The sequence below is a fragment of the Streptomyces albicerus genome (genome assembly GCF_008905045.1).
GTDB classification, from domain to species: Bacteria; Actinomycetota; Actinomycetes; order Streptomycetales; family Streptomycetaceae; genus Streptomyces; species Streptomyces albicerus.
Genome location: NZ_VWMY01000068.1, coordinates 1 through 52,754 on the forward strand (window position 1 = coordinate 1; position 52,754 = coordinate 52,754).

Sequence of the window (52,754 nt, forward strand, 5' to 3'; positions counted from 1 at the left end):
GTGCCATGACGCCCCTGGCGTCCGCCACGAAGAGCGTCCGCAGGCTCTCGTGCCGCGCGACCACGTCCCGCATCGCCAACGCCAGTGCATCTGCGTCGAGTTCACCGCTCAGGTGCAGCGTGTAGGACAAGTTGTACGTTGCCGAAGGCCCCTCGTAGCGGTCCAGGAACCACAGCCGGCTCTGCGCGTACGACAGCGGCACCCGCTCCGGCCGCACCCGGGCCCGCCGCAGCACCGGACGCGACGACCGCTCCCCCGCACCCAGATGCTCCGCGAGCAACGCCACGGTCGCCGACTCGAACACCACCCGAAGCGGCAGCTCCACCCCGAAGGCCGAGCGCATCCGGTTCGCCAGCTGTGTGGCAAGGAGTGAATGCCCGCCCAGGTCGAAGAAGTTGTCGTCGATCCCGACCTGCTCGACCCCGAGGAGGTCCTCGAACAGCTCGCACAGTGCCTCCTCCTGGGGCGTGCGAGGTGCGCGCCCGGTCGCCCCGCCCGCGTAGTCGGGCGCGGGCAGTGCTCGCCGGTCCAGCTTCCCGTTCGGGTTCAGCGGCACCTCGGCGAGGGCCACCACGGTCGACGGCACCATGTATGCGGGCAGCCGCTCGGCCACGTAGGCGCGCAGCTCGGCGGAGGCCGGCAAGGTGGTGCCCTCGGAGGGCACCGCATACCCCACCAGGCGCCGGTCGCCGCCCTGCTCATGACAGACGACCACAGCCTGTTCCACGCTCGGGTGCGCGCCCAACGCGGCCTGGACTTCGCCGAGTTCGATACGGAATCCGCGGATCTTGACCTGGTCGTCCGTGCGCCCGTGGAAGACCAATTGGCCGTCGGGGGCCCAGGTGACGACGTCGCCGGTGCGGTACATCCGGCGGCCGGGTGCGCCGAACGGGCAGGCCACGAAGCGTCCGGCCGTCAGGCCCGGCCGGCCGAGGTAGCCGCGTGCGAGCGCCTCGCCCGCCACGTACATCTCGCCTGCCACACCGGCCGGCACCGGGCGCAGCGCGTCATCGAGGACGTACATCCGGGTGTTGGCGATCGGCCGGCCGATGGGCGGAGTGCGGCCGTCGGCGATCAGGGGATCACTGAAGGTCACGATCGCCGTGGTCTCGGTCGGCCCGTAGGCGTTGACCATGTCCCGGCCCTCTGACCAGCCGGTCACCAGCTCGGGCGTGGCTGCGTCGCCGCCCACGGCGAGGGAGGCCACGCCCGGCAGTGTGCCGGGCGGCAGCGCCCCGAGGACGGCCGGCGGCAGGAAGACATGGGTCACCCGCTGCGCGGCGATCGTGTCGATCAGCGGGCTGCCCGGGGCGAGGTGCTCCTGGGGGGCGAGCACCAGGGTGGCCTCCGTGAAGAGAGCCATGCACACCTCGTAGACCGAGACGTCGAAGCTCGGCGAGGCGAACTGCAGCACGCGGCTCGCGGCCGTCAGGCCGAGCCGCGTCCGCTGCGTCGCGATCAGACTGGCCACCCCGACGTGAGTGACGGCCACACCTTTCGGCCGCCCGGTCGAACCCGACGTATAGATCACATACGCGGCGTTGGCGACGGACAGCGAACCGCCGGGCCGCTCCTCGTCAGTCACCGGAGTGCCGTCGTGCCGCGCCACCGCTGCGGCAGTCTCGGGGGCGTCCATCCGCAGGACGGGCACGGCGAGTTCGGGCAGCGCGTCCGCCGTGACGGTGTCCGCCAGGATCAGCAGGGTGCGGGAGTCCTCCAGCAGGTAGGCGATCCGGTCCGCAGGGTACGCGGAGTCCACCGGCAGATAGGTGCCGCCGGCCTTCATCACAGCGAGGAGCGCCACCACCAGGTCGGGCGAGCGCGGCAGCGATACCGCCACCACGGTCTCCGCCTCTACGCCGCGCCGGATCAGTTCGCGGGCGAGCCGGTTCGCCCGCGCGTCCAGTTCCCGGTACGTCAGCAACTTGTCGCCGCACTCGACCGTCACCGCGTCGGGTGTCGCGGCGGCCCGCTGCTCGAAGAGGCCGGGCACGGTGGCGGCCTCGACGGGCACGGCGGTGCCGTTGTGCCCGTGCAGCAGCAGGTCCCGCTCGACGGGTCCGAGCAGATCGAGGCGGGCGACGGGCAGGTCGGGGTCGGCAGCGATCTGCTGGAGGACGCGGGCCAGCCGCTCGGCGACGGTCTCGGCGCCGGCGCGGTCGAAGAGGTGACGCTGGTACTGCACGGCCACCTGGAGGTGGGGCTCGGTGTTGACGGTGACCGTCAGCGGGTAGTGGGTGCCGGCGGACGAACGGACACCGGTGATCTCGATGCCTGCGTCGGCACCACCTTGGTGGTCCACGCCCTGGTTGCCCACCGTGTACGACTCGGACGTCACCAGGGTGTCGAACAGGACGCTCGTGCCGGTGGCCCGGTGGATGTCGGCGAGGCCGCAGTGGTCGCTGGAGAGCGCCTCCTGCCGCTCCCGCATCCCGCGCAGCAGATCGGCCACGGTGTCCGTGGGCGCGAGCCGTACCCGCACCGGGAGCGTGTTGACGAACAGCCCGGCCATCGAGGCCACGCCGGGCACCGCCTCCGGGCGTCCTGGCACGGTCGCCCCGAACACCACATCCTGCTGCCCGGTCAGCCCGGCGAGCAGCAGCGCCCAGGCGCCCTGCACCACGGTGTCCAGGGGAACGTCCAACTCGGCGGCCCGCCTGGACAGTTCACGCACCCCGCCTGCGGGCAGGGCCACCTCGACTTCGCCGACCCCTGCGGACTCAGGCCCGCCCACCCCGGATCCGGATCCGACCACGGGGGCCAGCAGTGTCGGGTCCTCCACCCCCGCCAGCTCCTCGGCCCACCCGCGGGCCGCCGCCTCCCGGTCCTGCCCGGACAACCACACCAGGAAGTCCCGGTACTCAGCCACGCGCGGCAGCACGGAAGCGTCCCCACCGGCCGCATACAGGTGCAGCAGATCCTGCATCAGCACGGGCAACGACCAGCCGTCGAACAGCAGATGATGAGCCGTCAGCACCAGCTCGAACCGCTCGGTGCCCACCTTCGCCAGCGCCATCCGCAGCAACGGCGGCACCGTCACATCGAAGTGGCTCCTCAAGTCCTGCGCGAGGAAGGCTTCGAACGCCGCACCCGGCTCGCGCTCCGTCCGCATCTCCTGGGCCAGGTCCACTTCACGCCAGGGCAGCTCCACCCCGTCGACGACCACCTGCACCGATGTGCCGTCGGCGCCCGGCACGAAGGCCGTCCGCAGATTGGCGTACCGGTCGAGCAGCACCTGACCTGCCGCCCGCATCCGCTCCCCCGCCACCGGCCCGCGCAACTGGATGACGAACTGCATCTGGTAGGCCCCCCGCGACGCATCGTCGAGGAGCGTGTGGAAGAGCAGCCCCGACTGCAGCGAGGTCAGCGGCCACACCTCCGCCAGCCCCGGATACCGTCGCTCCCACGTTTCGATCTCGCGCCAGCTCACCGGCGCCAGCGACACCCCGACCGCCCCGATCCGCCGGCCGGGCTCGGCCATCACCTGGCGTACGACCTGCACGAACCGCTCCGCGAGCGACTCTGCGGCTGCCCGGCCGTACACGTCAGCGTCGTACCGGAGCGTGCCGACCAACCCGCCCCCGGAGGGGTCAGGGAGAGGACTGAGCAGTCCGGACGGGACGTCCTCGGGGGCCATCGCGCTCCCGACCCGATCCCGTACACGCGTCACCAGCGCGGCGAACGACGACTCGTCATCAGTTGGATCCACCCGCAGTACCGATGCGTCGGCGCCGAGCCACACCAGCCCCGCGGCACCCTCGTCGGGCCCGCCGGCCACGGGCAGTCCCACCGCGAGGCCGGCACCCCCACCGAGCCGGTGCAGCAGCACCGCGAGCGCCGCCTGCAGCACCATGGGCACCGTGGCGTCGCACTCACCGGCCAACTCCTCGACTGCGCACAGGAGTTCGCGGTCAAGTTCGAACTCCACCGAGTCACCGGCGCACTGGGGATCTCCCGGCTCACCCATGCCGTACCAGTGCGGCGAGGCAAAGCGGCCGAGTTCGTACGGAGAGGTAGCCACGGGGAACCGCACTCCCATCTAGTGGGGCAGAAGCAGTACGCCCCTGCGCGGCAATGCAGCCGGGACAGGGGCGGGGCACCAACCGACCATGACAAACGGCGCACCTTATGGCCCGGTTTCTCCAGCGGCTCGGTAGCCCACCTCAAGCTGGGGTCAAGTTCCGGCGGATCACCGGGCGGCTGTGCGTCGATGGCGTTCCCGTCCAGCACGGGCAGCCCGGCCCGGTGGACCCTCGACACGAGAAGTGCCAGGCCAGCATGATGAGCCGCACGCCCTTCGCGATCTTGCCCGCCATTGGCCGTCAGCACCCTCGGCGCGGGCCGCCATTGCCTCCACCACTCGCCGGCCCCCTGTTTGTGCCGCATGCGGGGACGCTGGCCCGCCTGGTGCAACGGGGCGCGCACCTCGCCCTTCGCGGCGCACGTCCGGGTGGAGGCCGAGGAGGCTTGTGAGCGAGCCGGACGACACCGCCAGCTACCAGGTGATCACGGTACTGGGGCAGCGGTGAACCTGACGCCAGGTCTCGGCGAGTGGAGTGCCTCCGCTCTCCGAGATCGACAAATGGGGTGCGTCGTGCGGAGGTCGAGGGTGCCGTGCCGCGGTGGCCGGTTCGGTTGTCGCGGTGGGCTCCAGCAGGTCAGTGAACCGGAGGCCGGTGGTAAGCCACGGCCCTCCGGACGAATCTTGAGTCGTTTCTCAGGCGAGCCCGGCGGCCGATGCATCGGTCGGATGCCGGGTCGGCCGTCGGGCGTCCCAGGGTCGACACGCTCTGCGTGCTGCTCGAATGCACCGGCGAAGAACGCTTCGAACCCTGCGCAAAGCTCCGCCAGTTGGTCGTCGACGGAAAACGTCGGGCGCGAGGAGCGGCCGGGGTTTCCACACGTGTCCGACGTCGGCGCAGGGCGCGTATCGGCGCAGGTGACGTGCGACGGCTGGCCGGAACTGATCCGTCTGCTCGACGTCCGCTCGAGGGACAGTCCAGGCCCTCCGGAGAAGGTGGCTCTTCGACCGCGCACTGGGTCAGCGTGTGGGCATGTCAAAGTCCACCACCCGGTCCTCCCCCCGGGTGGTCGGCCGCATGCGTCCCCCTGCCCCCCACTCAATGGGAGTGCGGTTTCCCGTGGCTACCTTCCTGTACAAACTCGGCCGCTTCGCCTTCAGGCGACGCGGCCTTGTCACCCTGCTGTGGGTGCTGATCGTCTGCGGCGTCGGTGCCGCGGCCTCGTCTGCTCCCACACCGCCGACCGAACAGTTCTCGATGCCGGGCACCGAGTCGCAGAAGGCGTTCGACCTGCTCGAGGAGAAGTTCCCGGACGCCGGCGCCGACGGTGCCACCGCCCGTGTGGTGATCCGCGCGCCCGAGGGCAAACCGATCGCCGACGAGAAGGCGGCGATCGGCGAGCTCGTCGGCGAGCTCGGCAAGGCGCCCCAAGTGGCCGCCGTCGCCGACCCGTTCAAGGCCGACTCGATCAGCGAGGACGGCCGCACCGCCTATGCCGTGGTGACCTACAAGGTCGCCGCACCCGACCTCACCGACGAGGCGCACGACGCGCTCACCGAGGCCACCGACCGGGCCCGCGACGGCGGCCTGACCGTCGAGGCGGGCGGTGACGCGGTCGCGATCGAGCAGACCATGTCCGGCACCGGTGAGCAGATCGGTGTGCTGATCTCGGCCATCGTCCTGCTGGTCACCTTCGGCTCGTTCATCGCCGCCGGTATGCCACTGCTCACCGCCCTGATCGGGGTGGGCGTCGGCGTCTCCGCCATCACCGCGCTCGGCTCCACCCTCGGGCTGTCCGCCACGACATCGACCCTGGCGATGATGATCGGCCTGGCGGTCGGCATCGACTACGCCCTGTTCGTCGTCTCCCGCTACCGCGCCGAGATCGCCGAGGGCCGCACCCCCGAGGAGGCCGCGGGCCGCGCGACCGGCACCGCCGGTTCGGCCGTCGTCTTCGCCGGACTCACCGTTATCATCGCGCTGGCCGGCCTCGCGGTCGTCAACATCCCGATCCTCACCAAGATGGCCCTCGCCGCGGCCGGTACGGTCGCCGTCGCCGTGCTGATCGCGGTCACCTTCGTGCCCGCCCTGCTCGGCTTCGCACCGCGCCGGGTGCTGCGGGTCGCCGACCGCCGCCTCGTCCAGGCCAAGAAGCCGCTGTCGGCGCGCAAGCTGCGCAAGTCCGAGAAGAAGGCCGCGAAGCTGGCCGCGCGGACCAAGCCGAACCTGTCCACCCGCTGGGCCTCCTTCGTGGTGCGCCACCCGCTCGGGGTGCTCTTCCTCGCGGTGGTCGGCCTCGGCGCGGTCGCCCTGCCCGCCACCAAGCTGGAGCTCGGCCTGCCCGGCGAGGGCACGATGGCGACCGACACCACCCAGCGCAAGGCGTACGACCTGCTGTCCGACTCCTTCGGGCCCGGCTTCAACGGCCCGCTGACGGTGACCGTCGAGGGCAAGGACGCGGCCGCCGCCGGCGACAAGGTCGGCGAGACCCTCAAGAAGACCGCGGGCGTCGACTCGGTCTCCAAGGCCACCGCCAACAAGGCGGGCGACACCGCCCTCTTCAGCATCGTCCCGAAGACCGGCCCGACCGACGCCAAGACCGAACAGCTGGTCAAGGACATCCGCGCGAAGGCCACCACGCTCGCGGCGTCCGCGGGCGCCACCGAGATCCTGGTGACCGGCCAGAGCGCGCTGTTCATCGACTTCTCGCAGACCCTGTCCGACGCGCTGCTGCCCTACCTGGGCCTGGTGGTCGGCCTGGCCTTCCTGCTGCTGCTGTTGGTGTTCCGCTCGATCCTGGTCCCGCTGAAGGCGGCGCTCGGCTTCCTGCTCTCGGTGAGCGCGGCACTCGGCGCGTTGGTCGCGGTGTTCCAGTTGGGCTGGGCCGCCGACTTCTTCGGCATCGAGCAGACCGGCCCGATCATGACGACGCTGCCGATCTTCATGATCGGTGTGGTCTTCGGTCTCGCCATGGACTACGAGGTCTTCCTGGTCACGCGGATGCGTGAGGCGTACGTCCACGGCGCTCCGGCGAAGGAGGCCATCGTCACCGGCTTCCATCACAGCGGCCGGGTGGTCGTGGCCGCCGCGATCATCATGATCAGCGTCTTCTCGGGCTTCATCGTGGAAGACGAGGACCTGGTCGCGATGATGGGCTTCGGCCTTGCCTCAGCCGTCCTGTTCGACGCCTTCGTGGTCCGGATGGCGATCGTGCCCGCCGTGCACTCGCTGCTCGGCGACGCCGCCTGGTGGCTGCCGAAGTGGCTCGGCCGGCTGCTGCCGAACGTGGACGTCGAGGGCGAGAAGCTGCAGCAGCGGCTGCAGTCCGGCCCGCCACACATCCCGCAGAACAGGCCGGAACACGAGCGCAACCTCGTGCACTGAAGCGATACACGGATGAACAACCACGGCCCGGCGCGACCTGCTTTGGTCGCGCCGGGCTGTTCGTTGTGTACGGGCCCCAGGAGCTGCTGGTGCTCACCACCGATGCCGACGGCGGTCGCCCGCCGAGAGTGGTGCTCGCCGGAACCTGCGCGGACGAGCGGGAGCGGGTCCGCGGCCTCACCCGATCTCAAGGACGTCTGATCGCCGCAGCACCGGTCAACTGCCGGAGGGCCCAGTCCGTTCATCTTCCGTCGTTCTTCGAGTGTTTCTCGTTCGAGGTCGTCCAGCGTGGCTGTCACACGTGTGACTTCATGCCCTGAGCTGCAACCATCTGGAGAGCCATGTCCCGTCGTCTGTTCACCTCGGAGTCCGTCACCGAGGGGCCACCCCGACAAAATCGCCGATTGGATCAGTGACACCATCCTCGACGCGCTGCCGGTTCCTCTCTGCGGTCCCACCACGACAGTGACCTTGTCCACCGAGCCCCGGGGGCGTCTTCCATGACCAACCACAGCCTCGCGAGGCCGCAGAGCGGCCGCAACGTCCCCGACCCCCACCTCGGCCGGTACGCCGTGCGCACCGCGGGCATGACGGCCTCGGAGATCCGGGCGTTGTTCGCGGTCGCCAGCAGGCCGGAGGTGGTCTCGCTGGCCGGCGGCATGCCGAACCTGGCCGCGCTGCCGCTGCAAACGCTCTCGGCGCAGGTCGCGCAGATCATCGCGGAGGACGGCCTGACGGCGCTGCAGTACGCGTCGGCGCACGGCCTGCCGCTGCTGCGGGACCAGATCTGCGACGTGATGGCGCTGGAGGGCATCAACGCGCACCCGGACGACGTCGTGGTGACGGTCGGCTCGCAGATGGGCCTCGACCTGGTGACCCGGCTGTTCTGCGACCCGGGTGACGTGGTGGTGGCCGAGGGCCCCTCGTACGTCGGCGCGCTGGGCTCGTTCGCCGCGTACCAGGCGCAGGTCGTGCATGTGGCGATGGACGAGCACGGCCTGGTGCCGGAGGGGCTGCGGGCGGCGCTGCGGCGGGCCGGGGACGCCGGGCAGCGTGTGAAGCTGCTGTACACGATCCCGAACTTCCACAACCCGGCCGGCGTGACGCTGGCGGTCGAGCGGCGGGAGGAGATTCTGGAGATCTGCCGCACGTTCGACGTGCTGGTGGTCGAGGACAACCCGTACGGCCTGCTCGGCTTCGACGGCCAGACCTACCCGGCACTGCGCTCGCTGGACCCGGACAACGTGGTGTACCTGGGCTCGTTCTCGAAGACGTTCGCCTCCGGCCTGCGGGTCGGCTGGGTGCTGGCGCCGCACGCGGTGCGGGAGAAGCTGGTGTGGGCCATGGAGTCGGCGACGCTGTGCCCGCCCACGCTGAACCAGATGATCGTGTCGCGCTACCTAGCCACGCAGGACTGGAAGGGCCAGATCAAGGCGTTCCAGGAGAACTACCGCGAGCGCCGTGACGCGATGCTGTCCGCACTGGAGCAGTATCTGCCGCCGGGCTGCACGTGGACGAAGCCGGACGGCGGGTTCTACGTGTGGGTGACGGTGCCGGAGGGCGTGGACACGAAGGCGATGCTGCCGCGCGCGGTGACCGCCCGGGTGGCGTACGCGTCGGGCACCGGGTTCTCCACGGACGGGTTCGGCAGCCGCCAGATGCGGTTGTCCTACTGCTACCCGCCGCCGGAGCGGATCCGCGAGGGCGTGCGCCGGCTGGCCGCGGTGCTGGAGTCCGAAATGGACCTCGCGCGCACCTTCGGCAGCGTGGGTTCCCACCGGATACCGGGGCCGCAGACGCCCTGGCCGGATGCGGTCCGATGACAGCAGCCGGGGCTCCGACGGCCTCGGCTCCCCGGTGTTTCTCGAACCAGGCTCAGAGTCCCGGCACGACGAGGAAGGCGTCCCCGCCTTGTGGCGAGGGCCTGTGCCAGCCGGCGACGGTCCAGGTGTCGCCCCCGTCCGGCAGCGCGGACTCGCTTGTGCGGTCGCCCGGCGTGGGCTTGAGCGCCGGCTCTCCACCGCCCTGCGAGCACCCGTCGAGGGCGGGGCGGGATTCTCGGATCGTGAGCTCCGATACGGACGGGCGCGAGCCCTCGCGGGGCACGAACCGCCCGCCGGCGCCCCACATCCCCCGAGGGCACCGGCGGGCCGTTTCTCTGCCCGCGGTCGGTTCGGTCGGTGTGACCGGCAGCGGCAGGTCCGGCCTGCAGGGCCCTCGAGCTCGACGCCGATGCGGAGTGCCCGCCCCCCAAGTGGCGTGCGTCGGACGGCAGTCGGGGTGTGTTCAAGTGTCCGGCGCGGGGTGCGGGGCGGGTCTGGCTGCGCGGCGGCGAGCAGTTCGACGCGCTCGATCTGCCGACTGAATCAAACAGTTGACCGGTAGGTCGGCGCAGACGAAGGGATATACCGTGAACAGCACATGGTTCCGGCGCTTCACCACCGCGGGCAATGGGCCGCGGCTCGTGTGCTTCCCCCATGCGGGGGGCTCCGCGACGGCGTACAGGCCCCTGGCGCGTGCGCTGCCTGCGGACTTCGACGTGTTGTCCGTGCAGTACCCAGGGCGCCAGGACCGGTATTGCGAGGCACCGTTCACGGCTCTGGCCCCGCTCGTCGAGGCAGTGGCCGAGGAGCTGACCCACGTACTGGCCGAGGACTCCGGGCGGCCGTACGCCCTGTTCGGCCACAGCATGGGCGCGCTCGTCGCGTTCGAGACGGCCCGGCTGCTCGCCCGGGGCAAACTGCCCGGTCCCCAGCGGCTGTTCCTCTCCGGCCGGAGCGCGCCGGACGTCCGGATCAGCGCCCGCTACGACCTCTACGACGACGCCGACGTGCTGGCCGAGGTGCGCAGGCTGGGCGGCACCGATCAGACCATGCTCGACAACCCTGACGTCATGGAGATGGTGCTGCCGGCGCTGCGAGCCGACTACCGGGCCATCGGCACGTACAGCTGGCGCGGGGGAGAACCGCTCGCCGCTCCGATGACCGTCCTCGTCGGGAACCGCGACCCGATGGTGACGGTTCAGCAGGCTCAGGCATGGCGGGAGCACACCAGCGGCGACGTCGCTCTGAAGGTCTTCCCCGGCGACCACTTCTACCTCTTCGACCACCTCGGCCAGGTCGCCGCGGCCGTCACCGAAGGGCTGCTCACCGCAGCCTCCGCTTCCTGACCGGCCGCCAGCCGGTTGCGCGGACATGCCGAAGAGAGTCGAGGAGACTGGCACTGCTTGTTCCTGGCCCTCGCCGCACCCAGGTGTATCGCTCACGGGCGTTGTTGTTCACAGTGCCGGGTCTCGAGCATGGCGAAGACCTCCGGTCTGGTGGAGGTGTCGAGTCTTCACCGCCCGGAGGTCTTCGTGTCCCACCGCAATGTCCGGCTGCCCGTTCACGGCAGGGCGGACACCGGGTTCGCCGATGGCGAGGACACGACCTGCTCCAGGCCCTGCACGTGAATCGCAGGTCCCTCGGGACGGACTGCCGGGTCGTCGGCGACGACCGACGGATCTCGATCGCGGTGAACCCGGCCGGACAGCCCCGGCCCTCCATCCCATCAAACGGCGCCGAGAGGTCGGTGATCTTGCAGGCCATCACAGCCAGGGCAGGGCTGGGGCTCGCCCGTGTGGGCCCGGGCGGCTGCTTCGATGGCGACGCTGACGGTGCCGCGGAAGCTGTCGGCCTCGGCCGGATCCTGCTTCTTGGGCAGACTCATCGCTGCCGTCAGGGCCGGCAGCACCTGGTCGGCGCAGCTTCCCGCCCTCCGGCTTCTCCGCGAGCACGTGCCCGACAAGGCCGGCCGCTGCGAGCCGGCGCCGTATACAGCGGCCAGCAGGGTGAGCTTGTCCCGACCGATCAGGGAAACGGACATGGTTGGGGGCTGCCTTACGTCGTACGCCGTACCCGGCGTCGCTCCGTTTTCCATGGCTCCGCTATGGCGCACACCTGGCACCACATCGAACCAAATGCGCACATGTGGGCCACAATGGAGCCACTGCTCCAGCGCAGCCCACAAGACGCAGACCAAATCCCAGGCCGAGCATGAGCATGATGAGCGTTCCCACTGAGTCGCCGACCTGCACATTTGTCGCCCCGCTTCCCGCCATGGCGTCACCGATGACACGAGTGGCATCACATGCAGCTTCATTTGGCGCCATTAATGTGCCATGATGACGTCATCGGTAGCGCATCCCTCGGCTTCGCAGGCCGAGGGTGCGTGTTTCGCAAAGTGGGCGATCAAAGGAGCGGACCATGGGGGCAACGCAGAGCCGGCAGCAGGCGGCACCCGGTGCCTTCGCTGCCTTCGCCCGCTTCGTGTGCTGCGGCGGCGGGGTGGGGCTCGCCTCCAGCTTCGCCGTGACGGGCCTCGCCTCCTGGATCCCCTGGGTCCTGGCCAACGCCGTGATCACCGTGGTCTCCACACTGCTGGCCACCGAGCTGCACGCCCGCTTCACCTTCGGCGCGGGCGGGCGCGCGACCTGGCGCCAGCATGCGCAGTCCGGCGGGTCCGCGGCGGCCGCGTACGCGGTGACCTGCGTGGCGATGCTCGTTCTGCAACAGCTGGCGGCATCACCCGGTGCGGTGCTCGAGCAGGTCGTCTACCTGTCCGCCTCCGCACTCGCCGGTGTCGCACGGTTCGCGGTGCTGCGCCTCGTCGTCTTCGCACGCAACCGCCCACAGACCGCGGCCACCGCCCCCACCCCTCCCGTACACGCCCTCCTGACCCGCACCGCGGCACCGGCCGACCCAGCGGCGCTCTGCCACGCCGCCTGACCGTTCCGCAGCCGCGGCCCTGCCAGCACCACTTTCACCCACACCACGTCCCACCAGCGGGGACGACCCAACGACTCATGAGGACGGGACAGCCATGCCTTCTTTCGACACCCCCGAACCGATCTCGGCCACCGCGCACGTGGAGGCCGGTACCATCCAGTTCACCGCGGGCGACCGTCTCGACACCGTCATCGAGGTGCGGCCCCGCGACCCGAAAAAGGACCAGGACCTGCGGGCGGCCAAGCAGACCGAGGTCACCTACGCGAGCGGTGTACTGACCGTCAGGACACCCAAGGCCAATCTGCTCGGCCGCACCGGCACCGTCGACGTGACGGTCGAACTGCCCACGGGCTCACGGATCGACATGACCGGTGGCTGGGCCCAGGTGCTCGGCGAGGGCCGGCTCGGCCAGGTCCGCGTGAAGACCTCATCGGGTGAGGTCCGCCTCGGCACCACCGGGCCGCTCCAGGCAACCGCGCCGAACGGTTCGATCAGTGTGGACCGCGTCGAGGGCATGGCCGAGATCACCACCAGCTCCGGCAGCCTGCGCGTCGGCCTCGTCGACGGCCCCGCCGTCCTGAAGAACTCGCACGGCACCACGACCGTCGGTGCCGCGACCGGCGAGCTGCGGGTGAGCGGCGCCAACGGCGACATCGACATCGCGCGCGCCGAGGGCTCGGTCGCCGCCACCACTACCAACGGCACCCTGCGCGTGGGTGAAGTGGCCCGCGGCACCGTTCAGCTGGAGACCTCCTACGGCGCCATCGAGGTCGGCATCCGCGAGGGCACGGCCGCCTGGCTCGACGTCAGCTCGGGCTTCGGCCAGGTGCGCAACACGCTCTCCACGTCCGAGACCCCGGAGAAGACCGAGGACACCGTCGAGGTCCGCGCCCGCACCCAGCACGGCAACATCAACATCCGCCGCGCCACGGCCTGAGCACCAATCCCCAACCGGCCCCGTCTCCCTCACCCCCTTCAGCCTTCGAACGGAGGACACCATGCCCTCTTCTGTCAGGCCCGCGTCCAGGCGGACCGGCGGTGGTGCCTGGGCCTGACCGCGCTCGGCTGCTTCTGGTCCAAGTCCGTGTTCAACCGCGACCCGAAGTAGCCGGGACGACCGCGCCGACTGCCTCCCGCAGCTCGTCCCGCCGCAGGGCGGCGTACTCCGACACCGGCGTCGGAGTACGCCGCCCCATCCGCGATCCCGGCCGCCCACCAGAAGGGGCGAACGCCGCCGCTGCGAAGGGGGCGAGCGCGCATCGTCGCTCCAGTCCTCGTCACGAGTCGCTTTGGTCGCCGGCAGGCCGCGACGTCACCCGGAGACAGCTGAACGCCCAGGACGGCTTCGGCCGTCACACGAAGGCCCCCTCACGAACGAGGGGGCCTTCGTCGTTCCAGAGTGCCGGTCGCGGGCGCAGCTCAGCGTGGAGCTGAGCGTCGTCTGCTGCCATACGCCGAATTCGTGCCGGCTGGGATCACCGGTGCGACCGACGATCTGACCGTCATGGTTGATGCCCCGGGCATCCGCGATCCGCGCCACAACGCGTGGCTGGCCGTCGCGATCCCACAGCACGCTTCGAGCATTCCTCACGGCCACGTCATATCGCAGGAAGCAAAGCCCGGTTCGCCATGAATGCTCTACACCAAGCTACTTGAGGCCCTCAAACACAGAGAAGATATTTCGCTCCCGGAAGGCCCCACGTCTGGGCAGGATTGCATTTCCATCGGGCGCGCGGCCAACGTGGACCGGCACAATGAACCATTAAGTACGCCCCCTTGGCCGACGCGCACCGATGTAGCAACACATCCGTGTGGCTGGGCATGCGTGTCCCGTCGGCGGGACACGCATGGAAGCCCCGCCGAATGCGTATGCCGTTGTTTCGCTCCCTGCCTGCGCAGGTCCCGCCGCGTGAGGGCACCCCGAACTCGCAGAGAAACGGAGAGGCATCATGTCGGTCGGTGTGAATGTCGTGGCTGTCGCCGGGCAGCCGCAGCTGCTGAGTTATGACGGAGTGCACGACGCCCGGCGGCGTATCGCCGGCCGTGTGGTGCATACGCCCGTCGTGCGCAGCGAGGAACTGGAGCGGGTGGCCGGCGCCCGGCTGTGGCTGAAGGCGGAGAACCTCCAGCGGGGCGGCTCCTTCAAAATGCGCGGCGCGCTGCTTGCCGTGGAGCAGCTGATGGGGGCCGGCAGCCGGGGGGTGGTCGCGCAGTCCACCGGCAACCACGGCATAGCCGTGGCCCTGGCCGCCGCCCAGTACCGGCTTCCGGCCGTGCTGGTGCTGCCCACCGACGCCGCTGTGACCAAGGTGCGGCGCATCCGTGAAACCGGCGCCGAGGTGCTCCAGGCGGGCACCACACTGGCCGAGCGGATCGCGGTGGTCGACAAGCTCAAGACCACCCGCGGCCTGGACGAGATCGACCCCTACCAGAACCCCGGCGTGGTGGCCGGCCAGGGAACCGCCACCGCGGACCTGCTGGACCAGGTGAACGCGGCCGGCGGCCGCCTGGACGCGGTGGTGCTGCCCGTCGGGGGCGGCAGCGCGGTGGCCGGCGCCTGCCTGGCCACCGCGGGGCAGGGCATCGACGTCTACGGCGCCGAGCCCAGCGCCGTCCCGGCCCTGACCGCGGCGCTGCGCGCCGGGGGGCCCGTCACCGTGGACGCCCACCCCACCATCGCCGACGGACTGCGCCCCGACCGCATCGGCCAACTCCCCTACGCCCTGGCCCACGACACCGTCACCGGGGTCTACACGATCGAGGAGAGCGCCATCGCCGAAGCACTGCGCCTGGTCCTCGTCCACGCCCGCCTGCTCATCGAGCCCGCCGCCGCCACCGCCGTGGCCGGCGCCCTGCGCCTGGCCGCCGAGGGCCACGCCCAGGACATCGGAGTTTTGGTCTCGGGCGGCAACATCGACACCAGCCTCGTCGCCTCCCTCCTGAACCACCAACCCACCTGAACACGCCAAGGTCCGCCGGACTTCGATGCTGTCATCGAGTTCCGCCCCGGATAACCCGGTGTACCACCCGCGCCGGGCCGAGTGACACACCGTGCGCGAATATGGATCGCCCTCAGAAAGGAGGGGCTGTTCGGGTTATCGGCTCCTTCCCCTCCAGCTCCACTACGCTCGGACCGCTCCCGCATCGCGGGCTGAAATCGGTAAACTTATAGAAGGGTTGGGTATGACAGGGTCGACGAAATTCGACGGGGAGTGGATACACCGCTTCCACCCCACCGACGACAGTGAATTCCGAATCGTCTGCTTCCCGCACGCCGGGGGCTCGGCGAGCTACTTCTACGGCCTGTCGGAAGCTCTCTCACCGGAACTGGACGTGCTCGCCGTCCAGTACCCGGGACGGCAGGACCGGCGTGCCGAGGGCTGCGTCGAGAACTTCGCCGAACTCGCCAACCTCACCTACGCGGCACTGCGTCGCTCCGAGGACGGCCGGCCCACCGTCTTCTTCGGCCACAGCATGGGCTCCATCCTCGCCTTCGAGGTGGCCCGCCGCTACCAGGACGACGCCGGCACCCCGCCCGCCTGGCTGCTCGCCTCCGGCTACCCCCCGCCCTCCCTGCTGCGCGGCGGAACGGTTCACCGCCGCGACGACGACGGCATCATCGACGAACTGCGCTCCGTCGGCGGCACCGACCCCGCCTACCTGGAGAACAAGCATCTGAGGGCCTCCATCCTCTACGCCGTCCGTGGCGACTACACGGCCATCGAGACCCACCCCCGCATCACCGGTGTCCGGCTCGGCTGCCCCGTCACCATGCTGGTCGGCACCGACGACCCGCACACCACGACCGCCGAGGCCGAAGCCTGGCAGGAGCACACCACCGGCGAGTTCTCCCTTCACGTCTTCCAGGGCGGCCACTTCTACCTCGACCAGCACAGCCAGGAGATCACCGACATCATCTCCGGCACCGTCCAAGACCTCACCGCAGCCCGGAAAGCAGTCCGCTAGGTTCTGTCGTTTCGGTACGGATCCCGCGCCGTCGCAGGTGGTCGCGGACGGCGCGGGAGGAGCGGGCGCGACCGCCCGACAGTAATGGGGCCGGCACGTTGCCGCCCGGATGGGGGTCGTGGCCCTGGTACTGCCCCCGAGCCGCGCGAACGTCGCGGCCGGCCGTTCGACCAGCCCGGCCACGGTGTCACGGTCGAATCAGATGGCGCTGGCACGCCAGGGTCCCGCTCAGCTGCGGATCGGCCTCACGCCGGCGGCCGACGGGTAGCGGGCCGTTGACCATGCTGACCCCGGTGATCGCGATCTCACTGGTGTCAAAGACACGCCGGCCGGGCTCGGCCACGACCTGGCGTACGACGCGTACCAACCGCTCCGCGAGCCACTCCGCCGTCTGTCGGTCGCACCCGGCGTCGGCGTATTGAAGGACACCGGTCGTCCCGCCGCCGGAGTGCCGCCAAGGGGGCGGTACAGGGTGAACGCAAGCCCCTGAGCGCCCTGCGCATCCGCATTCTGTTCCGCATCCGCCGGATCAACTCGGCGAACGGCGTGTCCTGCCACAGATCCGCCGGTACCGCCGAGGCATCGGTGAAGGTCTTTCAGCCGCCCGTCAAACCGTCGACCCCGCCTTCTGCTCTTCTTGCCGTCGTTCCCCCTGCGGTTGACAAGGGCCGTCCAGCGGGCGTGAAAAATTGAGACCTGCGGCACCATGGATTGTCCCGTCACCGGGAAGGATTCCGCTCAGCGCCACCCGTACAGGCAGACTCGATGCATCTTTCGAGCAACTCACCGCTCTTCGACACGACAGCGCCCGACACGCCCGTCTCCGGCAGTTCCGCCTCGACGCGGCCTGGCCCTGGGCCACCGCGTCCACCCTCGCCTACAGAACTTCGCCTTCCTTCGTCCTCCTGCGCAGAGCCGGCCTGCTGGACTCGGCGAGGTCCTTCCACGTGTCGGTCAGGCCGGCGATGGTGCGCACGGCGAACAACGTGCGGATGGGCACCTCTTGGTTCAGCTCCGCCCGGATCAGGCTGGTCAGCCTGATCGCCCGCAGAGAGTTGCCACCGTGGTCGAAGAAGTCGTCGTCGATGCCCACTCGGTCCAGCTCGAGCACGTCGGCGAACGCCTCGGCCAGCACCCGCTCGGTGTGGTTGCGCGGGGCCCGGTACTTTTCGTCATCGAATGTGGGCGCCGGCAGCGACGCCCGGTCCACCCTTCCACCGGCGGTCAGCGGCAGGCGTTCCAGGACCACGAACACCGACGGGACCATGAACTCCGGCAGCCGCCCCGCGGCGAACCGGCGCAGCTCGTCACCCGCAACGGCCTGGCCGCCCACCGGAACCACATAGGCCACAAGGCGTTGCTGCCCGGAGGTGTCCTTGCTGACGACCACCACCGACTGCGCAAGGCCGGTGTGCTCGCACAGCGCTTCCTCGACCTCGGCCAGTTCGACCCGGGTACCACGTACGTCTGCCTGGGCGTCGGCCCGGCCCACGTACTCAAGGAGGCCGTCGGTACTCCACCGCACGCGGTCTCCGGTCCGGTACATGAGCCCGCCGGCCGGACCGAACGGACAGGGCACGAACCGCTCCGCGGTCTGCCCGGGGCGCCCGGGACAGCCACGCGCCACGCCGGGCCCGGCCACGTACAGCTCTCCGGCCACGCCCACGGGGACCGGCGCCAACCCCGGCCCCAGCACGTAGAGGGCCGTGTTGTCCGTCGGGCGGCCGACCGCGCCCGTGTGGTGCGCCTGTTCGCCCGCCGCCAGGCGGTGGGATGCGGCGAACACGGTCGTTTCCGTCGGACCGTGACCGCTCACGATGGTCAGCTCGGGGCAGGTCTCCCGCACCCGCCGCACCGCGGCCGCGGACACGCGGTCACCGCCGGTCCACACCTCGCGCAACCCGGCGAGGCTCTCGGGGCGTTCTGCCGCGATCTCCGAGAACAGGCCCGCGGGCAGCCACACCGCGGAGATCTCGTGCGCCGCTCGCACCTCGGTCAGCGCGTCGATGTCCAGCTCCCCCGGAGGAGCCGCGACCACCCGGCCGCCGTTCAGCAAGGGCACCCACACTTCGAGGGGAAGCGCGTCGGAGGTGTGCGGCGCATGCCACAGCACGGTGCTGTCGCCGGCATCCTGCCAGCGGCGGTCCAGGACGAACCGCTCCATGTTCCGGTGCGTCACGGCGACTCCTGTGGCCGCGCCGGTCGGTCCGGAGCCGTACATCACGGCCAGCAGGCCGTCTCGACGCGACGGGACCGGAGCCTCCGTCGCACGGTTGCTGTCGTCGGCGGTGTCCGACCGGATGTCGTCGAACAGGATCGCCGGCACATCCAGCTCGCCGGAGAGCGCTTCGGCTGTCGCCGTATCGGTGAGCAGTGCGCGCACCGAGGCGTCGCCGGCCACCGACGTGATCCGCTCCGCCGGGAACGCCGGGTCGACCGGCAGGTAGGCTCCGCCCGCCTTCACCACTGCCAGCAGGGCAACGACCAGGTCGACCGATCGGGGCAGCGCCACCGCCACGACCGTCTCGGGTCCGACCTGCCGTCGTCGCAGCGCCTGGGCCAGGCGGCTGGAGCGCTCGTCCAGCTCCCGGTACGAGACCGCCGAGTCGCCGGACACCACCGCGACGGCGTCGGGAGTCCGCTCCGCCTGGCGGGCGAACAGCTCCGGAACCGTCAGCCCCGGCACCGGCACATCCGTGTCGTTCGGCGCCGTCAGCACCCGGTCCCGCTCGACACCGCTCACCACGTCCAGCGCGCCGACCGGCTGTTCGCCCGCGGCCACGACGGCGCGGATGTGCGCGATCAGGTCCTCACCGATGAAGCGCAGCTCCGCGCGGGAGTACAGGCTCGCAGGGGCGTCGAGCCGGATGAACAGGTCGCTGTCTGCGGTCCCGTCGGTGTAGACGCCGATCGCCAGTTCTTCGAAGGTCCCGGTCGTCCCGCCGAGGAAGTGCGCCGGGCTGTCGGCGAAGTGGAGCTGTTCCGGCAGCTCGACGATGTTCATGACGGCACCGAAACTGCCGCGATCGTTCAGGACGGTTCCGCTCGCGCGCTGAATCTCCGAGTAGTGGCAGGCGGCGTGATCGAAGATCTCATACGTCTCGTCGCCGATCGCGTCGGCGATCTCGGTGAAGGTCGCACCGAGCGGAACCTTCACCCGTACCGGCACCACGTTCACCGCCAGGCCGGGCGTCCGGCTCGCCACCCCGACCCGATTGGCCACGGCCAGCGAGAGGAGGAACTCGGGACGATCGCAGCGGTGCCGCAGGTACACCGCCGCGGCCGCGGTCAGCATCGACGACATCCACACACCCATGGACTTCGCGGTCTCGGTCCACGCGTCCGCATCGGCGCGCGGCACGGTCAGCGTTCGGCTCACCATGCCGATGGGTGCGGTCAGCTCCCCCCAGCGGTCGGCGCTGCCCATCGGTTCGCAGAGCGCGGACCGCATCGCGTCGGACAGGGCGACGCGCGGAATCTGCGCGGGGGCGGGCGCATCCGCCAGGTAGCCGCGCCAGAACGCCGTGTCCTCGGCGAACTGCTCGGAGGTGCTGTACTCCGCTGCCTCGGTCGCGAACGACTCGGCATCCCACGGGTGCGGCAACTCCGGTACGTCCGACCCCTGCGACAGCGCCGTGTACGCCTCGGCGAGGCGCCGCGACAGCAGGCCGGCCGCGCCGTACCCGTCCGATATGAGGTGGTGGTAGATGATCACCAGCACGGAGCGGGCTGCCGCGAGTTTGACCACACCCAGCCGGAACAGCAGATCCCGCTCCAGGTCGAACGGCTGTCGCACCATGTCGGCCAGCGCTTCGCGCGCCGCCCGCTCCGGATCGTCCTCGGCGCTGACGTCCAGGAAGAACGGCCGCCAGTCCCCCAGTTCCCTGGGCACGAGGCGCAGCCCGCTGCCGTCGTCGACGAAGTTGACGCGCAGCACTTCCGCCTCGTCCATCACGTGCAGGAACGCGGATTCCATGACGGCCGCGTCCAGCTCACCGTCCACATTCCACAGGGTCAGCGCATGGTTCAGTGTGTCGGGAAACATTTCCTGCGCCCGCCACAACCCTTTATGCGCAGACGACGCACCGAACGAACGCACAGAGATCATCCTCTCAGCAAAGCGGCCGGGAACCGGAGGAATTCGGAGAAGGCCTCCACCTTCACGGAAGCGGATCGGCTGTTCAAGGCACCTGGGTACCGGAACGGGCCTGGTCACCGGCGGACTTGCGTCCCGCCGGCGGGACGGTGTGCGGGGCACAGGTGGCCCGTACACCGTGGGTTCACTGCCGGTCGCGACCGGCCATCGAGGTCATGAGGTGCCCGGCGATCCGCCTCGGTGTCGGGTGCCGCAGCACCAGGTTCGGCTTCAGCCTGAGTCCGGTCGTCGTGGCCAGGCCCTTGCTCAGCTGCGCCGAGAGCAGCGAGTCGAATCCGAGGTCCTTGAATTCCTGGTCGGGGTCGATGGTCTCGCTGGAGGGGTGTCCGAGCACGACGGCGACCTTCGTGAGGACGTGGTCCAGGACGAGTGCCGTCGCCTCGTCGTCGGGCAGGGTGGCGAGCAGGTCCGGCAGGGCGATGGGCTCGTCGTCACCCTCGGGCGGCTCCGGCGCGGGCACCTCCGCGGTCACCCCCGCGTGCGACGAGTTCAGCCAGTAGCGCTGCCGCTGGAAGGCGTACGTCGGCAGGTCCACCCGCCGGCGGGTCCCGAACAGGGCGTCCCAGTCCACGGACCCGCCCTGGACGTGGAGCCCGGCCAGCGAGCCGAGCACGGCCTCCACCTCGTCCCGCCCCCGCCGCGTCGACGACAGGACCAACGCGCTGTCCACGTCCTCGACCATCTCCTGCACCGGGATCGTCAGAACGGGGTGCGGGCTCATCTCGATGAACACCCGGAAACCGTCCTCGGCCAGCCGCTGGACGGACGTTTCGAAGAGGACCCTTTCGCGCAGGTTGTTGTACCAGTAGTCGCCGTTGAGCTGTGCGGTATCGATGACTTCGCCGTGCAGGGTCGAGTAGAAGGGCAGCGTCGACGTCTTCGGGCTCACGTCGGACAGCGAGGCGATCACCTGGTCGCGGACCTGGGTCACCTGGTGGGAATGGGAGGCGTAATCAACGTCTATTCGCCGGGCCTGAGCGCCTTCGGCCTTCATCTTCTCGACGAACTCGTCGAGTGCGTCGGGTTCCCCGGACACCACCACGGAGCGGGGGCCGTTGACGACGGCGATGCTCACCCGGTCCTTCCATGGAGCAAGACGTGCCTCCACGAGATCCGCGGACTCCGTGACCGACGCCATCCCGCCGTGACCCTTCAGATCCACCAGGGCCTTGCTGCGGAGCGCCACGACCTTGGTGGCGTCGCGCAACGACAGCGCGCCGCAGACGTAGGCGGCGGCTATCTCGCCCTGGCTGTGTCCCACCACCGCGGCCGGCTCCACACCCCACGACCGCCACAGGGCAGCCAGGGACACCATCACGGAGAACAGCGCCGGCTGAACCACGTCCACTCGGTCGAAAGTTGGCGCCCCCTCCTCGCCGCGCACCACGTCGAGCAGCGACCAGTCGACCCACTCGGCCAGCGCGGCCGCGCACGCGTCGAGGCTCTGCGCGAAGACGGGGAAGGTGTCGTACAGCTGACGGCCCATGCCGACCCACTGCGACCCCTGGCCGGGAAACATGAAGACCGTCCCACCGAGCTCACCGGCCGCGCCACGCACCACTGCGGCTGACTCCGCGCCGTCGCTCAACGACGCCAGGCCGCTCAGCAAGTCGTCCTGACCGCGGCCCAGAACCACCGCACGGTGTCCAAAGGCCGACCGGCTCGTCACCAACGACCAACCGACATCAGCGATGTCGACACCCGGATTGGCGGCGGCGAAATCGCGCAGCTTGCACGCCTGCTTCTCCAAGGCCCCCGCGCTCTTGGCCGACAGCACCCACGGCACGAGGCCGCCGGCAACAGCCGAGAGCGCGTCAGGCTCCTCCGCCTGCTCCAGCGGCGGTCCCTCTTCCAGGATGACGTGCGCGTTGGTGCCGCTGACCCCGAACGACGACACGGCGGCCCGCCGCGGACCGTCCACCCGGGTCCACTCACGCCCCTCCACCAGCAGTTCAACCGCGCCGGAGGACCAGTCCACGTGGTGTGAGGGCGTATCCACGTGCAGGGTCTTCGGCAGATGCCGGTGACGCATGGCCATCACGGCCTTGATGATCCCGCCGACCCCGGCGGCAGCCATGGAGTGCCCGATGTTCGACTTCAGGGACCCCAACCAGAGCGGCCTGCCCTCGGCCCGGCCCTGTCCGTAGGTCGCCAGCAGAGCGCCTGCCTCGATGGGATCCCCCAGCGTGGTTCCGGTGCCGTGGGCTTCGACCAGGTCCACCTCGGAGGCCGAGACCCCCGCGTTCGCCAGCGCCTTGCGGATCACCTTCTCCTGGGCGCGGCCGTTGGGGGCGGTCAGCCCGTTGCTGGCCCCGTCCTGGTTCACCGCGGAACCGCGCAGGACGGCCAGCACCGGGTGGCCGTTGCGGCGGGCGTCGGACAGCCGCTCGAGGAGCAGCACCCCCACCCCCTCGGCCCAGCCGGTTCCGTCGGCTGCGTCCGCGAAGGACTTGCACCGTCCGTCGGCCGACAGACCGCGCTGCCGGGAGAACTCCACGAAGAGCGCGGGCGTCGACATCAGCGCCGCCCCGCCTGCCAGCGCGAGCGAGCACTCTCCCGAGCGCAGTGACTGCGTCGCCATGTGCACGGCCACCAGTGACGACGAGCACGCCGTGTCCACGGTCACCGCCGGTCCGGTCAGACCGAGTTCGTAGGCCACTCGGCCGGAGGCGACGCTCAGCGCGCTGCCTTGCAGCAGATAGCCCTCCAGTTCGTTCCCGCTCGCCTCCAGGAAACGCATCCCGTACTCGGGGGAGCTCACTCCGGAGAAGACACCGACGTCGGCGCCGCGCACATCGGCGGCAACGATGCCCGCCCGCTCGAAGACCTCCCACGACGTCTCCAGCAGCAAGCGCTGCTGCGGATCGACCGCCAGCGCCTCACGCGGGCTGATGCCGAAGAACCCCGCGTCGAAAGAGGCCGCGTCGGTCAGGAACCCTCCGTGCCGCGTGTACGAGCTGCCGGCCGTGTCGGGATCCGGGTCGTATATGTCCCGCCACCCGCGGTCCTGCGGGAACTCGTCCACCACGTCCAGGCCGCCGCGGATCACATCCCACAACTCCTCGGGCGATGACACGCCTCCCGGGTAGCGGCACGCCATGGCCACCACGGCGATCGGCTCGCCGCGGCCGGCTTTCAGGGCGTCGTTCTCCTGCCGGAGGCGGTCGCGCTCCTCCAGCAGTGTGCGGAGCGCCCGTTGGACCCGGTCCGCACCGTCGGCTGTGCGATCCGCGGAGTTGTTCATGTCACTTACCCTTCTCATCCAGAACAAGGTCGACGAGTGCGTCCAGATCCAAGTCCGCCAGCTCGTCGCCGCCGGTGTCCGCGTCGGCGTTCGCCTGAGACGGGTCGGCGCACGCCAGAACCAGCTCCAGGACGCCCGCGCTCCGCAGGCTGTCGATCGAGACGGTCCGCAGCACTTCCCGGATCTCCGCCTCCTCGTCCGGGCTCGCGTCCGGCGCCGGACCCATCAACTCGAATATGTGCCAGCCCAGTTCGCGTGGGGTCGGGTAGCTGAAGACGAGGGTGGGCGCCAGCCGCAGTCCGGTCGCGGACGCCAGACGGTTGCGTAGCTCGACCGCGGTCAGCGAGTCGAAACCGAGGTCCTTGAACGCCTTGTCGAGGTTGATGGTGTCGGGCGTGGTGTGGCCCAGGACGAGCGCGACGTTGGTGCGGACGAGGTTGGCGAGGGTGTCCTCGGCCTCCTCGGGGGACAGGCGGGCCAGGCGATCGCGGAGGGTGGCGGCGCCGGTCGCGGTGGCCGCGGTGGCCTTGCGGACGGGAGCGCGCACCAGGCCCTGGAGAACGGCGGGAAGAGTGCCGGTCTCCAGGTGGGGACGGAGCAGGGCGGGGGCGATCTTGGCCGGGACCAGGCAGGCGGCGCCCGTGGCACGGGCGGCCTCGAACAGCGCCATCCCTTCCTTGGCCGTGATGGGCTTGATCCCGAGGCGAGCCATCCGGGTCAGGTCCACGTCGTCCAGGTGGCCGGTCATGCCGCTGCTGTCGGACCACAGTCCCCAGGCCAGGGAGGTGGCCGGCAGCCCGTCCGCGCGACGGTGCTCGGCCAGCGCGTCGAGGAAGACGTTCGCCGCGGCGTAGTTGCCTTGGCCCGAAGTGCCCAGAACACCCGCCGCGGAGGAGAAGAGTACGAACTCGGTCAGGTCGGTCTCCCGGGTGAGCTCGTGCAGGTGCCAGGCGGTGTCGACCTTGGGGCGGAACACGCGCTCGATGCGCTCTGCCGTCAGGGAGGCGATGGTGCCGTCGTCGAGGACACCGGCGGTGTGCACGACGGCGGTCAGGGGGTATTCGTCGGGAATGTCCGCGAGGAGCGCGGCGAGGGCGTCGCGGTCGGCGGTGTCGCAGGCGACGACGGTGACCTTCACGCCCAGCTCGGTCAGTTCGGCGGCGAGTTCGGGCGCGCCCGGAGCGTCCAGGCCACGCCGGCTGGTCAGCAGCAGATGACCAGCCTGCCCGGCCGTCGCGTACCGGCGGGCGAACAGCGTGCCGAGGGTGCCCGTGCCGCCGGTAATCAGGACCGTGCCGCCCACGGCGGACTCCGGCACGGCATCGGCGTCCGCGGCCGGCGGGATCTCCCGCACGAGCCGGGGGACGTACAGCTGCTGATCTCCGTCACGCAGGGCCACCTGTGGCTCGCCGCTTCCCAACGCCGCACGGAACGACTCGGCGGAGACGGCGTTCTCGTCCGCCAGATCGATCACGGTGAAGCGGCCCGGGTTCTCGGCCTCAGCCGTACGGATCAGGCCCCAGACAGCGGCGTCCGCTGGGCTGGGCGACTCGGTGTCGGTATGCACCGCGACCGCTCGCCTGGTGACGAACACCAGCCGGCTGTCGGCCAGCCGCTCCTCGGCCAACCACGACTGGACCAGGTCCAAGGCGTACTGAACGGCCTCACGCGCGGAGCCGAGGACGTCCCCGCCCGAGCTGGAACGCCCCAGCAGGCCGGTGGCGATGACCAGGTCCGGGAGGAGAGCGTCGTCCGCCAGCAGCGGCGCCAGCTCCGTATGACTGTCGACCGCGACATCGTCGGGGAGCGATGTGACCAGTGCCTCGGGAACGGCGGCGCCCAGGAACGCCACCCGGCCGGCCTTGAGTGCCTCCGCGACGGGCGCGGGGGTCCAGGCCAGGCGGAACAGATGGTCGTCGCCTCCCGCCGCAACGGACTTCGCCAACTGCTCGGTGGTGATCGGCCGGATGGCCAGCGACGCCACTTCGGCGACCGGCTGCCCGGTGGGATCGGCGAGCCTGACGCGCAGCGTTCCCGCGTCAGCAGGGCTGATCTGGACGCGCAGGGCCCGGGCACCCACGGCGTGAAGCTGGACGTTCGACCAGGCGAACGGCAGCAGCACCTGGTCCGAGCCCTGCTCGGGACCAGTGCCCACGATCGGGTGGAGCGCGGCGTCGAAGAGCGCGGGGTGGATGCCGTAGTGCTCGGCGGCGGCGGTGTCGTCGGTGGGGAGGGCGACCTCGGCGTAGAGGGTGTCGCCCTGGCGCCAGACGGCGGTCAGGCCCTGGAAGGTGGCGCCGTAGCGGTAGCCGCGGTCGGCGAGGTGGTCATAGAGGGTGTCGGCGGGCACGGGAGTGGCGCCGGCTGGCGGCCAGGCCGCCAGCCCCGCCCACTCGGCCGGGTCCGGCGTGGCGGACGACTGGGGGGTGAGGGTGCCGGTGGCGTGGCGGGTCCAGGACCGGTCGGGGGTGGCGTCCTCGGGTCGGGAGTGGATGGTGAGGGCCCGGCGACCTTCGCTGTCGGGTGCCTCCACGTGCACCTGCAGGTGGAGACCGCCGGTGGCCGGAAGGGTGAGGGGGGCTTCGAGGGTGAGGTCTTCCAGGTGGGGGGTGTCGGTGGCCTGACCGGCGTGGAGGGCCAGTTCGATGAACGCGGTGCCGGGCAGGAGGGACGTGTCGTGGACGGCGTGGTCGGCCAGCCAGGGATGGCTGCGCAGCGACAGGTGCCCGGTGAATACGTGTCCGTCGCCGTCCGCGAGGGCGACGGCGGCACCGAGCAGGCCGTGGTCGACGGCGTGCAGGCCGAGGGTGTGGGGATCGGTGGCAGCGGTGGCTTGCTGGATCCAGTAGTGCTCATGCTGGAAGGGGTAGGTGGGCAGGTCGCGGTGTGTGGGCCGGGTGGTGGGGAAGAAGCCCGCCCAGTCGGCGGGGGTGTGGGTGTGGGCGGTGGCGAGGGAGGTCAGCACGCGCTGCCAGGTGTCGTCGCCCCGACGCAGGGTGCCGGTGACGGCGACCTCGCCGGTGCCCGCATGGTCCTCGACCGTCTCCTGCAGCGGGTGGGTGAGCACCGGGTGCGGGCTGACCTCGACGAACAGGGTGTGCCCGTCGTCCAGCAGGGCGCGGGTGGTCGTCTCGAAGGCCACGGTGGTCCGCAGGTTCTCGTACCAGTACGCCGCGCCCATCGCCGTCGTGTCGCTCATCGCGCCCTTGGCGTGGTCGCCCACGGTCGAGTAGAACGCCACCTCCGGCTCCCGCGGGCGCACCGGAGCCAGCAGCTCCAGCAGTTCGTCGTGGAGCGCCTCGACGTGCGGGGAGTGGGAGGCGTAGTCCACCGGGATCTTCCGGGCCCGGATGCCCGCGCCCTCGCAGTGGGTGACGACCTCCGCCAGCGCGTCGGCGTCACCGGCGACCACGGTGGCCGACGGCCCGTTGACCGTGGCGACGACCACCCGCCCCTCCCACCGGGCGATGAGTTCCTCGGCGTCCGCCACGGCAACAGGCAGGGAGACCATCCCGCCGTGGCCCGCAATGTGGGTGATGGCCTGGGAGCGCAACGCCACGATGCGAGCGGAGTCCTCCAGCGACAGCACACCGGCGATGTGCGCGGCGGCGATCTCGCCCTGGGAGTGGCCCACTACCGCGTCCGGGGTGATCCCCAGGTGCTCCCACAGCCGGGCCAGGGAGATCATCATCGCCCACAGCGCGGGCTGGATGACGTCGACGCGGTCGAGAGCGGGGGCGCCCTCTTCCTGGTCGAGGACGTCGATGAGGTTCCAGCCGGTGTGCGGCTCCAGTGCTGCCGCGCAGGCGGTGAGGTGCTCGGCGAACAGCGGCGAGCTGCGCATCAGCCCCACACCCATGCCGGCCCACTGCGAGCCCTGACCGGGGAACACGAAGACCGTCTTGCCCGGCTGGGCCGCTGCCGTGCCGGTGACCACCCGGGCTGAGGGCTCACCGGCAGCCAGCGCGGCCAAGGCCCCCCGGTAGTCGGCCGGTTCACGGCCGATCACCACCGCCCAGTGCTCGAACACCGACCGGCTCGCCACCAGCGCATGACCGACCTCGGCGGGCGTCACCTCGGGGTGACGGTCGAGGTGGTCCAGCAGCCGCTGCGCCTGCTCCGCCAGCGCCGCCTGCGACTTCGCCGACACCAGCCACGGCAACGTCCCGTCCGTCACCGCCACCGGCTCCGGCGCACCCTCATCGGTGACGCCTTCGTCCTCCGGGACCTGCTCGACGATGAGGTGGGCATTGGTGCCGCTGATGCCGAAGGAGGAGACCGCCGCGCGGCGCGGACGTCCCGTTTCCGGCCAGGACCGCTCCTCGGTCAACAGCTCCACCGCACCCGCGGTCCAGTCGACATGCGGGGTCGGCTCGTCCACGTTCAGCGTGCGGGGCAACACCCCGTGCCGCAAAGCCATCACCATCTTGATCACACCGGAGACGCCGGCGGCCGCCATGCTGTGACCGATGTTGGACTTCAGCGAACCCAGCCACAGCGGCCGGTCCTCCGGCCGGTCCTGACCGTAGGTGGCGATCAGCGCCTGCGCCTCGATCGGGTCGCCCAGCCTGGTGCCCGTGCCGTGCGCCTCGACCACGTCGACCTCGTCCGGCGTGAGGCGGGCATTGGCCAGGGCCTGGCGGATGACGCGCTCCTGCGAAGGCCCGTTGGGGGCGGTCAGGCCGTTGCTCGCGCCGTCCTGATTGATGGCGGAGCCGCGGATGACCGCCAGCACCTGGTGGCCGTTCTTCCGTGCGTCGGAGAGCCGCTCCAGGAGGAGGACTCCGACGCCCTCACTCCAGCCCGTGCCGTCGGCAGAGGCCGCGAACGACTTGATCCGGCCGTCGGGCGCCAGCCCGCGCTGCCTGCTGAACTCGGTGAGCACACCTGGGGTGGCCATCACCGCCACACCGCCGGCCACCGCGAGGGTGCACTCCCCCTGGCGCAGCGCGTGCGCCGCCTGGTGCAGCGCCACCAGGGACGACGAGCACGCCGTGTCGATGGTGAGCGCCGGGCCCTGAAGACCGAGGAAGTAGGAAAGGCGGCCGGAGAGCACGCTGGTCGTGTTGCCGGTCAGCAGCAGGCCGTCCAGCCCCTCGGTGGCATCGTGCAGGTGAGGGCCGTACTCCTGGGGCATGGCGCCGATGAACACGCCCGTCCGGCTGCCGTGCACCGACTCCGGGCGGATGCCCGCCCGCTCGAACGCCTCCCAGGTAGTCTCCAGGAGCAGCCGCTGCTGCGGATCCATGGCCAGCGCCTCGCGCGGCGCGATACCGAAGAAGCCGGCGTCGAACTGGCCCGCGCCGTAGAGGAAGCCGCCCTCGCGGACGTAGGACTTGCCCCGCTGCTCGGGATCGGGGTCGTACAGCCCGTCGACGTCCCAGCCGCGGTCCGTCGGCAGCCCCGAGATCCCGTGGCTGCCGGATGCGACCATGTCCCACAGCTCATCGGGGGATCCGACGCCGCCGGGAAGCCGGCATCCCATGCCCACGATGGCCACGGGCTCGTCCAGCGCGGCGGCCGTGACCACGGGTGCGGCGGCGGGCGCCGTCTCACCGAGCAGTTCGCCGCGCAGGTGCCGGCTCATCGCGGTCGGCGTCGGGTAGTCGAAGACCGCCGTCGGCGACAGGCGCAGGCCGAAGGCCGCGCTCAAGCGGTTGCGCAGCTCCACCGACGACAGCGAGTCGAATCCGATGTCCTTGAACCTGCTGTCCGGCCGGACCGCCTCCGGTGTCGCGTGCCCCAGCACGGTCGCGGTGTGGGCGCGCACCGCCTCCAAGAGCTCGCGCTCCGCATCGGCCGCGGGCATCCCGGCGAACCGCTCCCCGCCCGCGGTGCCGCCCGCCGAACCGGCCGCGGCGGTGCGGCGGACGGCACGGGGACGCACCAGGGCGCCGAGCACCGCGGGCAGCGCCCCGGGCCCGTCCTGGGCCAGTCGCGCGGTGTCCAGGCGTGCGGGAACGAGCGTCGCCTCGTTGAGAGCGAGGGCCGTGTCGAACAGGGCGAGCCCCTCCTCCGACGGCAGGGGTGCCATGCCGACCCGGGCCATTCGGGCCAGGTCCGCCTGGTGCAGATCCCCCGTCAGCTCGCTGCGCTCGTCCCACAGGCCCCAGGCCAGCGACGTCGCGGCAAGTCCCTGGGACCGGCGGTGCACGGCCAGCGCATCGAGGTAGACATTCGCCGCCGCGTAGTTGCCCTGCCCCGCGCCGCCGAGCGCGCCCATCACCGAGGAGAACAGGACGAACGCCGCCACATCCCGGTCCCGGGTGAGCCGGTGAAGGTGCCATGCCGCGTCCGCCTTGGGCCGCAGCACCGCGTCCAGCCGCTCGGGCGTCAACGCGGAGACCAGGCCGTCGTCCAGCACGCCCGCCGTGTGCACGACCGCGGTCAGCGGGTGCTCGTCCGGTATCCCCTCCAGCAGGCCGGACAGCGCCTCGGGGTCGGAGACGTCGCACGCTACCGCCGTGGCCGTCGCCCCGAGCTCGGACAGCCGCTCCACCAACTCGCCGGCGCCCTCGGCCCCGGGCCCGCGGCGGCTGACCAGCAGCAGTCGCCGCACCCCGTGCGCGGTCACCAGGTGCCGGGCGAGGAGCCCGCCCAGCGTGCCGGTGCCGCCGGTGATCAGCACCGTGCCCTCCGGATCCCACACCGGCGCCATGGTCACGTCCGGCTGCCCCACCGCCTGCTCCTGCGGGGGTGTCGGTGCGCCATCGGCCGCGGCCCGGACGAGTCGCGGCACCAGGACCTCTCCCCCGCGCACCGCGAACTGTGGCTCACCGCAGGCGAGCGCGGCGGGCAGGGCGCGGAGGGAACGCGCGTCCTCATCGACGTCGACGAGGACGAAACGGTCCGGGTTCTCCGTCTGCGCGGTGCGCAGCAGGCCCCACACCGGCGCGGAGGCGAGCTCCGGCTGCTCCGTGTCGCCGGCCGCCACCGCACCACGGGTGACCACCGCCAGCCGTGTGTCGGTGAACCGCTCGTCGGCAAGCCACGACTGCACCAGGGACAGCGCCTTGAGCAGCTCGGTGCGAACGGCGGCGGGACCGCCGGAGGCGGCGTCTTCGGCGGAGGCGGCGCTTTTGCCGGGCAGGTGGCAGGCCAGGACGAGTCCGGGCCGGGAGGCGGTGTCTCCGGAGGCGGTGGTGGCGAGTCCTGCGAACTCGCCGCTGAGCACGGACAGGTCCGCGTACCGCCGCACCTGTGCGGCGTCCAGAACGGTGCCGAGCCCGAGTCCGTCGTCGCCCACCAGCGCCCACGGGCCGACCGGGGTCCCGTCGGCCACCTGTGCCGCCCGGCTCACCCATTCCATGCGGAACAACGCGTCGTGGTGCCCGTCCCGCGCCCCGCCCAGCTGCTCGGAGTCAACGGGTCGCATCGCCAGCGATCCGACCGACGCGACCAGCGCGCCCTCGGTGTCGGCGACCTCCACCACGAGGGCGTCGCGGCCCGCCGGGGCCAGCCGCACCCGCACGTTCGTGGCGTCGGTCGCGTGCAGCCGCACGTCGGACCACACGAACGGCAGCCTCAGCGACGCCGGTTCCCGCCCGGCCCCCGCATCCGGGATGAGCCCGGCGTGCAGGGCCGCGTCCAGCAGCGCGGGATGGATGCCGAAGGCGGCCGCCTCGGTGCGCCGCTCCTGCGGCAGCGCCACCTCGGCGTACACCTCGTCGCCCCGCTTCCACACCGTCCGCGCCCCCTGGAACGCGGGGCCGTACTGATAGCCGAAGGCGGCCAGTGACGGGTACAGCTCATCGGTGTCCACCGACACCGCCCCGGTCGGCGGCCACACCCGGGGATCCCACGAGGACGGCGCCGGCCCGCCGGGGGCGAGCACGCCCGTGGCATGGCAGGTCCAGGGCACACCTGTCCCCTCGCCGTCGGGCCGGGAGTGAATGTCCACGGAACGCCGTCCGGCGTCGTCGATCTCACCCACTTCCACCCGCAGCTGGACGCCGCCGGTCGCGGGCAGGACGAGCGGTGCCTGCAAGGTGAGTTCCTCGAGGTGGTCGCTGTCCACCTCGTCACCCGCGCGGAGCGCCATCTCGACGAAGGCCGTGCCGGGCAGCAGAACGGTGCCGGAGATCGCGTGGTCGACCAGCCAGCCATGCGTCTGCAACGACAACCGGCCGGTCAGCACGGTGGCATCGGTCCCCGCCAGTTCCACCGCCGCGCCGAGCAGCGGGTGTTCGACCGCCGCCTGCCCGGCTGCGGCCGCGCCCCCCGCGCTCCCGGGCCTCTCCAGCCAGTAACGCTGCCGTTGGAAGGGGTAGGTGGGCAGGTCGAGGTGGGCGGGCCGGGTGGTGGGGAAGAAGCCCGCCCAGTCGACGGGGGTGTGGGGGTGGGTGTGGGCGGTGGCGAGGGAGGTCAGCACGCGCTGCCAGGTGTCGTCGTCCCGGCGCAGGGTGCCGGTGACGGCGACTTCGCCGGTGCCCGCGTGGTCCTCGACCGTCTCCTGCAGCGGGTGGGTGAGGATGGGGTGGGGGCTGGCCTCGATGAACAGGGTGTGCCCGTCGTCCAGCAGCGCACCGGTGGCAGCCTGGAAGTGCACGGCCGTGGCCAGGTTGTCGTACCAGTACTCGGCGTCCATCACCGTGGTATCGGCCATCGGCCCGCCCAGATGACCGGCCACCGTGGAGTAGAACGCAACAGTGGCCGGATGTGCCTCGACAGAAGCCAGGACATCCAGCAACTCGTCACGCAGCGGATGCACATGGGATGTGTGCGAGGCGTAGTCGATGGGGACACGCCGGGCACGCATGCCCTCGCCCTCGCAGTGCGCCAGCAACTCCTCGACCGCGGCGATCTCACCCGCGACCACAGTGGCCGACGGCCCGTTGACCGTGGCCACGACCAGCCGCCCCGCCCACCGGCCGATGAGACCCTCCGCATCCGCCAAGGGCAGCGGCAGAGAAACCATGCCGCTGCGACCCGCGATCCGGACGAGAGCCTGGGAACGCAACGCCACAATACGAGCCGCGTCATCGAGGGTGAGAATGCCCGCGATGTGGGCCGCGGCGATCTCACCCTGGGAATGGCCCACCACCGCATCCGGGGTGATGCCCAGGTGCTCCCACAGCCGGGCCAAAGAGACCATCACCGCCCACAGAGCGGGCTGGACGACAGCATCGCCCTCAAGAGCGGGGGCACCCTCGGCCTGGTTGAGGACGTCAATGAGGCTCCAGCCGGTGAACGGCTCAAGCGCCGCCGCACACGCCGTCAGGTGCTCGGCGAAGACAGGGCTGGTGGCCATGAGCTCCACACCCATACCCACCCACTGCGAGCCCTGCCCGGGGAACACGAACACCGTCCCGCCCGGCTGGCCCGCCGCCGTACCGGTCGCCACCCGGGCGGACGGCTCACCGGCAGCCAACGCGGCCAACGCACCCCGGAAGTCGGCCAGTTCACGACCGATCACCACCGCCCGATGCTCGAACACCGACCGGCTCGCCGCCAGCGCATGACCGACCTCAGCGGGCGTCACCTCGGGGTGACGGTCGAGGTGGTCCAGCAGCCCTCGCGCCTGCTCCGCCAGCGCCGCCTGCGACTTCGCCGACACCAGCCACGGCAACGTCCCGTCCGTCACCACCACCGGCTCCGGCACACCCCCATCGGCGGCGTCCTCGCCTTCCGGGGCCTGCTCCACGATGAGGTGGGCATTGGTGCCGCTGATGCCGAACGACGAAACACTGGCGCGCCGCGGGTGGTCGCCCTCCGGCCAAGCCCGGTTCTCGGTGAGGAGTTCCATCGCTCCCCCGGCCCAGTCCACGTGCGAGGACGGCCGGTCCACGTGCAGCGTCTTCGGCAGCAGGCCGTGGCGCATGGCCATGACCATCTTGATGACGCCGCCCACGCCCGCCGCGGCCTGGGAGTGGCCGATGTTGGACTTCAGCGAACCCAGCCACAACGGCCGGTCCTCCGGCCGGTCCTGACCGTAGGTGGCAAGCAGCGCCTGCGCCTCGATCGGATCGCCCAGTGGCGTGCCCGTGCCGTGCGCCTCGACCACGTCGACCTCCTGCGCCGACAGGCCGGCGCCGGCCAGGGCCTGGCGTATCACGCGCTCCTGGGAAGGCCCGTTGGGAGCGGTCAGACCGTTGGAGGCGCCGTCCTGGTTGATCGCCGAGCCGCGCACGACCGCCAGCACCTGGTGGCCGTTCTTGCGTGCGTCGGAGAGGCGTTCCAGCAGCAGCAGGCCCGCGCCCTCCGCCCAGGCCGTGCCGTCCGCCGCCTCGGCGAACGCCTTGCACCGCCCGTCCGCCGCAAGCCCGCGCTGCCGGCTGAACTCCACGAACATGCCCGGCGTGGCCATGACGGCGACGCCGCCGGCCAGCGCGAGATCACACTCGGCGTTGCGCAGCGCCTGGGTCGCCATGTGCATCGAGACCAGCGAGGAGGAGCAGGCGGTGTCCACCGTCACGGCCGGGCCCTGCAGGCCGAGGGCGTACGAGATGCGGCCCGAGGCGACGCTCGCGGTGTTGCCGGTCAGCAGGTACCCGTCGAACCCGGCGGCGCCGTCGTGCAGGTGAGGGCCGTACTCCTGGGTCATGGCGCCGACGAAGACGCCGGTCTGGCTGCCGCGCAGCGCGGTCGGGTCGATGCCCGCCCGCTCGATCGCCTCCCAGGAGGTCTCCAGGAGCAGCCGCTGCTGCGGGTCCATGGCCGTCGCCTCGCGCGGGCTGATCCCGAAGAAGGCGGGGTCGAACGCCGCCGCGTCGGAGAGGAATCCGCCCTTGGCGACATACGACGTGCCGGGCCGGTCCGGGTCGGGGTCGAGGAGCCTGTCGGTGTCCCAGCCGCGGTCGGTGGGGAAGTCGGTGATGGCGTCGACGCCTTCGCTGACGAGGCGCCACAGGTCCTCAGGGGCGCGGACATCTCCTGGATAGCGGCAGGCCATGCCCACGATCGCGATCGGTTCGTCCGCGCTGACGGCGGCGAGCGGGGAACCGGGGGCGATGCCGGCGGACTCCTCGGAACCCAGCAGTTCGGTCTGCAGATAGCGAGCGACGGCGGTGGGGGTCGGGTGGTTGAAGAGCAGCGTCGTCGGGAGCTTCAGGCCCGTGAGGGTGCTCAGACGGTTCCGCAGTTCGACGGAGGCGAAGGAGTCGAAACCGAAGTCCTTGAACGTGCGGTCGCCGTCCACCGTCTCCGAGGTGACCCGTCCGGTGATGGCCGCGACCTCGGCACGGATCCGGTCGGTGAGGATCTGTTCCTGCTGGGTCCGGGACGCCTTCCGAAGGCGGTCGAGGAGTGGCGACGACGCGCCGGACTCGGCCGGAGCGGTGTCCTCGAACTGGTCGGCGAGCACATCGGCCCACGCGTCGGAGTCGACGTCGGCATGGCCGCCCGTCGGCAGGTCGATCCAGTGGCGCTGCCGTTGGAAGGGGTAGGTGGGCAGGTCGAGATGGGCGGGCATGGCGGCCGGGAAGAAGCCCGACCAGTCGACGGGGGTGGCGTGGATATGGGCGGTGGCGAGGGAGGTCAGCACGCGCTGCCAGGTGTCGTCGTCCCGGCGCAGAGTGCCGGTGACAGCGACCTCGCCGGTGCCCGGGTGGTCCTCGACGGTCTCCCGCAGGGGGTGGGTGAGCACCGGGTGGGGGCTGACCTCGACGAACAGGGTGTGCCCGTCGTCCAGCAGAGCGCCAGTGGCGGCCTGGAAGTGGACGGCGGTGGCCAGGTTGTCGTACCAGTACTCGGCGTCCATCACCGTGGTGTCGGCCATCGGCCCGCCCAGGTGACCGGCCACGGTGGAGTAGAACGCGACGTGGGCCGGTCGTGCCTCGATGGGAGCCAGGAGATCCAGCAACTGGTCGCGGAGGGGATGCACGTGCGACGTGTGCGAGGCGTAGTCGATGGGGACACGCCGGGCACGGACGCCCTCACCCTCGCAGTGCGCCAGCAACTCCTCGACCGCGGCGATCTCACCCGCCACCACAGTGGCCGACGGCCCGTTGACCGTGGCCACCACCAGCCGCCCCGCCCACCGGGCAACGAAGTCCTCAGCCTCCGCCAACGGCAGCGGCAACGACACCATGCCACTGTGACCCGCGATCCGAACGAGAGCTTGGGAACGCAGCGCCACAATGCGTGCGGCATCCTCCAGCGACAGCACACCGGCGATATGCGCGGCGGCGATCTCGCCCTGGGAGTGGCCCACCACCGCATCCGGCGTGATGCCCAGGTGCTCCCACAGCCGGGCCAGAGAGATCATCACCGCCCACAGGGCAGGCTGGATGACAGCATCGCCCTCGATGGCAGGCGCACCCTCCACCTGGGACAGAACATCAATGAGGTTCCAGCCCGTGTACGGCTCAAGCGCCACCGCACACGCCGTCAGGTGCTCGGCGAACACCGGCGACGTGCGCATCAGCTCCACACCCATGCCGGCCCATTGCGAGCCCTGCCCGGGAAAGACGAACACCGTCCTGCCCGGCTGAGCCGCCGCCGTGCCGGTGACCACCTGCGGCGACGGCTCACCGGCAGCCAATGCGGTCAACGCGCCCCGGAAGTCGGCCAGTTCACGACCGATCACCACCGCCCGATGCTCGAACACCGACCGGCTCGCCGCCAGCGCGTGACCGACCTCAGCAGGCACCGCCCCAGGGTGCCGGTCCAGGTGGTCAAGGAGCCGCCGCGCCTGCTCCGCCAGCGCCGCCTGCGACTTCGCCGACACCAGCCACGGCAACGTCCCGTCCGTCACGACGGCCGGTCCGTCCTGCACGGCCGCGCTGTCGTCCGCCGTCCACTCGCGCAGCACGACGTGGCAGTTGGTGCCGCCCATGCCGAAGGAGCTGGTGCCGGCGATCAGGGGACGGTCGGGCCGGGGCCAAGGGGTGAGGTCCTGCTGGACGCGCAGCCGCAGTTCGTCGAAGGCGATGTCGGGGTTGGGCGTCTCGAAGTTGAGGCTGGGCGGCAGCTCGCGGTGCCAGATGCTGAGGACCGTCTTGAGCAGGCCGACGACGCCCGCGGCGCCCTCCAGGTGGCCGACGTTGGTCTTCGCGGACCCCACGCGCAGCGGGGCGCCGGCGGGGCGCCCGGTGCCGAGTGCGGCGCCGAGGGCGGCCGCCTCGATGGGGTCGCCCACGCGCGTGCCGGTGCCGTGGAGCTCGACGTACTGCACGTCCTCGGGGCGGGTTCCGGCGCGCGCGTGCGCGCGGCGGATGACCTCTTCCTGGGCGCGAGCGCTGGGTACCGTGAGGCCGGGTGTGGCGCCGTCGTTGTTGACGGCGCTGCCCTCGATGACGCAGTAGATCCGGTCGCCGTCCGCCACTGCCCGGGACAGGGTCTTGAGGGCCAGGTAGACGCCGCCTTCGCCGCGGACATAGCCGTTGGCCCGGGCGTCGAAGGTCTTGCACAGCCCGTCCGGGGACAGGCCGCCGAACTTGGCCGAGCCGATGGTGCTCTCGGGGACGATCGCGAGGTTGACTCCGCCCGCGAGCGCGAGGGTGCACTCTCCGGCGCGCAGGCTCTCCGCGGCCAGGTGCACCGACACCAGCGACGAGGACTGGGCCGCGTCGACCGCGAGGCTGGGGCCGCCCAGACCGAGCGTGTAGGAGAGGCGGTTGGCGATGATGCTGCGGTGGAGCCCGGTGACGGAGTGGCGGTCGATGCGCTGGGTGCCGTGCTTGTAGAGCCGGATCGCGTAGTCGTCCCAGATGGCGCCCACGAAGACACCTGTGCGTGTCCCCGCGAGGTGTGCGGGGACGATGCCGGCGTCCTCCAGCGCCTCCCAGCCGAGTTCCAGCATCAGACGCTGCTGGGGATCCATCATCGCGGCTTCATTGGGGGCGATTCCGAAGAAGTCGGCGTCAAAACCGGCGATGTCGTTCAGGAAGCCGCCGCGCGTGGTGGTGACCTTGCCGGGGGCCGTGACGTCGGAGGCGAGCAGCCGGTGCGCGTCCCAGCGGTCGGCCGGCACGTCGGTGATGCCGTTTCCGCCGTCGCGCAGCAGTGCCCAGAAGGCCGAGGGGTTGTCGGCCTTGGGCAGACGGCATGACATGCCCACGACGGCGATGGGCTCGCGAGCGGACTCCTCCGGCTCGTGCGCCCGCTCGCGCAGCGTCTGCGCATCGCCGACGGTGCGTCGCGCGTAGGACCGGAACTTGTCGACGTCCTGCACCAGGACCTCCCCCAACGGTTACTTAGAAGAACAGGCGTGGCTACGCGTATCCGCGGTCGATCAATTCGTGAAAGTCGTGGTCCCTGCGGCCTTCCCGGTTCGCTTCCGCCGCCGTTTCCGGGGCATCGGACGCCTCCGGCTCAGGAGGGAGAAGGGGTTGCGACCGAGCGTTTGCGGGACGGGTTGGGTGAACGTGTCGGTGCCCGAAAGCCGCCCGCTGCTTTCACCGCCAGGAGGTCAACCGCTTCAGCAGGTCGTCCGGCGCGTTCATGAAGTCGTGGTGGCCGCCGTCGAGAACCCGGATGTCGACCGAGTCCGAGTACGGACGCCACCCCTCGAGCTCCTCGAGCCTCACGTCGGGGTCGTCCCGCCAGTGCAGCACGACGATGGGGCAGCGCACCGTGACCGGCTCCGCCCGCCGGTAGGCACGCGCGGCGGCGAGATCACGGAGCAGTACGACCATGCCCAGCTCGATCATGTCCGGCCGGGGCTCGATCCCCCGGCCGCGGATGACCGACTCCAGTTCGGCGCGCAGCGCGGACTCGGTCATGGTGAGCATCCGGTCGCGCTCGGCGTCGTGCGGTGCCGGCTGGCCCGACACGAAGAGGCACTCCGGCCCTGGCAGGCCCAGTTCGGCGAGCCTGACCACGGTCTCGAAGGCGGGCAGCGCGCCCGCGCAGTGCCCGAAGAACGCGAACGGCCGGTCGAGCCGCGGCACCAGGGGTTCGACCAGGCCGGCGGCGAGGTTCTCGTAGGTGCCGTAGTGGGGGTGGGCAAGCCGGTTCTCGCGGCCGGGGAACTGCACCGGGCAGACCTCGACGTCGTCGATCGTGGCCGGCCAGGCGCTGAAGGCCGAGGCCCCGGACCCGGAGTAGGGGAAGCAGAAGAGCCGGGCGGGGTGGTCGGTGGACTGCGGACGGACGAACCACGGCGACGTGGCGGTTATGGAGCCGGATGTCATGGCGTCTTTCGTTTCGTGGCGACGATGGGGAGGTGGGTCATCCCGGCGATGAAGTACGACCGCAGATGCTGCGGTTCGCCGTCGAGCTCGATCGATCCGAACCGCTGGAGCAGTTCCTCGAAGAAGACGCGCAGGGTCAGCCGGGCCAGCGGTGCCCCGACGCAGAAGTGCGGCCCGAACCCGAACGCGACCTGGCGTTTCGCGTTGTCCCGCGTGATGTCGAAGACGTGCGGATCGGTGAACTGGGACGCGTCCCGGTTGGCCGACCCGATCCACGCGACGACCGCCCCACGGGCGGGGATCGTGCCCCCGCCGACCTGGATGTCGCTCACCGCGTACCGCATGAAGTTACAAGCGGCCGATGTCCAGCGCAGCCCTTCCTCGACCAGGTTCGGGATCAGCGACGGGTCTCCTTGCGCCTTCTCGAACTGCTCGGGCCGCTCGATGAGCGCGTGCACCGTGCCCGAGATCGTGTGCGGTGTCGTCACGTTGGCGCCCAGAAGGATGCTGTAGCCGTCGAGGGCGATCTCCTCGTCGGTCAGCGGCGCGCCTCCCGGGCGGACGCTCATGAGGTGGTTGAGCAGGCTGTCGTCCCCGCCTCCGGCCGCCCGCCGCCGTTTGACCCACTCGGTGACGTAGGTGACGAGCTCGTGGTGGGAGATGGCCAGGGTCGCGGCTTCGCTGCCCATCTGGAAGTGCGGGTCCGCGGGGGCCGTCACCATCGCGGTCAGCTGGACGAGTTCTTCCCAGTCCTTCTCCGGGATCCCAAGGAGCGGGCCCGTGACGATCGCCGGGAGGAGCAGCGCCTGCTCGGCCAGGTCGAAGGTGCCGCCGTCGAGCGCCGGTTCGAGGAAGCGCACGATCGACCGCCGGATGCTGTCCTCCCAGGACTTCACCGCCCGCGCGGTGAGCTCGGCGCCGATCGGCCGGCGGACCTCGGTGTGCCGCGGCGGGTCGGTGGACGTCAGCAGCACGCCCGCCGCGACGTCGTCCGTGCCGAGGTGGGTGGGCACCGTGCCGCGCTCCGAGGTGAACTCCCGGTGGTCGCCGAGCACGCGGCAGACGTCCTCGTAGCGGGTCACCGACCAGAACTCCCGGCCGTCGGGGAGGACTTGGCGGTGCAGGGGCGCCTTCGCCCGCATCACGTCCCAGATCGGGTGCGGATCGCCCGAGGTGTAGAGGTCCAGGTCGAACAGGTCGACGCGATCGAGGTCGATGTCGCGTGCGGGACCCGGCGTCAACCTCACGTCCCGGCCCTCCCCTTCTCGATCAGCTCGGCGACCCGGGCCGGGGTCTGCGCCAGGTAGAAGTCGCGCACGGACAGCTCGACGCCGTAGTCCTGGGCCGTCCGGTCGATGATCTTGATTCCGATCAGCGAATTGCCGCCGAGCGCGAAGAAGTCGTCGTCCGCCCCGACCTCGCGACCGTTGAGGTATTCCCCCCACATCTCCGATATCTCCCGCACGAGTGACACCGGCGCGCTCGGAGGCGCGACTTGTCGTTCTGCTGCCTTGTCCTGTCCAGTTCGCTGGTGGACCTGCGGCGACGATTCCATTGCCCGTTTTCCTTCCTCCGCCGACCGGGAGTACCCCCGGCCATGACCGGCCCCGTCCCCGGACCGTCACCACCATCACGGCCACTGGGCCTTTGCGTTGTCCCGCCGGCGAGACAGATCCATGGGACGGCCAGACGAGTGTCTCGAGATCCCCTTCCGCCCATGCCGTGCCGGTGGTGTCGGCGCTCGCCGGCCGGGCGGGGTTGATAGCGGACCAGCGAGTCTGCATGCTGGCACCACCCGCAGGCGCTGTGTTGCTGTCCGGCGGTCGGTTCGGCGGCGGCGTCATCGGTCTTGAGGTGGGAAAGCAGCCGTGTCCCGTCCGAGCCCGAGCGAATGCGGCCGGAGATTGGCTCGTGTGTGTCCCCGACCCGCACCGGGCGGCCTGCCTGGTCCGGTCAGCGTGCCTGCGCAGGCGCCATGGCCAGGGCAATGTCCCGCGGTGCGGCAGCAATTGGTTGCCTGCCGAACACCCATGGCAAACTCAGCGGGTGCAGATCGCGATACTGGGCCCATTCGAAGTGCGCGCGGACGACGGCGGCTTGGTTGATGTGCCGGGCGCGCGGCTGCGCGGACTGCTGATCGCCCTCGCGCTCCAACCGGGCCAGGGGGTCCCGAAGGCGTCACTCGTCGACTGGATCTGGGGGGAGCGCTCGCCCGCCCACGCAACGAATGCCCTGCAGCGCTTGGTGTCCCGGCTGCGGAAGGCACTGCCGTACGGGGCGGTCGAGGGGCATACGGACGGCTACCGGTTGACGGTCGAACCCGACGCCGTCGACGCCGTGCGGTTCGAGCGCCTCGTCGTCGCAGGCCAGGCCCGCACCGAGGACGCCGCACAGCGGGCGCGGCTGCTGCGCGAGGCCCTTGAGCTGTGGCGCGGTGCGGCCATGCAGGACATCGGCCTGCAGGACAGCGCCGCGTTTGACGCCGCGGTCGTCCGGCTCGACGGGTTGCGCCTGACCGCCATGGAGGAGCGGTTCGACGCGGAGGTCACCCTCGGGCGGGGTGCGGAGCTGGTCACGGAACTGACCGACCAGGTGGCCGCGCACCCGCTGCGGGAACGGCTCGTCGCCGCGCTGATGCGCGCCCTTGTCACGGCCGGTCGAGACAGCGAGGCACTCCTTGTGTACCAGCGCGCGAAGGAGACCCTGGCTGACGCGCTGGGCGCCGACCCCTCGCCGGAGCTGGCCGCGTTGCACGTCGCACTGCTGCGGGGTGAGCTGGGGATGCGTGAGCAGAGCCGCAGGACCAACCTGCGTGCCGAGCTGACCAGCTTCATCGGCAAAGGTGCCGATGTCGCCGCGGTCCGCGAACTCATCGCCGAGCACCGGCTCACCACCGTGATCGGACCGGGCGGCGCGGGCAAGACCAGGCTGGCCACGGAGACCGCGCGGGCGCTGCTCGGCGACCTGCCGGACGGGGCCTGGCTGGTGGAGCTGGCCGCCATCGGCGCGGACGGCGACGTGGCCGACGTGGCGCAGGCGACGCTCGCCGGGCTCGGGCTGCGGGACGCCCTGCTCGGCGGGGCCCCGAACGTGGAGCTGGCGGACCGGCTCATCGCCGCGATCCGCGAGCGGGAGGCGCTGCTGATCCTGGACAACTGCGAGCACGTGGTCGAGTCCGCGGCGGTGTTCGCCCACCGGGTGCTCGGGGAGTGCCGGCGGCTGCGGATCCTGGCGACGAGCCGGGAACCGCTCGGCATCACCGGGGAGGCGCTGTGGCAGGCCGAGCCGCTGGCCCTGCCGGAGCGGGACGCGGGCCCGGGCGAGATCGAATCCGCACCCGCCGTGCTGTTGCTGCGGGACCGGGCCGGGGCGGTGCGCCGGGATCTCGCGTCCGACGCCCGCACGCTGGCCACGATGGTGCGCGTCTGCCGGACCCTTGACGGGATGCCGCTGGCGATCGAACTGGCCGCTGCCCGGTTGCGCACCATGTCCATCGACCAGCTCGCCCACCGGCTCGACGACCGGTTCCGCCTGCTGACCAGCGGAAGCCGCACCGCGCTGCCGCGGCACAAGACGCTGCGCGCGCTGGTCGACTGGAGCTGGGAGCTGCTCACCGACGCCGAGCGGTTCGTCCTGCGCCGGCTCTCGGTGTTCTCCGGCGGGGCGAGTCTGGAGGCCGCCGAACGGGTCTGCGCCGGCGACGCGGTTGAGCAGGGGCAGGTCCTTGAGCTGCTCACCTCACTGACCGAGAAGTCGCTGCTGCGCGCCGAGGGCGACAGCGCCCCGCGCTACCGCATGATCGGCACGATCAAGGAGTACGCCGGGCAGCGGCTCGCGGAGGCGGGCGAAGCGGAGCCGGCACGCCACGCGCACCTCGCCCACTTCACCGAACTCGCCGAGACCGCGGAGCCGCATCTGCGCCGCGCCGAGCAACTGAAGTGGCTGGCCACGCTGGAGGCCGAGCACGACAACATCGGTGCGGCGATGCGCGGAGCGCTCGCGGCGGGCGAGGCGCAGGCGGCGATGCGGCTCGCGGCGGGCGCGGGCTGGTACTGGTGGCTGGGCGGGCACAGGGCCGAGGGCCTGGAGCTGATCACAGCGGCCACCAGGATGCCCGGCGAGGTGGCCGACGAGGTCCGGGCCACGATGTACGCGCTGGTCGTGCATTTCCTGAGCTCCGGGCCGGGGGACGAACACCAGGTCGCGGAGTGGATCCACAAGGCGTACCGGTTCAGTCGGCACAGCCGGCGCAGCCACCCGCTGATGAGGTTCATCGCCCCGCTGAGACGCATGCTGCAGGGGCCTGCCGCGTTCCTGCCCGCGTTCGAACCGCTGCTCGACGACGAGGACCCCTGGGCGCGTGCGCTGGCCCGGCTGCACCTGGGCAAGATGCGGGTCATGCTCGGCCAGGGTGGGCGGGACGCGGACGCGCACCTGGAGCGGGCGCTCGCGGAGTTCCGGGCGCTCGGCGAGCGGTTCGGGATCTCGTTCGCCCTGATCGAGCTGGCGGACCGGATCGCCGTGCGCGGCGAGTTCGCCGCCGCGTGCGAGCACTACGAGCAGGCGATCGCGGTCGTCACCGAGGTGGGTGCCACCGAGGACATCATCCAGATGCGGTCGCGGCAGGCGCAGTTGTACTGGCTCCGCGGCGACGAGGACGCCAGCGCGGCCGCCATCGCCGAGGCGCAGCGGTACGCGGAGCGGGTCGCCTGGCCGGGCGCGCTGGCCGTGCTGGCCCTGTCGAAGGCGGAACTCGCCCGGTGGGGCGGCCGCCCCGAGGAGGCGCGCAGGCAACTCGGCGCCGCGACGGCCCTGCTGGGCGACGAAGCGGAGCAGGCGAACATCCGCGCGGTGACCCACGACCTGCTCGGCTACCTCGCCGACGACCTCGGCGAGGCGCGGGCGTACCACGCGGCGGCCTGCGCGGCGGCGTCCGAGGCGGGACACGCGCCGCTGATCGCGCGGGCACTCATCGGGGTCGCGGACCTGGCACTGCGCCGCGACGAGCCCGAGCAGGCCGCGCGGCTGCTCGCGGCGAGCACCAGCGTGCGCGGGCTGGCGGACCGCTCCCACACGGACGTGGCCCGGATCGAGCGAACAGCGCGGCGCCGCCTCGGCGACGGGGGGTTCGTCGAGGCGGCGCGGGAGGGGACGCGGACGAGCTGGTCTCAGTTGGTCGAGGTCACGCTCGCTTCTTGAACGTGGAGACCGCCCACACGTACCCGACGACGGCGAGCCCGACGCACCAGGCGATGGCCGCGATCGTGTCGCCGCTCGACGCGCCGCCCATCAGCAGCCCGCGCAGCGTCTCGATGATCGGGGTGAAGGGCTGGTACTCCACGAACTGCCGCACACCGGCCCCCATCGTGTCCGCGGGCACGAACGCGCTGCTCAGGAACGGCAGCATGATCAGCGGCACGGCGGCCATGCCCGCCCCCGCCGCGGTCTTCGCGGCCAGGCCCATGGCGACGGTGAGCCAGCTGGCCGCGAAGCTGACCAGAGCTATGAGACCGAGCGCGCCGAGCCAGTCGACGGCGCTCGCGTTCGGGTCGAACCCCATCGCGAAGGCCACCCCGATGATGACCGCGCAGGCCACCAGACAGCGCACCGTGGTGATGACGACATGTCCGGTCAGCATGGCTCCGCGGGAGACGTCCATGGTCTTGAACCGGTTGATGATGCCCTTGGTCATGTCGTCGTTCACGGCCGTCGCGGTGGCCCCAAGGCCGTAGCTGATGGTCATCACGAGCAGACCCGGCGTCGCGTAGTCGATGTAGTCGACGCCGACATCGAACCCGCCACCGAACACCTTGACGAACATGAGCATCATCACGATCGGGAACAGGATCGCGTTGAACACCGTGACGGGGTTGCGTGTGGTGTGCTTCAAGTTGCGGCGCAACATGATCGCCGAGTCGGCCAGTGCCATCGAGACAGCGCTCACTGTGAGATCGCCTCCTTGCTCGTGCGCTCGGTCAAGGCGATGAAGACGTCGTCGAGGTCGGGGGTGTGCACGGTCAGCTCGTCCGCCTCGATGCCGGTCGAGTCCAGCCAGTCGAGGATGGAGCGCAGCTCGCGCTGGGTGCCGTCGCTGGGGATCTGCACCGACAGCGCCTCGTCGTCCGTGGTGACGTCGCGCAGCGCGGCGGCGGCGGAGCGGTATGTGGCCGGGTCGGTGAAGCGTAGCCGCACGTGCCCGCCGGGGATGAGCCGCTTCAGCTCCTCGGCGCTCCCCTCCGCGACGAGCTTGCCGTCGCTCAGCACCGCGATCTGGTCGGCGAGCTGGTCGGCCTCCTCCAGATACTGGGTGGTGAGGAAGATGGTGGTGCCGTCGGCAACCAACTCGCGGACGATCTCCCACATCGTGCGCCTGCTGCGCGGGTCGAGACCCGTCGTCGGCTCGTCCAGGAAGATGATCTGCGGGTTGCCGACCAGCGTCATCGCCAGGTCCAGCTTCCGGCGCATACCGCCGGAGTAGGTCGCCGCCATCTTGTCCGCCGACTCCACCAGGTCGAACCGCTCGAGCAGCCGCATGACCACCTGATCGCCGGAGCGCACGCGCTTCAGGGCCGCCATCATCTGCAGGTTCTCCCGGCCCGAGAGCAGGTCGTCCACCGCGGCGAACTGACCGGTCACGCCTATGGCGGCGCGCACCTGCTTGGTCGCCGTCGCCACGTCGTGCCCGGCGACGTACACCGTCCCGGCATCGGCCTTCAGCAACGTCGCCAGGACATTCACCGTCGTCGTCTTGCCCGCCCCGTTCGGGCCGAGCAGGGAGAAGACCGATCCTGCGGCGACATCGAAGCCGATGCCGTCGAGCACGGTCTTGTCCCCGTATGCCTTCCGCAGCCCTGAAACTGCAATCGCTGAACTTCTCATGCCTCCACAGTCGCGGGCGGGCCTGTCACGCACCTGTCACCCCTCTGACATGACTGCTGACATGACCTCAGATTCGGGTGTTCCCCGCACATCGTCCCTGGTCAGAACAGTGCACAACCGACAGGTGACCGCCCGCCACCGCGCTGGGGACCACAGGCGAATTCCACCTCGCCTCATCGAGGACCTCCCGGACGTGATCGACCGGGTACATGGGGGCGCCCGGGAACTTCACCTGGCTGAACCCACTCGACGTGGCCGCGTCCCGCCGCCGCTGCGCCTCTCGCGCTGTGTCCACGGCCCCGGCGAACCGCTGACGACCAGCCGCTCGACGTGCACGTCACGCATGCCCAGCAGGTGCACCAGCTCGTACGCGAGCACCGCACCCAGGCTGTGCCCGAACAGCACCGTCCGCGCCCCCGCGCCGAGGTCCGCGACAATGTCGTCGACCGCGTTCTTGGCCGCTTCGACGACATTGCGGTACGGCATCTCCAGGATCCGCCGCTCCCTGCCGGGCAGTTCGACCGGGACCACGCGCCACCGGTCGCCGGCCAGCTCCCGCCACGGGTGGAAGAACGAAGGACTCGCTCCCGCGAACGGCACGCACAGCAGCGCGGCCCGCTCCCCAGGTTCCGTGCGTGTTGTCGGCCAGGACCTTCGCCCTGATGTCCGGGAAGTCTTGCCGGTTGTCGGTGCCTATGTACTGGCCGAAGTGTTCCTCGAGTTCGGCCCGGTACTCCGGCAGCGTCGTGCCGGCGTGCATCTCCGTGAACCCGGGCCGCCGTGGGACCAGCTCCACCGACCCCGCCGGCGTGTCCACACCGTCGGAGCCGCGGACCTGCAGGGCGCAGGACGGGTGGTCCTGCACGTGCAGGACGAAGCTGAAGTACGTCCAGCCGAGGCCGCCTCCTCCGTGGAAGAACCACAGCGGCGGCTTGCCCATACCAGGATCGCTGTTCACCGGCAGCACGACGGCGAGCGGGCCGACGGGGTCGTCGCAACGCCGTCGACGAGCACCAGCGCGGCCAACTCGCCCACCGTGGGGTACTGGTTGACCGTTCTGAGAGGCACGTCGGTGCCGAACTGTTTGCGGAAGCGGGCGTTGAGCCGGGTGGCCAGGAGCGAGTGCCCGCCGAGCACGAAGAAGTCGTCGTCGATACCGGCCCACCCCAGACCGAGCAACTCGCCGAAGAGAGCACACGGCTTTCCCTCATGAGAGTTGCGCGGCTTTCGGCTGACCGCGGTGCTCGCGTGCTCGGACGGCAGCGCTCGCCGGTCGGGCTTGGTCATACGGGCCACCCGGGGGGAGGGCTGGACGAGGTGAGCAGCCAGGGTGGGCGGGGGGGGTTCTGCGGGGTGCCGGGCCTGGAAGTGTGCCCGCACCGCCGGTCTCACGCCTGAAGGGTGCCGCGTACGCAGGTCACGCTCGCGCCGCCGACCCATATGTCCTGCCCCTCTGCCTCCACCGTGAGCACGCCCTGCCGTCCCAGGCGCGTGCCCTGGCCGACCCGGAAGCCGCGCGGGGCCATCCCCTGGCCGATGAGCCACTGGGCGAGCCCCGCGGTGAGGCTTCCGGTGACGGGGTCTTCGCGCACGCCTTGGGGCAGCGCGAAGGCGCGGACCTCGAACTGCACGGGCGAGCCCTCGGGGTGGGCACCGATCACGCCGAGTGTCAGCTCGCGCATGTGCTGCTCGTCCGGCTCCAGGGCCAGCACCTCCTCAGCCGAGGCAAGCTGTACGGCGGCCCAGCCTGGCCCGTTGTCGACCCACTGGTGGCCGACGATCCGCGTGCGGGCGATGCGCAGCCCGCGGGCGATGCGGTCCAGGTGTGCGTCGTCCAGAGGGCCGCTGCGGCGCAGGGCGGGGGCGCGGAAGCCCAGCCCGTCGCTTGCGAGCCGCACCTGCACGAGCCCGAGGCCGCACTCCTGCGTCAGTTCTCCGGGCTTCTTCGGAGTGCCTCCGGCCTCCAGCCAGGCGTGCGCGGAGCCCAGCGTGGGGTGACCCGCGAATGGGATCTCGCCGCCCGGCGTGAAGATCCGCAGCCCGTAGTCGGCCTCGTCGGAGGCAGGCGGGACGACGAACGTCGTCTCGGACAGGTTGGTCCACTGTGCGAGCCGGGCCATGTCCCGGTCGGTCATCCCGGCGCCGTCGAGGACGACGGCGACGGGATTGCCGAGGTAGGGGACCTCGGTGAACACGTCGACCTGCGCGAAGGAACGCCAGCGGTGGGACGGCGGCGTCATTCGCCCTCACCCTCGACCAGGATCAGGTCCATGTGCGTGCCGTCACGGAGCGGGAGAATGGCGCTGTACTCGGGCGAGGCGTACCACCGGCGGGCGTGCTCGGCCGTAGGGAACCCCATCACCGACAGGTGCTCGGGCTGCCAGTCGCCCTCCAGCGCCTCGGACTCCCCACCGCGGATCACGAACCCTCCGCCGTAGAGCCGCAGCGTGTGCAGCACCTTCGCGCGGTACTCCGCCATGCGCTGCGCGTCGCCGATGACTCCGACATTGCCGATCAGTAGTGCCGTCATACGGTGTCCTCTCCCGGTGTGTCAGCAGGTGAAGTCGGCCTCGGTGCCGATGCCGAGGCGTCGTGCGGCACGGACGATGGCGAATCCGGAGGCGACGTCCTGCGCGGCCATGCCCAGCGACTTGTAGAGCGTGCGCTCGGCGGGGCCGGAACGGCCGGGGTGCTTGCCCAGCAGCACCTCGCCGATCTCGGTCAGCGGCCGGTCGGCGGACACCAGCCCCTCCTCGACGGGCGCCGCGATCTCGGAAGACTCGCGCAGGGCTCCCTCTCTGCTGTCCACGAAGACCGAGCAGGAGGCCACCGCACCCGCGTCGAGCTCGCGCTTGCCCGGGACGGAGGAGCCGACGGCGTTGACGTGCACGCCGTCCGCCAAGTCGGCTGCCCGGACCACGGGTTCGACCGTGTCGACCGTCGTGCACACCAGGTCGGCACCGCGCAGCGCGTCTGCGGGTGTGGGCGCCGGCTCGACGTCGACGTCGGCCTCCGCACGCGCCCACGCCACGAACGCCTCGGCCCGCGCACGGCCCCGGTTCCACAGCCGCACCCTGCGCAGCGGCCGAATGTCCCGCAGCGCGAGCAGATGGCTGCGCGCCTGGGTGCCGGCACCGATCAGGGCCAGGTCGCCGGCCTCAGGGGCAGCCAGGGCCTCGGTCGCCACGGCGGAGGCCGCGGCCGTGCGCAGCGCGGTCACGGCTGCACCGTCCATCAGGGCCAAGGGCTGTGCGGTCTCGGGGTCGAACACCACCACCATGCCCACGTGCGTCGGCAGGCCACGAGCACTGTTGCCGGGCGCGTGCAGCACCGCCTTCAGGCCGTATCCCGCGTCGGACTCGCCGGCGACATGGCACGGCATGGCAGCGAACAGCGAGGCGTCCCGGCCGGATCCGAGCACGGTGCGCACCGGCTGGACGACATCGCCCGCGCTGTAGCGGCGCATCACCTCGGCCACCACCCGGTGCGCCTCGGCCACGGGCAGGGCCTCTCGTACGTGGTCTCCGTTCAGCAGCAGCACGGGCTCGTCTCCTTCTCGTGCGTGCGCACCGGAGACCAGGGCGGCCTGGTTCCCGCCCTGCTGAACACCGACCAGACCATGCATATGGGCCGGGTCCTCGAGATGAACTCCAGGCCGTGCAGCTGCGCGGCCGGCACGGTGGTCAGCGCGAGATCGGCGGTTCCGTCCACGGCGGCCTGGGCGGCGGCGCTGGTGGAGTCCTGGTGGATCACCTTGTGCGTCGCGTGCCGTTGCGGCAGGAGCTGCGCGATGATCGGCTCGGGCGCGGGGTGGCTCGCGATGGTCGGGGAATCCGGCACCGGTCCGGCTCCGCGGCGTACGGCGAGGCCGTACAGCGGGGTATCCATCACGAACACCCCGGCCAGCTCAACGGCCGGGTCCATGTAGAACTGGTTGATTCCCCGGTAGGCGTTGGCCACGACGACATGGGTCACCTCATGGGCGTGGAGCGCCTCCACCGACTTCTCGTAGGTGTCGAACAGCCGGACGTCGACGGGCGGCCCCTCGGGCCCGGACATCTGGACGGCGTACCGCTCCGACGCCACTTCGCTGCTCGTGCCGGGCGGGCCGAGCGTGCCGACAGCCGAAGGCTGATCGGAGCCGGGGCGCAGGAGAGAGATGAAGTTGAGCAGCGTCATCCGCTTTTCCCTTCGCTGAGCGTGGGTGTTGGGTTGGGGGGGGAGAAACTCCGGGGCGCCGACGGAACAGGGGCCGGCCGCGAACCGAGGTGCTCAGACGGCGGAACGGTGGTGAGCCACTCCGGATGGCCCCCGTCCCCGGCTTGGTCCTGAGCCCGCGTGGCCGTGCGGTACAGCGCGGCCACGCGGGCTGTGACCGGTCCTGCGGTGCCGTTTCCGATGTCTCGGCCGGAGAGCGCGACCACGGAGGCCACTTCCTTGCCGGTCGAGGTGAGGAATACCTCGTCGGCGGTGTAGAGGTCCACCGGGCTGAGGGGGCGTTCCAGGACCGTCATCCCGGCCTCCTGGCACAGGGTGATCACGGTGTCCCTGGTGATGCCGGGCAGCAGGTCGCCCGTGTCCGGCGGGGTGACGAGGACGCCGTCCCGCACCGCGAACACGTTCGCGGTGCTCGCCTCGGCGACGTTGCCCGACCGGTCCAGGAGGATGGCGTCGTCGTATCCGGCCGCGCGCGCCTCGTCGCAGGCGAGGGCGCTGGTCACATAGCTACCGGAGATCTTCGCCTGAACGGGAAGCGCGTCGCGAGCCGGGCGCCGCCACGCGCTGAGGGCGCAGCGCACCTCCTGGACGTCACCTGCCGTGGGATACCCGAATGTGGTGAGGGACAGCGCGTCGGACACCCCGGCCAGCGAGACCCCGGGCGGCGTGTCCGGCAGCAGGGAGAGCTTGTGCGCCAGTGGACGCACGTAGACGTCTGCGTCGTGCGCGTTCATCCGCAGCAACTCGACAGTGATGTCGATGAGTTCCCGGACCGTCGGTGGAATTCCCGTGATGCGCAGCATTCGGCATGCGCGCAGCATGCGCGCGTAGTGTTCGTGCGCCCGGAACAGGTGGAGCCCGCCGTGCGAGCGGTAGGCGCGGATTCCCTCGAACACCGCGGTCCCGTAGTGCAGGCCCTGTGTGGAGAGCGGCAGCCGAGGAGCGTGCGCCGGGACGAACTCGCCGCGGTCGTACGCCCATGCCCCGAGCCCGAGCTGCGATCGCTGCGGAGGGGAGGCGCCGACGGCGGGCGGGCCGGCGAGGGACGGGCCGGCCGTCATGTCCTCGCCTCCGCGATCCGCTCGGCCGAGCGGGACTCGACCGAGGTCTCGGCGCGCGGGTCGCGGAGGTCCACCACGCGCGCGGCCTTCCAGCTCACCATGGCTCCGGTGCTGGTGATGGGGCCGGGGTCACCGAAGGCCACGCTCAGCGCGGTGTCCAGCTCCTCGCGGCAGTCCGCGACGGCCCGTTCGGTGCCGTCCCCCCGGTGCCGGTCCGGGTCGGCGTTCAGGGTCAGGGTCAGCAGGTCCCTGCCCGCGTCGTCGCGGGCCACGGTGATCTGGTAGTCGAGGTAGCCGCGGAAGCGACGCAGCAGCAGGTTCTCCAGGTCGTAGCCGTTGACGAGGTGCCCGTTGAGCCGGAGCCGGTCGCGGACACGTCCGACGGGCTCCAGCGCCGGCGCCGGTACGGCGGCGCCGGGCCCGGCCTCCGTCATCCGCACCAGGTCCCCGGTGCGGTAGCGGATGAGGGGCTTCGCGCCGGTGTAGAGGTTCGTGACGACGAGTTCGCCGCAGCGCACCCCGTCGGGGCCGGGCGCCGCGGGCTCGGCGGTGCCGGGGTCGATCACCTCGTAGTAGTTGATCAGCGGTGCGATGCGGAGCGTACCGTCGGCGGTGGCTGCCGCGAGGACGGATGCCTCCTGTGACGCGTAGAGGCAGTTGTGCGCCTCGGCCCCCCAGAGCGCGCCGATGTTGTCCCGGAGGCTGGGCGACATCAGCTCGCCGGTGAGCATGAGCAGGTCGAGGGAGAAGTCTCGCTGGGGGTCCAGCCCCGCCTCGACCGCTTTCTGGGCCAGCCGCAGGGCCATGCCCGGGGTGCAGAACAGCCCGGTCACCGGCAGCAGCCGCATGACCTCCAGGGCGCGGTCGAATCCGACCACCGGCGAGTGCGGCCACATCTTGGCCACCGTGTGCCCCAGGTTGCGGCACACGTCCCCGAACGTGTCCCCGGTGGCGTGCAGTTCCGTGGGGCCGGAGATGCCGACGACCTGGCGGTCCCCGTGCGACGCGAAGATGTCCCGGTAATAGGCGGTGAGTACGGTGTTGTTGTGGATGGTGTCCCCATTGGTGCGGGGGCACGGGGTGGGCTTTCCGGTGGTGCCGGTGGTCTCGTAGACGGTCCAGGCGTCGGACACGGGCAGCGAGAGCATGTCGAACTGCGCCTGCTGCAAATCCGCTTTGGTGGTGAAGGGAAGGTTCCGGATATCGCGAAGCTGCAGTCCGGACAGCGTCTCGTCCGTGAGCCCGGCCAGTTTGGCGCGGTAGAACGGGGAGTTGGCGCGGACATACGCAAGTACCTCGCGCAGCTTGCCGGTCTGGTGGGTTTCCAGCTCGTCGGCCGTCCACTTTCCCGTGCCGAACTCGTCGAACAGTCCGCGCAGCTCGTCCGTGAGCGCCGCAGATTCTGGGTCGTATTGCGTGAACACTCAGTCCTCCTTCACATGTCTTTCAGGTCGACGACGACCCAGTCGGATATCGCTCGCCACTTCTGCACGGACTCCTGGTGGTACGCGTTCGCCTGGTACTTCTCCAGCGCGGCGAGATCTGCCAGCACCCCGATCACGGCGAAGTCGTAGGAAATGTCCCGGTCAACCGTGTTCCAACCCACCCGCCATTCTGCGAGTTCCGGAACGTGGCTGCCGACCGCCCTGGCGAACTTCTCGGCCTCGACCACGGACGGAGCAGAGCGCTCAATGCCGTCCTTGAGCTTGAAAAGAACGATATGCGTGATCACGATTGCCTTTCGTGCAGGATATCGGCTGACCTTCGGGAGCATCGAGGATATGCCTGGTCGAGATCCGGTATACCGCCATCCGTGACGGTCGGGGAAGCGAGATCAAGCTCTTGCCGCCCACCGCAGGGCTGTCTCGCCGGCGGGACAGAGGCGTGTTTGACGGCGGAATGGCTTCCGTTCTCGTCGAGTTTCCTGAAAAGCGCATCCGTGTGGGCCGGGCATTCGTGTCCCGTCGACGGGACACGAATGCCC

30 protein-coding genes are annotated in these 52,754 nt (G+C 71.0%); 10 read left to right on the top strand and 20 right to left on the bottom strand.

The window, feature by feature from the left end; genetic code table 11:
- A partial coding sequence (locus GAS53_RS43235; RefSeq protein ID WP_192583529.1) for a non-ribosomal peptide synthetase occupies nt 1–4,021 on the bottom strand: 4,021 nt, incomplete at its 3' end.
- A 1,120-nt stretch (nt 4,022–5,141) separates the two neighbouring features.
- Here GAS53_RS43235 and GAS53_RS43240 point away from each other — a divergent pair.
- Complete coding sequence (locus tag GAS53_RS43240) at nt 5,142–7,406, top strand: MMPL family transporter (protein ID WP_192583530.1); 2,265 nt, start codon at nt 5,142–5,144, stop codon at nt 7,404–7,406.
- 500 nt (nt 7,407–7,906) lie between these two features.
- Entirely contained in the window at nt 7,907–9,229 is a 1,323-nt protein-coding gene (locus GAS53_RS43250) for an aminotransferase-like domain-containing protein (protein WP_151483270.1), read from the top strand.
- A gap of 52 nt (nt 9,230–9,281) precedes the next feature.
- On the opposite strand, the gene GAS53_RS43255 is transcribed toward GAS53_RS43250, so the two are convergent.
- Nucleotides 9,282–9,536, bottom strand: a complete 255-nt coding sequence (locus tag GAS53_RS43255; protein WP_151483271.1) for a hypothetical protein — start codon at nt 9,534–9,536, stop codon at nt 9,282–9,284.
- Between the two features lie 280 nt (nt 9,537–9,816).
- Between GAS53_RS43255 and GAS53_RS43260 the strand changes: the two genes are divergently transcribed.
- Entirely contained in the window at nt 9,817–10,575 is a 759-nt protein-coding gene (locus tag GAS53_RS43260; RefSeq protein WP_151483272.1) for a thioesterase II family protein, read from the top strand.
- A 129-nt stretch (nt 10,576–10,704) separates the two neighbouring features.
- Complete coding sequence (locus tag GAS53_RS55595; RefSeq protein ID WP_192583531.1) at nt 10,705–10,857, top strand: hypothetical protein; 153 nt, start codon at nt 10,705–10,707, stop codon at nt 10,855–10,857.
- Between the two features lie 98 nt (nt 10,858–10,955).
- Here GAS53_RS55595 and GAS53_RS57055 read toward each other — a convergent pair whose 3' ends face one another.
- Entirely contained in the window at nt 10,956–11,270 is a 315-nt protein-coding gene (locus tag GAS53_RS57055; protein WP_225859442.1) for a hypothetical protein, read from the bottom strand.
- 380 nt (nt 11,271–11,650) lie between these two features.
- Between GAS53_RS57055 and GAS53_RS43270 the strand changes: the two genes are divergently transcribed.
- From GAS53_RS43270 to GAS53_RS43285, 5 genes are all read left to right on the top strand, one after another.
- A complete protein-coding gene (locus tag GAS53_RS43270; RefSeq protein WP_151483273.1) occupies nt 11,651–12,172 on the top strand; it encodes a GtrA domain-containing protein in 522 nt (173 codons plus the stop codon).
- Nucleotides 12,173–12,266: 94 nt separating this feature from the next.
- The gene (locus GAS53_RS43275; protein ID WP_151483274.1) at nt 12,267–13,109 is read left to right on the top strand and encodes a DUF4097 family beta strand repeat-containing protein; all 843 of its coding nucleotides are present in this window, start codon (nt 12,267–12,269) and stop codon (nt 13,107–13,109) included.
- A gap of 525 nt (nt 13,110–13,634) precedes the next feature.
- Nucleotides 13,635–13,805, top strand: coding sequence for a hypothetical protein (locus tag GAS53_RS55600; protein WP_192583532.1), 171 nt, complete (start codon nt 13,635–13,637; stop codon nt 13,803–13,805).
- 316 nt (nt 13,806–14,121) lie between these two features.
- Nucleotides 14,122–15,132, top strand: coding sequence for a threonine ammonia-lyase (locus tag GAS53_RS43280; protein ID WP_151483275.1), 1,011 nt, complete (start codon nt 14,122–14,124; stop codon nt 15,130–15,132).
- 223 nt (nt 15,133–15,355) lie between these two features.
- Entirely contained in the window at nt 15,356–16,138 is a 783-nt protein-coding gene (locus tag GAS53_RS43285) for a thioesterase II family protein (RefSeq protein WP_151483276.1), read from the top strand.
- An 877-nt stretch (nt 16,139–17,015) separates the two neighbouring features.
- On the opposite strand, the gene GAS53_RS43290 is transcribed toward GAS53_RS43285, so the two are convergent.
- The 6 genes from GAS53_RS43290 to GAS53_RS43315 form a co-directional block, all read right to left on the bottom strand.
- Complete coding sequence (locus GAS53_RS43290) at nt 17,016–20,246, bottom strand: non-ribosomal peptide synthetase (protein WP_151483277.1); 3,231 nt, start codon at nt 20,244–20,246, stop codon at nt 17,016–17,018.
- Nucleotides 20,247–20,418: 172 nt separating this feature from the next.
- Nucleotides 20,419–23,538 carry a type I polyketide synthase gene (locus GAS53_RS43295; protein WP_151483278.1) on the bottom strand — a complete coding sequence of 1,040 codons (3,120 nt, stop codon included), beginning with the start codon at nt 23,536–23,538 and terminating at the stop codon, nt 20,419–20,421.
- Nucleotide 23,539: 1 nt separating this feature from the next.
- Entirely contained in the window at nt 23,540–37,591 is a 14,052-nt protein-coding gene (locus GAS53_RS57820; protein ID WP_450165081.1) for a type I polyketide synthase, read from the bottom strand.
- A gap of 283 nt (nt 37,592–37,874) precedes the next feature.
- Nucleotides 37,875–38,612, bottom strand: a complete 738-nt coding sequence (locus tag GAS53_RS43305) for a thioesterase II family protein (protein WP_151483279.1) — start codon at nt 38,610–38,612, stop codon at nt 37,875–37,877.
- Complete coding sequence (locus tag GAS53_RS43310) at nt 38,609–39,859, bottom strand: cytochrome P450 (protein WP_151483280.1); 1,251 nt, start codon at nt 39,857–39,859, stop codon at nt 38,609–38,611. Before GAS53_RS43310 ends, GAS53_RS43305 begins: the two co-directional genes overlap by 4 nt.
- A complete protein-coding gene (locus GAS53_RS43315) occupies nt 39,856–40,077 on the bottom strand; it encodes a phosphopantetheine-binding protein (RefSeq protein WP_225859443.1) in 222 nt (73 codons plus the stop codon). The genes GAS53_RS43310 and GAS53_RS43315 overlap by 4 nt, the downstream gene beginning before the upstream one ends.
- A gap of 581 nt (nt 40,078–40,658) precedes the next feature.
- On the opposite strand from GAS53_RS43315, the gene GAS53_RS43320 reads away from it, so the two are divergent.
- Complete coding sequence (locus GAS53_RS43320) at nt 40,659–43,811, top strand: BTAD domain-containing putative transcriptional regulator (RefSeq protein WP_151483282.1); 3,153 nt, start codon at nt 40,659–40,661, stop codon at nt 43,809–43,811.
- On the opposite strand, the gene GAS53_RS43325 is transcribed toward GAS53_RS43320, so the two are convergent.
- From GAS53_RS43325 to GAS53_RS43375, 11 genes are all read right to left on the bottom strand, one after another.
- The gene (locus tag GAS53_RS43325; protein WP_151483283.1) at nt 43,795–44,556 is read right to left on the bottom strand and encodes an ABC transporter permease; all 762 of its coding nucleotides are present in this window, start codon (nt 44,554–44,556) and stop codon (nt 43,795–43,797) included. The two genes, GAS53_RS43320 and GAS53_RS43325, sit on opposite strands and share 17 nt — an antisense overlap.
- Nucleotides 44,553–45,491 (bottom strand): ATP-binding cassette domain-containing protein, encoded by a 939-nt coding sequence (locus tag GAS53_RS43330; RefSeq protein WP_151483284.1) that lies wholly within the window; start codon nt 45,489–45,491, stop codon nt 44,553–44,555. Before GAS53_RS43330 ends, GAS53_RS43325 begins: the two co-directional genes overlap by 4 nt.
- Before the next feature lie 228 nt (nt 45,492–45,719).
- The gene (locus GAS53_RS43335) at nt 45,720–46,091 is read right to left on the bottom strand and encodes a thioesterase II family protein (protein ID WP_225859444.1); all 372 of its coding nucleotides are present in this window, start codon (nt 46,089–46,091) and stop codon (nt 45,720–45,722) included.
- A gap of 354 nt (nt 46,092–46,445) precedes the next feature.
- A complete protein-coding gene (locus GAS53_RS57085) occupies nt 46,446–46,778 on the bottom strand; it encodes a phosphopantetheine-binding protein (RefSeq protein ID WP_225859445.1) in 333 nt (110 codons plus the stop codon).
- Nucleotides 46,779–46,879: 101 nt separating this feature from the next.
- Nucleotides 46,880–47,731, bottom strand: a complete 852-nt coding sequence (locus GAS53_RS43345; protein ID WP_151483285.1) for a PhzF family phenazine biosynthesis protein — start codon at nt 47,729–47,731, stop codon at nt 46,880–46,882.
- A complete protein-coding gene (locus tag GAS53_RS43350; protein ID WP_151483286.1) occupies nt 47,728–48,021 on the bottom strand; it encodes a DUF1330 domain-containing protein in 294 nt (97 codons plus the stop codon). The genes GAS53_RS43345 and GAS53_RS43350 overlap by 4 nt, the downstream gene beginning before the upstream one ends.
- A 21-nt stretch (nt 48,022–48,042) precedes the next feature.
- The gene (locus tag GAS53_RS43355; RefSeq protein WP_151483287.1) at nt 48,043–49,032 is read right to left on the bottom strand and encodes an ornithine cyclodeaminase family protein; all 990 of its coding nucleotides are present in this window, start codon (nt 49,030–49,032) and stop codon (nt 48,043–48,045) included.
- Nucleotides 49,020–49,670 (bottom strand): prephenate dehydratase domain-containing protein, encoded by a 651-nt coding sequence (locus GAS53_RS57090; RefSeq protein ID WP_225859446.1) that lies wholly within the window; start codon nt 49,668–49,670, stop codon nt 49,020–49,022. The genes GAS53_RS43355 and GAS53_RS57090 overlap by 13 nt, the downstream gene beginning before the upstream one ends.
- Entirely contained in the window at nt 49,667–50,770 is a 1,104-nt protein-coding gene (locus GAS53_RS43365; protein ID WP_151483288.1) for an aminotransferase class IV, read from the bottom strand. Before GAS53_RS43365 ends, GAS53_RS57090 begins: the two co-directional genes overlap by 4 nt.
- Complete coding sequence (locus GAS53_RS43370; RefSeq protein WP_151483289.1) at nt 50,767–52,194, bottom strand: phenylacetate--CoA ligase family protein; 1,428 nt, start codon at nt 52,192–52,194, stop codon at nt 50,767–50,769. The genes GAS53_RS43365 and GAS53_RS43370 overlap by 4 nt, the downstream gene beginning before the upstream one ends.
- Before the next feature lie 11 nt (nt 52,195–52,205).
- Nucleotides 52,206–52,502, bottom strand: coding sequence for a Dabb family protein (locus tag GAS53_RS43375; protein WP_151483290.1), 297 nt, complete (start codon nt 52,500–52,502; stop codon nt 52,206–52,208).
- Nucleotides 52,503–52,754 lie beyond the last annotated feature (252 nt).

What these genes read in the sequence shown, in the direction of transcription:
- GAS53_RS43270 (WP_151483273.1), top strand. Translation starts at nt 11,651, where the DNA reads ATGGGGGCAACGCAGAGCCGGCAGCAGGCGGCACCCGGTGCCTTCGCT.
- GAS53_RS43255 (WP_151483271.1), bottom strand. Translation starts at nt 9,536, where the DNA reads ATGTGGGGCGCCGGCGGGCGGTTCGTGCCCCGCGAGGGCTCGCGCCCG.
- GAS53_RS43250 (WP_151483270.1), top strand. Translation starts at nt 7,907, where the DNA reads ATGACCAACCACAGCCTCGCGAGGCCGCAGAGCGGCCGCAACGTCCCC.
- GAS53_RS43285 (WP_151483276.1), top strand. Translation starts at nt 15,356, where the DNA reads ATGACAGGGTCGACGAAATTCGACGGGGAGTGGATACACCGCTTCCAC.
- GAS53_RS43280 (WP_151483275.1), top strand. Translation starts at nt 14,122, where the DNA reads ATGTCGGTCGGTGTGAATGTCGTGGCTGTCGCCGGGCAGCCGCAGCTG.
- GAS53_RS57085 (WP_225859445.1), bottom strand. Translation starts at nt 46,778, where the DNA reads ATGACCAAGCCCGACCGGCGAGCGCTGCCGTCCGAGCACGCGAGCACC.
- GAS53_RS43305 (WP_151483279.1), bottom strand. Translation starts at nt 38,612, where the DNA reads ATGACATCCGGCTCCATAACCGCCACGTCGCCGTGGTTCGTCCGTCCG.
- GAS53_RS43365 (WP_151483288.1), bottom strand. Translation starts at nt 50,770, where the DNA reads ATGACGGCCGGCCCGTCCCTCGCCGGCCCGCCCGCCGTCGGCGCCTCC.
- GAS53_RS43350 (WP_151483286.1), bottom strand. Translation starts at nt 48,021, where the DNA reads ATGACGGCACTACTGATCGGCAATGTCGGAGTCATCGGCGACGCGCAG.
- GAS53_RS43330 (WP_151483284.1), bottom strand. Translation starts at nt 45,491, where the DNA reads ATGAGAAGTTCAGCGATTGCAGTTTCAGGGCTGCGGAAGGCATACGGG.
- GAS53_RS55595 (WP_192583531.1), top strand. Translation starts at nt 10,705, where the DNA reads ATGGCGAAGACCTCCGGTCTGGTGGAGGTGTCGAGTCTTCACCGCCCG.
- GAS53_RS57055 (WP_225859442.1), bottom strand. Translation starts at nt 11,270, where the DNA reads ATGTCCGTTTCCCTGATCGGTCGGGACAAGCTCACCCTGCTGGCCGCT.
- GAS53_RS43345 (WP_151483285.1), bottom strand. Translation starts at nt 47,731, where the DNA reads ATGACGCCGCCGTCCCACCGCTGGCGTTCCTTCGCGCAGGTCGACGTG.
- GAS53_RS43290 (WP_151483277.1), bottom strand. Translation starts at nt 20,246, where the DNA reads ATGATCTCTGTGCGTTCGTTCGGTGCGTCGTCTGCGCATAAAGGGTTG.
- GAS53_RS57090 (WP_225859446.1), bottom strand. Translation starts at nt 49,670, where the DNA reads ATGACGCTGCTCAACTTCATCTCTCTCCTGCGCCCCGGCTCCGATCAG.
- GAS53_RS43275 (WP_151483274.1), top strand. Translation starts at nt 12,267, where the DNA reads ATGCCTTCTTTCGACACCCCCGAACCGATCTCGGCCACCGCGCACGTG.
- GAS53_RS43295 (WP_151483278.1), bottom strand. Translation starts at nt 23,538, where the DNA reads ATGAACAACTCCGCGGATCGCACAGCCGACGGTGCGGACCGGGTCCAA.